Source organism: Pseudomonas sp. efr-133-TYG-103a (assembly GCF_030209235.1).
GTDB lineage: Bacteria > Pseudomonadota > Gammaproteobacteria > Pseudomonadales > Pseudomonadaceae > Aquipseudomonas.
On record NZ_JARVSK010000001.1, the window covers coordinates 230,687 to 288,357 of the forward strand.

At 57.0% G+C, this 57,671-nt stretch carries 50 protein-coding genes and 2 pseudogenes (2 of these 52 running past the window's edge); 11 read left to right on the top strand and 41 right to left on the bottom strand.

Translation table 11 applies throughout. The features are described 5' to 3' along the window. Positions 1–1,410: the 3' portion of a membrane-targeted effector domain-containing toxin gene (locus QRN36_RS01075; protein ID WP_285422447.1), read on the top strand. 1,527 nt of this gene lie to the left of the window's left edge; 1,410 of the gene's 2,937 nt are visible here — the last part of the coding sequence; the start codon falls outside the window, past its left edge; its stop codon occupies positions 1,408–1,410. Positions 1,411–1,566: 156 nt separating this feature from the next. Continuing rightward, on the top strand, positions 1,567–1,938 hold the full coding sequence (locus tag QRN36_RS01080) for a PH domain-containing protein (RefSeq protein WP_285422448.1): 372 nt from the start codon (positions 1,567–1,569) through the stop codon (positions 1,936–1,938). Between the two features lie 460 nt (positions 1,939–2,398). On the opposite strand, the gene QRN36_RS01085 is transcribed toward QRN36_RS01080, so the two are convergent. The 5 genes from QRN36_RS01085 to QRN36_RS01105 form a co-directional block, all read right to left on the bottom strand. After that, complete coding sequence (locus tag QRN36_RS01085; RefSeq protein ID WP_285422449.1) at positions 2,399–3,373, bottom strand: PD-(D/E)XK motif protein; 975 nt, start codon at positions 3,371–3,373, stop codon at positions 2,399–2,401. Position 3,374: 1 nt separating this feature from the next. Next, entirely contained in the window at positions 3,375–5,645 is a 2,271-nt protein-coding gene (locus tag QRN36_RS01090) for a Z1 domain-containing protein (RefSeq protein WP_285422450.1), read from the bottom strand. Beyond that, positions 5,642–7,240, bottom strand: coding sequence for an ATP-binding protein (locus tag QRN36_RS01095; protein WP_285422451.1), 1,599 nt, complete (start codon positions 7,238–7,240; stop codon positions 5,642–5,644). The genes QRN36_RS01090 and QRN36_RS01095 overlap by 4 nt, the downstream gene beginning before the upstream one ends. Positions 7,241–7,248: 8 nt before the next feature. Further along, positions 7,249–8,595, bottom strand: a complete 1,347-nt coding sequence (gene dcm, locus QRN36_RS01100) for a DNA (cytosine-5-)-methyltransferase (RefSeq protein WP_285422582.1) — start codon at positions 8,593–8,595, stop codon at positions 7,249–7,251. A 345-nt stretch (positions 8,596–8,940) separates the two neighbouring features. Next, the gene (locus QRN36_RS01105) at positions 8,941–9,921 is read right to left on the bottom strand and encodes an IS5 family transposase (protein ID WP_285422452.1); all 981 of its coding nucleotides are present in this window, start codon (positions 9,919–9,921) and stop codon (positions 8,941–8,943) included. Between the two features lie 629 nt (positions 9,922–10,550). Between QRN36_RS01105 and trbJ the strand changes: the two are divergent. The 3 genes and pseudogenes from trbJ to QRN36_RS01120 all read left to right on the top strand — a co-directional run bounded on the left by trbJ (position 10,551) and on the right by QRN36_RS01120 (position 13,425). Beyond that, a pseudogene (trbJ, locus tag QRN36_RS01110) lies at positions 10,551–11,332 on the top strand (P-type conjugative transfer protein TrbJ). A gap of 181 nt (positions 11,333–11,513) precedes the next feature. Continuing rightward, positions 11,514–13,114, top strand: a pseudogene (gene trbL, locus QRN36_RS01115) (P-type conjugative transfer protein TrbL). A 2-nt stretch (positions 13,115–13,116) separates the two neighbouring features. After that, a complete protein-coding gene (locus QRN36_RS01120; RefSeq protein WP_285422453.1) occupies positions 13,117–13,425 on the top strand; it encodes a hypothetical protein in 309 nt (102 codons plus the stop codon). Between the two features lie 275 nt (positions 13,426–13,700). Here QRN36_RS01120 and QRN36_RS01125 read toward each other — a convergent pair whose 3' ends face one another. The 4 genes from QRN36_RS01125 to QRN36_RS01140 all read right to left on the bottom strand — a co-directional run bounded on the left by QRN36_RS01125 (position 13,701) and on the right by QRN36_RS01140 (position 18,991). Continuing rightward, entirely contained in the window at positions 13,701–14,243 is a 543-nt protein-coding gene (locus QRN36_RS01125) for a hypothetical protein (protein ID WP_285422454.1), read from the bottom strand. A 192-nt stretch (positions 14,244–14,435) separates the two neighbouring features. Beyond that, positions 14,436–16,859: an AAA family ATPase gene (locus tag QRN36_RS01130; protein WP_285422455.1), complete on the bottom strand. Its 2,424-nt coding sequence runs from the start codon at positions 16,857–16,859 to the stop codon at positions 14,436–14,438. 500 nt (positions 16,860–17,359) lie between these two features. Further along, positions 17,360–18,766, bottom strand: coding sequence for a replication protein (locus QRN36_RS01135; protein ID WP_285422456.1), 1,407 nt, complete (start codon positions 18,764–18,766; stop codon positions 17,360–17,362). Between the two features lie 3 nt (positions 18,767–18,769). Further along, complete coding sequence (locus QRN36_RS01140) at positions 18,770–18,991, bottom strand: AlpA family transcriptional regulator (RefSeq protein ID WP_285422457.1); 222 nt, start codon at positions 18,989–18,991, stop codon at positions 18,770–18,772. Between the two features lie 82 nt (positions 18,992–19,073). Between QRN36_RS01140 and QRN36_RS01145 the strand changes: the two genes are divergently transcribed. Then, on the top strand, positions 19,074–20,039 hold the full coding sequence (locus QRN36_RS01145; protein ID WP_285422458.1) for a LuxR family transcriptional regulator: 966 nt from the start codon (positions 19,074–19,076) through the stop codon (positions 20,037–20,039). A gap of 61 nt (positions 20,040–20,100) precedes the next feature. Here QRN36_RS01145 and QRN36_RS01150 read toward each other — a convergent pair whose 3' ends face one another. The 5 genes from QRN36_RS01150 to QRN36_RS01170 all read right to left on the bottom strand — a co-directional run bounded on the left by QRN36_RS01150 (position 20,101) and on the right by QRN36_RS01170 (position 26,294). After that, positions 20,101–21,309: a site-specific integrase gene (locus QRN36_RS01150; RefSeq protein ID WP_285422459.1), complete on the bottom strand. Its 1,209-nt coding sequence runs from the start codon at positions 21,307–21,309 to the stop codon at positions 20,101–20,103. A gap of 306 nt (positions 21,310–21,615) precedes the next feature. Beyond that, positions 21,616–23,193, bottom strand: a complete 1,578-nt coding sequence (gene guaA / locus QRN36_RS01155) for a glutamine-hydrolyzing GMP synthase (protein WP_285422460.1) — start codon at positions 23,191–23,193, stop codon at positions 21,616–21,618. Positions 23,194–23,293: 100 nt separating this feature from the next. Continuing rightward, entirely contained in the window at positions 23,294–24,763 is a 1,470-nt protein-coding gene (gene guaB, locus QRN36_RS01160; protein WP_285422461.1) for an IMP dehydrogenase, read from the bottom strand. A gap of 126 nt (positions 24,764–24,889) precedes the next feature. Beyond that, on the bottom strand, positions 24,890–25,438 hold the full coding sequence (locus tag QRN36_RS01165) for a sugar ABC transporter ATPase (RefSeq protein WP_285422462.1): 549 nt from the start codon (positions 25,436–25,438) through the stop codon (positions 24,890–24,892). A 70-nt stretch (positions 25,439–25,508) separates the two neighbouring features. Further along, complete coding sequence (locus tag QRN36_RS01170; protein WP_285422463.1) at positions 25,509–26,294, bottom strand: sulfite exporter TauE/SafE family protein; 786 nt, start codon at positions 26,292–26,294, stop codon at positions 25,509–25,511. A gap of 195 nt (positions 26,295–26,489) precedes the next feature. Between QRN36_RS01170 and xseA the strand changes: the two genes are divergently transcribed. The 3 genes from xseA (at position 26,490) to leuA (ending at position 30,818) form a co-directional block, all read left to right on the top strand. After that, complete coding sequence (xseA, locus tag QRN36_RS01175; RefSeq protein ID WP_285422583.1) at positions 26,490–27,869, top strand: exodeoxyribonuclease VII large subunit; 1,380 nt, start codon at positions 26,490–26,492, stop codon at positions 27,867–27,869. A 3-nt stretch (positions 27,870–27,872) separates the two neighbouring features. Next, entirely contained in the window at positions 27,873–28,715 is an 843-nt protein-coding gene (locus QRN36_RS01180) for a peptidoglycan DD-metalloendopeptidase family protein (RefSeq protein ID WP_285422464.1), read from the top strand. A gap of 417 nt (positions 28,716–29,132) precedes the next feature. Next, entirely contained in the window at positions 29,133–30,818 is a 1,686-nt protein-coding gene (gene leuA, locus QRN36_RS01185; RefSeq protein WP_093463057.1) for a 2-isopropylmalate synthase, read from the top strand. 88 nt (positions 30,819–30,906) lie between these two features. On the opposite strand, the gene QRN36_RS01190 is transcribed toward leuA, so the two are convergent. The 23 genes from QRN36_RS01190 to trmJ form a co-directional block, all read right to left on the bottom strand. Further along, positions 30,907–31,314 carry a hypothetical protein gene (locus QRN36_RS01190; protein ID WP_285422465.1) on the bottom strand — a complete coding sequence of 136 codons (408 nt, stop codon included), beginning with the start codon at positions 31,312–31,314 and terminating at the stop codon, positions 30,907–30,909. 119 nt (positions 31,315–31,433) lie between these two features. After that, positions 31,434–31,871, bottom strand: coding sequence for a hypothetical protein (locus tag QRN36_RS01195; protein ID WP_285422466.1), 438 nt, complete (start codon positions 31,869–31,871; stop codon positions 31,434–31,436). Between the two features lie 59 nt (positions 31,872–31,930). Continuing rightward, positions 31,931–32,722: an amidohydrolase gene (locus tag QRN36_RS01200; protein WP_285422467.1), complete on the bottom strand. Its 792-nt coding sequence runs from the start codon at positions 32,720–32,722 to the stop codon at positions 31,931–31,933. Continuing rightward, positions 32,710–33,858 carry a pyridoxal phosphate-dependent aminotransferase gene (locus QRN36_RS01205; protein ID WP_285422468.1) on the bottom strand — a complete coding sequence of 383 codons (1,149 nt, stop codon included), beginning with the start codon at positions 33,856–33,858 and terminating at the stop codon, positions 32,710–32,712. The genes QRN36_RS01200 and QRN36_RS01205 overlap by 13 nt, the downstream gene beginning before the upstream one ends. A gap of 119 nt (positions 33,859–33,977) precedes the next feature. Beyond that, positions 33,978–35,447 (bottom strand): ribosome biogenesis GTPase Der, encoded by a 1,470-nt coding sequence (der, locus tag QRN36_RS01210; protein WP_093463045.1) that lies wholly within the window; start codon positions 35,445–35,447, stop codon positions 33,978–33,980. Between the two features lie 150 nt (positions 35,448–35,597). Further along, positions 35,598–36,749, bottom strand: a complete 1,152-nt coding sequence (bamB, locus tag QRN36_RS01215; protein WP_285422469.1) for an outer membrane protein assembly factor BamB — start codon at positions 36,747–36,749, stop codon at positions 35,598–35,600. Further along, positions 36,742–37,383 (bottom strand): tetratricopeptide repeat protein, encoded by a 642-nt coding sequence (locus QRN36_RS01220; RefSeq protein WP_285422470.1) that lies wholly within the window; start codon positions 37,381–37,383, stop codon positions 36,742–36,744. Before QRN36_RS01220 ends, bamB begins: the two co-directional genes overlap by 8 nt. 36 nt (positions 37,384–37,419) lie before the next feature. After that, positions 37,420–38,709 (bottom strand): histidine--tRNA ligase, encoded by a 1,290-nt coding sequence (gene hisS / locus QRN36_RS01225; RefSeq protein WP_285422471.1) that lies wholly within the window; start codon positions 38,707–38,709, stop codon positions 37,420–37,422. A 21-nt stretch (positions 38,710–38,730) separates the two neighbouring features. Then, positions 38,731–39,840 carry a flavodoxin-dependent (E)-4-hydroxy-3-methylbut-2-enyl-diphosphate synthase gene (gene ispG / locus QRN36_RS01230; RefSeq protein WP_093463035.1) on the bottom strand — a complete coding sequence of 370 codons (1,110 nt, stop codon included), beginning with the start codon at positions 39,838–39,840 and terminating at the stop codon, positions 38,731–38,733. Between the two features lie 3 nt (positions 39,841–39,843). Then, a complete protein-coding gene (locus tag QRN36_RS01235; protein WP_285422472.1) occupies positions 39,844–40,875 on the bottom strand; it encodes a RodZ family helix-turn-helix domain-containing protein in 1,032 nt (343 codons plus the stop codon). Further along, complete coding sequence (gene pilW, locus QRN36_RS01240; RefSeq protein ID WP_093463027.1) at positions 40,875–41,633, bottom strand: type IV pilus biogenesis/stability protein PilW; 759 nt, start codon at positions 41,631–41,633, stop codon at positions 40,875–40,877. Before pilW ends, QRN36_RS01235 begins: the two co-directional genes overlap by 1 nt. A 26-nt stretch (positions 41,634–41,659) precedes the next feature. Continuing rightward, on the bottom strand, positions 41,660–42,808 hold the full coding sequence (rlmN, locus tag QRN36_RS01245) for a 23S rRNA (adenine(2503)-C(2))-methyltransferase RlmN (RefSeq protein ID WP_093463024.1): 1,149 nt from the start codon (positions 42,806–42,808) through the stop codon (positions 41,660–41,662). 27 nt (positions 42,809–42,835) lie between these two features. Further along, on the bottom strand, positions 42,836–43,261 hold the full coding sequence (gene ndk, locus QRN36_RS01250) for a nucleoside-diphosphate kinase (protein ID WP_093463021.1): 426 nt from the start codon (positions 43,259–43,261) through the stop codon (positions 42,836–42,838). Positions 43,262–43,351: 90 nt separating this feature from the next. Further along, entirely contained in the window at positions 43,352–43,552 is a 201-nt protein-coding gene (iscX, locus tag QRN36_RS01255) for a Fe-S cluster assembly protein IscX (RefSeq protein ID WP_285422473.1), read from the bottom strand. A gap of 13 nt (positions 43,553–43,565) precedes the next feature. Next, positions 43,566–43,907: an ISC system 2Fe-2S type ferredoxin gene (gene fdx, locus QRN36_RS01260; RefSeq protein ID WP_093463015.1), complete on the bottom strand. Its 342-nt coding sequence runs from the start codon at positions 43,905–43,907 to the stop codon at positions 43,566–43,568. Between the two features lie 3 nt (positions 43,908–43,910). After that, positions 43,911–45,773 carry a Fe-S protein assembly chaperone HscA gene (gene hscA, locus QRN36_RS01265; RefSeq protein WP_285422474.1) on the bottom strand — a complete coding sequence of 621 codons (1,863 nt, stop codon included), beginning with the start codon at positions 45,771–45,773 and terminating at the stop codon, positions 43,911–43,913. Positions 45,774–45,819: 46 nt separating this feature from the next. Further along, positions 45,820–46,338 carry a co-chaperone HscB gene (hscB, locus tag QRN36_RS01270; protein ID WP_285422475.1) on the bottom strand — a complete coding sequence of 173 codons (519 nt, stop codon included), beginning with the start codon at positions 46,336–46,338 and terminating at the stop codon, positions 45,820–45,822. An 8-nt stretch (positions 46,339–46,346) separates the two neighbouring features. Further along, positions 46,347–46,670, bottom strand: a complete 324-nt coding sequence (gene iscA, locus QRN36_RS01275) for an iron-sulfur cluster assembly protein IscA (RefSeq protein WP_093463007.1) — start codon at positions 46,668–46,670, stop codon at positions 46,347–46,349. Between the two features lie 51 nt (positions 46,671–46,721). Further along, complete coding sequence (gene iscU / locus QRN36_RS01280) at positions 46,722–47,108, bottom strand: Fe-S cluster assembly scaffold IscU (RefSeq protein ID WP_093463004.1); 387 nt, start codon at positions 47,106–47,108, stop codon at positions 46,722–46,724. A 180-nt stretch (positions 47,109–47,288) separates the two neighbouring features. Continuing rightward, complete coding sequence (locus QRN36_RS01285; RefSeq protein ID WP_285422476.1) at positions 47,289–48,503, bottom strand: IscS subfamily cysteine desulfurase; 1,215 nt, start codon at positions 48,501–48,503, stop codon at positions 47,289–47,291. Between the two features lie 44 nt (positions 48,504–48,547). Beyond that, on the bottom strand, positions 48,548–49,039 hold the full coding sequence (gene iscR / locus QRN36_RS01290) for a Fe-S cluster assembly transcriptional regulator IscR (RefSeq protein ID WP_285422477.1): 492 nt from the start codon (positions 49,037–49,039) through the stop codon (positions 48,548–48,550). Between the two features lie 170 nt (positions 49,040–49,209). Then, the gene (cysE, locus tag QRN36_RS01295; RefSeq protein ID WP_285422478.1) at positions 49,210–49,992 is read right to left on the bottom strand and encodes a serine O-acetyltransferase; all 783 of its coding nucleotides are present in this window, start codon (positions 49,990–49,992) and stop codon (positions 49,210–49,212) included. Continuing rightward, a complete protein-coding gene (gene trmJ, locus QRN36_RS01300) occupies positions 49,992–50,765 on the bottom strand; it encodes a tRNA (cytosine(32)/uridine(32)-2'-O)-methyltransferase TrmJ (RefSeq protein ID WP_285422479.1) in 774 nt (257 codons plus the stop codon). Before trmJ ends, cysE begins: the two co-directional genes overlap by 1 nt. A gap of 237 nt (positions 50,766–51,002) precedes the next feature. Here trmJ and suhB point away from each other — a divergent pair, with 237 nt between their 5' ends. Then, complete coding sequence (suhB, locus tag QRN36_RS01305; RefSeq protein ID WP_093462988.1) at positions 51,003–51,818, top strand: inositol-phosphate phosphatase; 816 nt, start codon at positions 51,003–51,005, stop codon at positions 51,816–51,818. Between the two features lie 39 nt (positions 51,819–51,857). On the opposite strand, the gene QRN36_RS01310 is transcribed toward suhB, so the two are convergent. Continuing rightward, positions 51,858–52,793, bottom strand: coding sequence for a LysR substrate-binding domain-containing protein (locus QRN36_RS01310; RefSeq protein ID WP_285422480.1), 936 nt, complete (start codon positions 52,791–52,793; stop codon positions 51,858–51,860). A 134-nt stretch (positions 52,794–52,927) separates the two neighbouring features. Here QRN36_RS01310 and QRN36_RS01315 point away from each other — a divergent pair, with 134 nt between their 5' ends. After that, positions 52,928–54,172 (top strand): cation:dicarboxylate symporter family transporter, encoded by a 1,245-nt coding sequence (locus QRN36_RS01315; RefSeq protein ID WP_285422481.1) that lies wholly within the window; start codon positions 52,928–52,930, stop codon positions 54,170–54,172. 86 nt (positions 54,173–54,258) lie between these two features. Here QRN36_RS01315 and QRN36_RS01320 read toward each other — a convergent pair whose 3' ends face one another. The 3 genes from QRN36_RS01320 to QRN36_RS01330 all read right to left on the bottom strand — a co-directional run. Further along, entirely contained in the window at positions 54,259–55,857 is a 1,599-nt protein-coding gene (locus QRN36_RS01320) for an argininosuccinate lyase (RefSeq protein ID WP_285422482.1), read from the bottom strand. A 65-nt stretch (positions 55,858–55,922) separates the two neighbouring features. Continuing rightward, entirely contained in the window at positions 55,923–57,167 is a 1,245-nt protein-coding gene (locus QRN36_RS01325) for an OprD family porin (protein WP_285422483.1), read from the bottom strand. A gap of 217 nt (positions 57,168–57,384) precedes the next feature. Further along, positions 57,385–57,671, bottom strand: partial view of a glycine zipper 2TM domain-containing protein gene (locus QRN36_RS01330; RefSeq protein WP_093462975.1) — the 3' portion only. It continues 259 nt past the right edge of the window; 287 of the gene's 546 nt are visible here — the last part of the coding sequence; its start codon lies off the right edge, out of view — the gene reads right to left on this strand; it ends in the stop codon at positions 57,385–57,387.

The following is a 57,671-nucleotide window of genomic DNA, read 5'->3' on the forward strand; positions in this document are numbered from 1 at the left end:
CTGACGGAGCAAGGCGAAACATTCATTGAGATAAACGACTTTGCCTACGCCGTACGCTACGTAGAAGAAACCGGGGGCTGGGTCATCGTCGACCCGCAAAACCCGTTTTCCTTCTATCGCAACGTGCCAGTGCGACTTGACCCGTCCGGTGTGTGGAAAACCATCACGCGTCCCGGCCTGCAGGGCGGCGGCAAGATCTTCGGCAAACTGCGCTGGGGCCGCCCTGCGACCACGGCGCCGGCCACCTCCCGGGTTCCCGGCCCCTACGAAATCCCTGAGGCGTTGAAAGCGGATGTGGAAGACGGCGCGCTGCACGGCGGCCGTCTGGTCGACGAGGCCTACACATCGTTTGACCCGGATGCACCGGACCCGTACACGGAGTTCAAACGCCTCAGGCGCATTTTGTGTGCGGACGCGCAGGAGTTCTACACACGCTACGAACTCCCCGCGCGCCCTGACTCTGCCGCCATCGACGTGAGCGCACCGGTTGGCAAAACCCTGAAAAAGCTTCTGGAACGCACGCCGGGCGTTGTCTTCGGCGAAAGCCACTCAAGCGTGGGCAGCAAGAAATTTCTCATCGAGCAGATGCCGTTGCTGGCCAAACTGAAGGTCAAAACGCTGTACATGGAGCACCTGCTGACCGATTTTCACCAAGCCGATCTGGACGCCTTCGCAGCCACCGGCAAGATGCCCGACAAGCTCGAAGAGTATGTGAACGCGCTGGACAAGGGCCATCACACCGATAAATCCGGCCAATACACATTCATGGCGGTCCTGAAGGCGGCCAACGAAAACCACGTTCGCATTCAGGCGCTCGACTGCATGACCAGCTACCGGCTTCAGGGGCTGGGCAAGAGCACAACAGTTCGCCAGCAGGTGATGAATTACTTCGCCAAACTGATCATTGACGCCGATCAGACGGCCAACGGCGGGAAAAAATGGGTGGCGCTGGTGGGCAATTCCCACGCCAATACCTACCTCGATGTGCCAGGCCTGAGCGAACTGGAAGGGACGTTCGGCGTGAGAGTAGAAGACACGGGAGCGAGCGAAACGATTGCATTCGAACAGGATCCCGGCGCGCAAATGACCAACGAACTCGGCCGACCGGCCGGTCTGGTCAAAAGCGATTTCCGCTTGCGCGTACCGACCGCGCGCGCGACACCAAACGTGTCGGCCATCGAAGGGCGCCTGACCCGTGCCGGCATGTTCGCGGTCGAGCGTGCAGAAGACCGGTTGGTAATCGTGCATCGCAGCCAGGACGCCTCGGTGGTGCGCACACCGATCATGCTCGACGGCTCACATTTTTACATTGATCGACCAAGGTGGCCGCGCGTCAGCGGGCGACGTTTCGAATCGCTTCATGACCTGACCACCGCGCTGCAATTGATGGGCATGACGCTCATCGAGTGACGTCGCGGATCACAGCGCCGGACACTGCCTGAAGGGGTGATTGGCGCTGAACCCGGCTGATTTTCCACGGCCTGCTCACACAGGTAGTATCAGCGAACGTCACCGCGATGCCCTTCGGCAACCGGGATGCATGGCCACTAAGAGGATATTCCACGGATGATCGACTTCAACAACAAAGGCTTCTTCAAACTCAAGCAGAACGACGAATACGCCGAGCGCGTCACTGCCCTGCTGCTGGACGGCGAGACCGTGATCGACTCCTACAAATCCATGCGCGATGGCGTGGTCTTCACCAACAAACGCATCATCGCCGTGAACGTGCAAGGCATCACCGGCAGCAAGAAAGACTTCACTTCGCTGCCATACAAAAACATCGTGGCCTACTCGGTCGAAACGTCGGGCACGTTTGATCTGGACTCGGAACTGGAAATTTACTTCTCCGCCCTCGGCAAAGTGAAATTCGAATTCACCGGCAAGACCTCCATCGTCGAAATCTCGAAGCTGATCTCGGCCCACATCTTTGGTTGAGCACGCCGCGCGGGCGGATCGGGATGGAGGTTGTAGTCGGCCAGATACAACAAAGGCGCCTGCTGGCGCCTTTGTCGGGGTGGGTCAGATCATTCCCACTCTATTGTAAATAACGTCATAATCACCAACAAAATTAGGGAAAATTGAGCCTGATAAAATCTCATACCATGCGCAGTACCATGACTAAAAACTCGAACCCGCTAGATATCTCCCCTATCAGATTGCTGAAATTCCGCAGCGGCCGTTGCCTTGGTCAATTGACGTAACATCATTACAAGCTCATCATTACTTTCACTGGCTTGAACCGCTTTTAGCAACTCAACGGCATGAGCGGGATCAGCACGTAGCTGCTCTGCTCTACCATCACATCATCATGGGAACGATCTTTCATAATTCCGAGCCAGGATTGAAAGAAAATTGAACAGAGAACGCACCGAACCCAGGACTATTTCCTGCTCAATTAGATGTCGATCCGCCTCTCTGGGAATCCATATAATACGTGCATTTTTTCGTGAAGCGAGGACTCAACGCCCTCGAGATTAGCAGCATAACGGACGTTCGAAATGCGACTGTCCAACACCTCACTGAAAGTCGGAATATCTAACAAGCTGTAAAGCCTGAAACTATCTTTTGAGAAGTTCCAATCAAAACGGCGATCCAGGTTCTGTGAAAAATCAGCCCCCAAAGCCTTGGCGACATTACTCCAAAGCTTTTTACGAAGGTCAGGATAAGCTGATATTGATTGGTCGATATCTTTTGCAAGATCCATCACTCCGACCCCTCCATCGCTTGGGAGCATCAGCAGAGAGGCAACCAAGCCATGCGTGTCTTCGGGGATACGCAACTGACTCAATGAGAACTCATGCACTCTTATCATTTTTGTCGTAGCCTTGACTTCAACAAACCCACTCTCTAATGAAAAATCAAATCTCTCATAAGGATCATTATGCCAATGTCGCAAAAGATCGAACTTCCTAGAGGAGATTTTTATAACAAAAAGCTCCGCCCAGAAACCAGTAATTTCTATTGCACTGGGCTTGATTAGCTCGCGAAACAAATCCAGAATATCCTGAATAACAGAATTAATATGCTTGGTTTCAGCGACTGCAGGCAGTGTCTCGATGACAGCCCCGAAGCATTTTATAAATATATCATATAACTCTGGAACATCAGGGGCACATGCGATAATTGCAAATTTATCTTGAACACTTACCCCTCGAACGTTAACCCTACATAAATTATGAAACCTGACATCTAGATACCGATACTGAACACCGGGCACATAGATTGCTGGACTAGCATCATGGATTAAAAAAACGGGTTCACCATGCGCACCTTTTGCAAGAAAGTCTTTCCGCTCTGTTGAAATTGCAGAAGCAAAAAACTCTCCCGACTCTGTAGCCGTCGATAACTCCGAGAAAAGAGAGGTTAGCATTTCAACCTCGAGCCTCAACCAACAACGTCTTTTTCATTTTCTTTGGAATATTCAAAGCAAACCACGCGACATCAAGAATATCCGCGCTAGACCTATCTCTCTGAATAGTGCCCAAATCAAACTTCCTCAATTGCAGTGTTACCCGATCACCAGAACAATAGTCTCGATCATTAAACGAATCTGCGCTTTGACTAAAATACTGATTTATGGGCGCATAATGACTTAAAGCAGGCTGACCACGACCAGCATTCCTCGTCCGGTACCCCGTCTGGAGCCTATTCATTAGGTAGACATCTGCACTTGAACTGTCGTTCTCCCTCAACAAAATAGATAAGGCTAACAGCATCGCGCTATGCTCCTCAGCATCTCGAGGATCACGAACGAGGATTTTCAATAGAAACTCTTCAACTACTACACGCAGCGGAACGCCATCGAATACATCATGCGGCGATGCACCTTTAAGAGACGAAAACTTAGATAAAACACTAGCATTTACAGTGGGTCCAAAGCGCTCCTGCCAGCTGACAACAACCTCCTTCAGCAACATTCTGTTTGCGACTTGGGCGGATACATCTCGCTGAAGGACGTCCGGGACTAACCATCCGTCTGCGGGAATTCGCCTAGTCCCTAACCCTATTACGTTTGGTCTAGTTGGCTTTAGTAACTCAGTCAGAACAAAGTCTCGGCGCCATTCAACCAATGGCTTACCTCTATGTTCTATTAACGCGGACCTAACGAACTCTTCATGCTCCACATAATCTGTGAACGCCTGCTGCACACTTGGCTGCACAAAGACCCTACACAGCCCCAGATACTTGCGTTTGTAGCCAAAAAACCGAGCTCGCTGCTGGAGCGTATCCGCAGTCGGTACCCCGCCCAAAGGCCGCGGCATATAGGTGATGCATAGTCCCTCAACTGTATAACCACGATCTAGTTTAGCTCCACCAACTAAAATCCAATAGCGTGTCTGCTTCCATGTGATATTTTTTTCAGCATCGGGCGTGCCGTTAACCTCTACAACTATTAACTCATCAAAAACATCATCAATCATTGCATCGATTAGGTCAGGAAGCGCCCTAAGGTTCGGTTCCGTTGAGGCTAATGAGTCGTACTCCTCAGAGAAAAGCTTCAATACTGCGCTAGGATTTCTCTGATATTGATCCTCAACAAAGCTTGAAATGCTAGCCCTTGCCTTATCGACCCAATCTTTATATTCCTTGTGAGATGAAGTCTTAATTGCAGGGTGCACCATCATCGAACGATTTCGGTCCTTCCCTGACATACCTTTTTCTCTGGTAAGGGAGTGATGCGCGGCAACAAGGAGAAAGAATCGAAGCGATTTTAGAAGGCTTTTTGGAGGCCCAGTCAATATATTATCTTTAGTAGGCACCTCCAACGGAGGAATTTGACAAATAAGACTTTTGTTCTCAAGAAAAAATGCTTTCCCTCCAGTATAGGCGTCACCGGGAGTAACAATCTCAGCAAAAGAAGCATTGAGAAGATCAGTCTGTGCAATTAAAAGATTAGCTTGCGGAGTAGCCGTATATTGCAGATAAGAATGATGGGGCAACACTTTCCTTAAATTTAAAATCTTCTCGTAGGTCGCGCTCTTTTCTTCGTCCGAAACCTGAGCGGTACGATTTTTTGAGGCCTTTGTATTTAGACTTGCCTGATCACTCTCATCATCAATAATTAAGGAAGGAGTCGTTGACAAGTTAATTTTCCTTAGAACGTCGGCCAACTTCTCTAAATGACCACCATGTTTCAACACAGTAATTAGCAGAGCTTTTTTGGTGGCCTTTTTCGTCCAAGCGCTAACCTTACTTTCAATTTGGTTATGTGCCGCTTTGGTAGGGTTGGAAAGATGGAACCAGTCATCTCCCCCATCTTCGATACCGAGATCCTTTCGCAGCCGATGCTCCGACTGGTCTCTCAAATTATTCTTTGTCCCAGCCAAAACGATGACCAAGCCATAACCATTATCGCGAGCCAGCGCAATCACCGTCTCGAATGACATCGTCTTACCACTTTGGACATATCCTACAACCAGTCCTGTTTCTTGCCCCGAAGGCTCATAGGGCGGTAGGCAACGACCTAAGATCCTTTGGGCCTCTTGAAGAACCGAATCAACGCCTTCAGTCAAATCTTCGAAGCTTGGACCGTTGGGATCTTTCGACTTAGCTCTAAGAAAGTCACCTGTGAACTCCTTCAACTCAGGAATCCATCGTAGCGGAGGAGATAACGCAGACAGAATTCTTACTGAGGTAGTCATAAAGTTCCTTTTTGTGCCAAAGTGTCACGCATTAACTGATTAAAATTAAAAAGAAAAGTTTCAGGAGCCGCGCCGGTCATATCCTCTGCCAATACAAGTGAAACGCAAATCGCAGTGGCCACCCTTAAATAGAGCTCGACATTCTCATTTCGCGCACCTAGAAACTGGATTGAGAATGGATGCGCCAGAGAAATATCGATAGTCAATCGTCTTACTCGACTGGCTTTATCATCATTCATCTCACTCTTTGCAACTGAAAGCCAGTCTTCGCTCGCAGGATCTACTGTGACCTTTAGCAATATTATCCATAGATATCTACCGTCATGCACTTCAACTGTTCTTTCAGAAGCACTGAGTTGATTACTATCAAGTTCTAAAGGCAGCGAGTCCGGTTCCGCCGGACTTACCCGGGCCTCGACAATATACGGGCCTACCTGATCCTCAATATAATCAGCAACTGAATCAGTAGCAGCTATAGCCTGTGTTTCAATACTACGTCGACTTGGAGTACTTCGATAGGATTCAGCTTGCAGAAGAAGATTTAGAGGTGACGCCTCCAACTCTTGCTTCAAATACTCAAGAAATATGTCCTCGTGTTCTTCCCAGCGAAAACCGTCTTTCGTATGACTTACATCGAAACCTTCTAGATGAAGCTCTCCAAATAAACGTTGATATGGATAACTATTGGTCTGTTTAAATATCTGGCTTGGCCTGTACGACTCATCATGACTACCTTCAATGAGCCGATCTCTTCTAAACAGGGCAAAGCCGGCAAGCGGTGTGGACCCTACTTCGCGCAATGCTGCAAACCCTGTCACTCGCTGGCCTTTACCAAAATCAAAAGCTATCTTCTTCTGCCACGAGACGGGCTTAATGTCTTCACCCTTAATTGGTGTGCCTGCCGATGCGAATGGAACGGCGCTGAGAATTGCCGGGGATGAATATTCAAGAGCCTCCCCATTAAACTTCAGCTCCAAATTTCCCTTACGAAGATAAACTCTATAAATGCTGGCAAGATGAGCCCTAATCTTCCCGATAGTACGTCCTTGAGGAATATGGTGGAGGTTCCACAAAGTAACTACAGTATAATGTGACTCCGAAGCCTCCTGACGCTCTTTTGTGTTAAGACTTTCCAACTTCCTATCGACAATATCTTGAATATCAAAAGTTATTGTTCGCTCAACATTTTCGCCTATTGCCTTTGTCCTAACTGACCAATTCTTGGCAAACCAACAAGCGGCACTTTTCATGCCCATCCCAAACTCTGAAAGCCCCGATCGATCAGACGGCGCTTGTGCAGTCCTGAATGCACGAGGAAAATCATCCCCCGCAATTCCGGCCGCATTATCTTTGATTACTATGCGTCCGGGATCACCAGCATCGACATCAATACTGATCTTTAACTTGAAGCCTTGCCCATGAGTTTTTTCAAACAAAACCCTATTGGCCTCAAAGCTCTGTATTGCATTATCAATAAATTCCGCCATGGCGAACCATGCTTTATAATTTAGGTGCTGAAGCACAGACAGCATAGTAACTTCTGGGCGAATTCCTATTTCAACACTTCCCTGTGAATCAGAACTTACTTGCTTCATAAAATTTATTACGCCTTTTCAGCACCTACATCATGATTCGAATGACTCTCAATGATCGTGGCTCTTTTAATTAGAGCCTTAGCCACTGACTCTACGACAATTGAATTCACCGCATTACCAAGCGCTTTGAACGCCTGCGTTTGACTATCTGGGAGCTTTTTCAAGGTATGCAGGCTTTGTAATCTTGCACACTCGCGAGGCGTCATGTAACGCCGCTGCCACCCAATTATTGGAACCTGCGTGTCTGTCATCGCTATCAAGCTGGGCGCTGTATTTCGGCGTTTGACGCGCACCCCAGATGCTCGAAACTGCAGCACGTAGTCCCAAACATTTCGAACTCCGCCCTTTACATTCCATTCGAATTTTTGCAAACTTGATGGAAATTTAAGCACCTCAGGTAACCAAGGCTCTATCCATTCTTTGTTATCAGCGTAAAACTGCCTGTTCAAACGAATGAAATCCTTTTTCCATTTTGGAAATTTTAGAGTTGCGGTCCTCGCATGACTAGGTAGAGCGGCCCATCGCTCCTCAAGAGTCCTTAATTTTCCAATTTTGCATCCGTGACTTCCCTTAAATCCCTTGAGCCCATCCATCCCGCTCAACTGCTTTAATGCATAAGGTGTCGTATCCTCAAAGGGATATGAAGCTCCCCACTCCATCGACCACAGCGGAAACCATGGCGGTTCTACATTTTCTGGACATAGCTTTAGAAACTTATCCCAAACTTCAAGACACTCTATAACTTGCGTAGATAGCATCTTTGCATCAGCAGGATGATCGTCGAGAACTGTATCAATAGACGTAGGGGCATCGGTTTTTTTTGGCCAGGAGAAATCCTCAAGCGGAATAAGGGAGCCAACTATATAAACCCGCTCACGAATCTGAGGAATTCCGAAGTTGTGAGGAGAGAGCTTCTCAGCAGCAATATGATAACCGAGCCCATCATCGCCAGTACCGAGAATCGCTTGAATTTCTTTCCATGTCCGCCCTTCGTCATGCTTTAAAAGGTTCGGGACATTTTCAAGAATAAAATATCTAGGCTTCTTCTCCGCTAATATTGCGGCAACATTAAAAAATAGATTTCCTTGCTCTGTACATTCAAACCCCAGTTGCTCGCCAGCTTTTGAAAACGGCTGGCACGGGAACCCTGCTGTCAGGACATCGTGATCAGGAATATCGTTCAGGGAAACGCCGGTTATGTCTCCGGCCGGATACAAACCAAAATTGACATTATAGATTTCGCGTAAATGCTCTTTCCACTCCGCAGCGAAAACGCACTCACCACCTAGCCGGTCCAAGGCGAGGTGAAACCCTCCTAGGCCAGCAAAAAGATCTACAAAACGGAATGACTGCATTTGATTCAAAGGGTTCAGGCTCTCTGGTTTCCTACAACAGAGGATGACCAAGGGCCGGTCGACCGGCCTACGCAACGGTTTCCGACCCGGATTAGAGATGGCATCCCAGCTGGACACATAGTACCCGTTTCGTGGTCACAAATCACTCAGCAGCACAACCTCGATTCCGATCTTGTATCGCAACCTAGCTCTTTCTAGGCGCCTAAATTTTCAGCAGCCTAGGGATGCTCCGATCAACTTGCCGCGCAGCGATGGCGGGCCGTACTTCGCCAGGCAATCAGCGCTATGCCCTGAAGACGGCCTAACGCAGCGTGCGGCAGAGCGTTTTCCGCTCGGTTTTCCGTGTTAAGCGCGCAACTCACCCAAGCCCATCAATAGTTTTCGAGCCATCCACAGGTTCGATAGGGCGAACAGCGTGGTCAGTTGGGCCGTGTTTTTCATCAGCCCACGAAAGCGTACTTTCACGTAACCAAACTGGCGCTTGATGACCCGAAACGGGTGCTCAACCTTGGCGCATGTCTGCGCTTTGCAGTACTCGATCTTGCGCTTGGCTTTGTACAGCGGGCTGCGTTTGTTCAGCTTGGAATACGTACTGCGCCGTGCCGCGATTTGCCAGATCACGTCACGATTCTCGTGCTCTTTACGCTTCTCGACACCGGTATAACCTGCGTCCGCATAGACCGCGTTTTCTTCCCCGTGGAGCAGTTCGGCGACTTGAGTGACATCGGCCACATTGGCCGCAGTGCCGTGGACGTGATGAACCAGTCCTGACTCAACGTCAGCGCCGATGTGGGCCTTCATGCCGAAGAAATACTGGTTACCCTTCTTGGTCTGATGCATCTCGGGATCACGCTCGCCGTCTTTGTTCTTGGTCGAGCTTGGGGCATGAATAATGGTGGCGTCGACGATGGTGCCCTGGCGCAGCGACAGGCCTTTTTCCTGCAAATAACCGTTGATGACTGCGAGGATGGCAGGCGCCAGTTGATGCTTCTCCAGCAGGTGCCGGAAGTTGATGATCGTGGTGTCTTCCGGGATCGGCGCACTCAGTGTCAGACGCGCGAACTGACGCATGGGCGTGATTTCGTAGAGCGCCTCCTCCATGGCCGGATCACTCAGGGAAAACCAATTTTGCAGCAGGTGAATGCGCAGATTGGTTTCCAGTGGGTAAGGTTTTCGACCGCCACCTGCCTTGGGGTAGAAAGGTTCGATCAGCCCCAACAGCCCTGCCCAGGGCACGACCTGATCCATCTCGGCAAGGAAGCGCTCGCGGCGGGTTTGCTTGCGCTTGCCGGCGTACTCGAAGTCAGAAAAGCTCATTTGGCTCATGGGCGGCTCGGATCAGGTGGTCAGGCGATTTTCGCATGCCCGGGACTTATTCGGAGAATCCCTAGCTCCCCGCGAAATGTTGCCATTCGCCTTGCCGCGTCGACAAGTCGGTGCGTTTTCTTTGGTGATGCCTCTCATGGCGGCTATTGCACAGTGGCGCCTCAAACGCCGCAGCGGCTGTCAGCCTCGCAGAGCAAGATTCGTCGAGCCGAAGGCGAGTAAGGGGCGGTGATGGGGGTCGTAGCTGCGAAGCAGCGTAGGCCCACAACACACATCTTGCCGTCCAATCCTGGGCGACTCTATGCGATCTGACCAATATCTTCGGCTTAAAAAACAAAATCGCATACCTTCGCGTTGAATCGCGTTGAATCGCACAGTGTCGCGCACCATCGCATAGAGTCGTCTTAAGTAATGAACTTTACTGCCCACCACTAATAATCGACGCCCACAACCTGCACTCTTGTGAGCTACCCCATACGGGCCAGCAAGCACACCAAGCTCTATTAACGGACATTTTGCGGACAACTCTCATCATCGGTAGCCGGATAGAAAATTATCCGTCTATTTGAGATTTCAACATTAGGCGAGATAATCGACTGCACGAAAACTAACATGATAAGGTATTCGATATGAAGCAGCGATCGACCAACCGCACCTACCCTACCCCCTACAAAATCGCTCGAAGTGCCATGTTGGGTATCACAATGACAGCGACCAGCCTCGCCGGTATGGCTTTTTACTCTTCATCTGCCTACGCCATATATTGCTCTAACTGCTCAACCTTCTATCAGCAGATGTTCCAATATGCTGAAGAGATCAATACCTCACTTAATACAGCCGAACAATTAAATAACCAAATCCAGCAATATCAAAACATGGTTACACAGGGCAAGAGCTTGCCCAACTCTATATTTGGGAGTATCGCGACGGATCTACAAAGCGTGGTTAGTATCTATAATCGATCACAGAGCCTGGGCAGAGAACTTCAGAACATCGATACGCAGTTTAACGATAAATTCCCCGGTTTTCAGTCTTATCTGAACAGCACGACGAATTATACTGCTCTCACTACACAGGAGCGTTATCAGAATTGGTCAGAGCAAGGTCGTGACAACGTGAAATCAGCGCAAATCTAAACACGAGCAGTTTTGAATCTGAAGATACGAAATTGGCCAGCATGGTCGCTCGCTCTCAGTCGGCAGTCGGTCGTATGCAAGCGATCCAGGCAGGCAACGAAATAGCCTCACAGAATGTTCAGCAACTCCAGAAGCTGCGTGATCTTTTAGCTACACAGATCAATATGCAAAGTAACTATGTGGCGCTAGAGGGCGACCGTAAGGACATCACTGAGGCAACCGAACAGAAGTTCAAGGACCAGCCTACTATCCGTGGTGGCTCGAAGGGGTACTAAAAATGGGCATTTCAAAGTGGCTTATAGTTCTGATGTGTGCTGGCTCAGCTGTCGCCGCTTCAGTTACTACAATCATAATTGGGAGTAACCAAGAATGCAGAGCAAGCAGTGATCAAAAAGATGCAGACTCAGACTACAAAAATCAGCCGACTACCCGTGGTGGATCAAAGGGATACTAAGTATGGATCGTCGTCTCTTGTGGCCCCTCGCGTTCATGGGGATCTTCATCGCTAGTAATGCGCTAGCTGACACCAACCTTGCACAACCAGATACGTCAGTTGATGGCCTCTTGGAGCTAATACTAAATCAGTCGGGTCAGTGGTCACAAGGATTGTACGGCTATGCGACTACCCTGTTCTGGCTTTTAGCAACTATTCAGCTCGTCTGGACATTTATGCCATTAGTTATGAAACAGGCTGATATAGGTGAGATTGCAGGCGAGCTGGTGCGCTTCATTTTGGTGACTGGCTTCTTTTTAGCAATATTGAAATATGCTGTGGAATGGGCTACAGCCATTGTCGACAGTTTTCGTGACGCGGGAGCTGCTGCGAGCGGGCTTGAACGGGCGTTGCAGCCCGGAGACGTCTTCGCAATGGCAGTGGAATTTTCTCGCGCAATCTTGGCAAGCATTTCGTTTTTTTCTCCCGGGCAAGCGCTCGCAATCAGCCTAGCGGCTTTTTTAGTGCTGATCTGCTTTGCATTCATTGCAGCCTTCATGTTCGTCACGCTCGTTGAGTCCTACGTGATCATTAACGCATCTGTGTTGTTCTTCGGTTTTGGCGGTTCTCAGTGGACACGGGAATATGCCATTGCACCCATCCGCTTTGCGGTTGCGGTCGGCGCTAAGTTGTTCGTATTGACCCTGATTATCGGCCTGATTTTGCAAGCAAGCCGCGAGTGGTCAGCTGCGTACCAGAACAACGAAGCCTCCGTGATGACGTTGGCGGGTCTAGCTTTGATTTGCGCCTACTTGACGAAGACAATTCCAGACCTTGTCGGCGGCATGATTAGTGGTTCGTCAATGGGTGGTGGTTCGGCCATCGGAGGAATGGCAACTGCCGGAGCCGCAGGTGCTGCCGCTGCAATCGCCACCGTCGCCACAGCGGGTGCTGCTGCACCTGCTGCAGCCGGCGCATTGGGTGCTGCCAGTGGTGGTGCGAGTGCTTCCGCTGGCAGTGGGTTGGCGGGCGCGATCAACTCTAGTTCGCCAATTCCGCAAGTTCAGCAGGCAGCGGAGCGTCAACATTAACAGGTAGCGCCGCGCCTTCTGGAGTGGGTGCCAGCACTGGCGGCAGCAATACCAAGGGCCCCATACCATCGGCGTCAAAGACCAGCGGCAGCCCGCCTGACCCAACCTCGTCTAGAGCTAATGCTGAAACCGCAAAATTTTCTCGGCATGCAGCCAAACAAACCGGTAAGGCCGCACAAGTAAACGAGAACACAGGCCCACAGCAAGCGGCACCAAAAGGGGAAGCAGTCATGACCGGGGATGAAGTTTTCCAGGCTGCTGGTGGGGCTGCAAAGGTGCTCGGCGTTATGGCGTCACTGGCCGTGCCAGGTATGGAGAATGCCCACGCCTCATCTCTTGGTGCACCCTCTACGTTAGCCGTTGCTGACGACAGCTCCTCCGCTCAGGCCAGAGGAACTGAATCGCCCACTGGCACCGAAGACGCGGTATCCAACGTGATCCGCCCCGCCTCTGGCACCAGCACGGCTCAGGGAGGCCTCGCTTCGCTCAATGTGCCCGGTACGACATCAAACAACTACCCTCAGGAAGAATAACCATGACAGACATTCTGATATTCGCTGGGTTCTCAGCAATGGTTTTTACGCTCGGCATTGCCTTGTGGGTGCTTGGCCAATGGCTGCGCAGCAAGGGCTACGGACCGCAGCTCGATAAGCTGGATCGCCAGTACACAGCGCTCCAGCTCAGGGTTAGCCCGCTGGTCCTATCGGCTTCATACCGCATGATTGCGGGAGCACATAGCATGAATCACCTACCTCTGCTGGGAAGCAAAAGTAACGCAGCTCTGACAAAGCAGCTTCTGATGGCGATGCGCGCCGAACAGCCTACACAAAAACGAGAAGGCTAAAATTCGCTGATCGCTAGCCCGGAGTATTACTTACCCCGCCACAGTGCGGGGTTTTGTATTTCTGTGGCAGCCCCGCTTAGCACGCCCCTGATTTTTCCCATCCGTCGCTTGCCTTGCCGGGCCTGATCATCGGATTCCGCATAGACCTGCACTATCATCGGCCATCCCCTTAACGGGCTGTAATACGCACGGACTTTGAACAGCTACTAGCCAGATGCCACATGGACGGGAAGCAGCGGCAGCCGATCAAATGTAGACCGCCACGCACTACACCTTCACCTTATTGGAACGATATCCGCCGTGATCTGCTGGACCCCGGACGGGCTGCCGCCTGAAGACAATTTCTCGGCGACTTTTTCGGCAGCCCCCCTAGTTTTATAACCCTTGGCATCGCCTGGGTGATTCGAAGCTGCTATTCGCCTGCCGGTCTTGGTGACATAAAGGCGTCTCGCTCCAGGCTTAAGCTCAAACCATACGATCCAGTCGCCGCCTGAGGCCTTTGAAGGATCAGGGATCGGTTCCCAAGACAATGACCCATCGTCGTGCTCGATGACTGCTATAGCAGAAGCGAGCGCGCTATCGCGCCGTTTAGCTGAAGCCCATGCTAGGGCAGCGGTCTCGTAACGCACCGTACTTTTCAAGCATGTGACCCAAACGCTTGGTGACGCATGTACTAGAAACCCTCCTTCCAGTCCACTTTCCACCGCGTAGCCGATTATCTTGCCCATCTGAACACCTCTAAATATTCTTTTATCACCGCGCACGTAGGCATTAGCCACGAAAATACTGAGACCAAGGCACTGAAGCTGAGTGGTCAACTTCCGTGCCTTGATCAGTCATAGCCACTCGACATGACCGTCGTTTTGCATCGGTTTGACCACTTAGTTCGGGGCCTCGATCAGCAGAATTCGACCCGAGGCAGGCCTTGGAACAAGACTGCTTGCGGCCAGAAGCAGCCCGTGAATAACGTCTGTGAGACTCTGCGCTATGCAATCCCTAGCGGAGCTTTTTCAAGCCGCTCTTTCCGGCTCTCCAATGCTTTTGAGCAATGCGTTGTATTGGATCGCATCAGCGGCGTAAATTTTGTCCAGAACGTAGTTTGCCACTCTGGCGATTTCTGGAATTTCCACCGGCTTGAAGCTCCTGTCCGGGATTTCGGCTGCATGGGAGAACTCATTGGTGAGGCGGTTGACAAGAGCAATGGCAGTGTCCTCCTCCCCAAAAAATTTCCTGATCCGTTCGAGACTGTCGCTCTTGTCATCATGGTATGGGTACTTAAAGAATAAAAACGCTTCCAGAAACTTACGTAGATTATTGCCAAATCCGAAAAATGGTTCGTGACTTGTGTTCGATGCAGCTTGATCTTTGCATTTGTAAATCTGATGAAAAAGATAGTGAAACTCTGTAATGTAGTCTTTAAGATACGAGGGCATGAGTAGGATATTACTTCCCCCGCCATTACGCTCCACTATGAAATGTTCATGATCGGGTACGCTCTTTGTTTTGTTTTCACCTGCAGGAATTTTTTTAGTTGGTATTGACAGTCGCTTTAGATATTTCAAAAAATCTAAATTATGCGTCGAGACAAAAAGCTGTTTGTATCTATAGGTATTTGCTCCACCCACATCTTTAACGGGTTTGGCAATCAAGCTTTCGATCAGGCTATACATAAAGAAAATATGGTTACTGTCCAAGCTCGAAATCGGGTCATCAATATAGATAATTAGTTGCTTTCCTGTGCTATCGGGGTCATCCAGACGGGCGATGAAGTAGCAAAAGGCAATCAAGCTGCACTCACCTTCACTCAGGTTGAACGCAGCTTTTCCGTCTCGTGTGATTTCGAATTTGACAGTGGCCATGTCTGCGCTGTCACGCGGTTCAAGCTTCAGGCCGTCATGGCCGAAGAAGTTATTAAGCAGGGAGTTGACCCGCAAAGCCCCTTTTCGCTCATCTTTTTGTTTATTCCTTAAGGCCTGAACTTCAGCTTCAGCATCACGAATCTCTTTTTCTGCATCCGAATAGGCCGTGCCTGCGCTATCAGCACTCGACTTGAGCTTCCCTATGTTGTTGAGCTCAGTGTCATACGTGATAGCATCCGCAAAGCCACTTACATCCGTGAGTCGAAGGGAATCCCTGGCAGCAGTCTTGTCTTGCTCCAATGTAGTTGTCTTGCCATTGTTAGTGGCTATCAAGTCGTTAATGGCTTGGATATGCTGCTTGATTTTCTCGGGGACATGCCCCGCAAGCGGCAGGATCAGGGCCTGGAAAAGGCTGTTCTTGCGTGCGTCCAACTGCTTCTCAATCATGTCGAGATCTGTGAGGTAGATATCCAGTTCTCCAGCCAGTGCAGAGCTGCTCGTTTCGAATGCAAAGCGCTCATCAACATAAAACTGGTCGCTTTTCAAGCTCTTCCAGCTGGATACACTCACCCTCTCACTTCTCACCGCAGTGATGGCCTTGTCGATATTTACTTCTAGGTCTTCAGACTCTTTGCTGAAGTGCTCGTCTAGAGTTTGCCAAATGTCAGGAGGCAAGCTCTGACGGCAAAATGCACATTCGTCACGTTTGTCACGATGATGAGGGATACCTTGTTTAACCCATAGTCCCAAAAGGCTATCGTTTAACAGGTCTTGGATAGGCTTGGTAGGCGTGATGGTTTGGGACAAAAGCTGCTCGGCTACACTCCTCAGTGAGTCATATCTTAGTGGAATTACAAGCGGGTCTGTTATATCAGGTAGCGCTTCTTGCCTGAGAAGAGAAACTTTTCCTGCCTGTTCCGTAAGGGACAAAGGGGTGAATCCAGCCATTTTAGTGGTTGCGATATCCCGCTTAATGTTTTCAATGTTGTAGACAGGAACACCGTATTGCAGATTTTTCTTAATCTTGTCAGCGGCGTGTGTGCGTAGCTTGCCTTCTAGCGCATTCAAGCTGGTGGTGTGGCTGGTCTTGGTGCGATCCCGATCTTTTTTTCTTTGCTCAAGGTCAAATCGAAGACCTGCTTTGCTTTCAACACTCCCCAGCTTAGCCTCAATTGTTGCAATGGTCTCGTCGATCTCTTTGTTCCGATCACCGACGATAGCAAAAGTTTTGATCTCACCCCCGACATCTTGATTGATCAAGAAACTCAGGTTCTCTGCCACGAAATCGCGATTGTACACCCTGACGTCATAACCGTGATTCAGCAGCCCGGTGCTGGTAACAGCCCCTTGGTCGCCCGTAACGGTGAAGGACGAACCTGTGTAGTTTAAGGGTAGCTTTCCTGTTTCCAACGCACGAAAAATACGCGACAGAGTCGTTTTGCCCGAGTAGTTACGCCCGTAGAGGATGTTTAAACGTTGGAACGTTTTAACGTTTTTCCCGCTGTCCCGAACGGTTTTTCTCCACTCTAGGCCTGAGAAGCTGCCGAATTTTGGGATGTCTATTTGATTGATCACTATCCTACCTACCATGGTGGGTCGCGGCGTTGCAGCCGAGGGGGGGCACTGCTTGGAATGCTATATAGCAGAATCTTGAGGTCGCCGCTTTTGTCGATGGCTAACCTTCGCGAAAGGCAGCTATGAATGACTTCTGCCAGTCGAAAACTTAGCCAGCTGCCGGTCGAATCCGACGGAGCGACTCGTCAAGTCGAACGCAAATGACCTGCCCGTGGCAATGCTGATAGCTGGTCCGCTGGAGGCGAATTCTCTAACTGAGTTACCCCAGCGCAAATTTTGCATGAGCACCAGACGCGCTAGGTCACCAAGAATGAGCCGCTCTCGGAGACGCTGAGACTTCTCCATTAGTAATACGCACGGACTTTGAACAGCTACCCAGTGCCGCACCGCTGAAGCTAAAACAGCCTCCGAATCAGCGAGGAACGGCCCGCCATCAATAGCCCGAAGGCTTCGCCATTAGTAATACGCACGGACTTGTCTCACTGTGCCCCCCCTCCAGATTACAATGCTTCCGAAGGTAGTAGGCTTGAATCAGCCTCAACCGCTGGAGCGTCGGGCTTACCCGCGCGGTACCAACTTGCACGGCTCATCCCGAGGGATTCCCAAGGCTTCCTCTGGCTCAATGACGTGCTTATATAAGTCTGGCGGTCTAGCGCGCCCGCTGCCCGTCTGCGGCTTTCCTCGCGCTTCCTGTGGCGTTCTGCGGCTTCGTCTGTGCTGATTACAGTCCTAAGCTGCCGCTGCTCGTCTGGTGTGATCCTGAACAGGTTAATCAGCGTGTCATTCTTGGGTGTGTACAGCGGGGCATAGTCCTTGCCCCCAAAGCTGACTTTCTCGCCTGCCTCGAACGCTTTGGCCTTGCTGAACAGGGTCATCAGCTCTTTGGAACGGCTGTTCCACTGTGGGTCTAACTCACGGGCCAGCGCGGATGCTTCGTGGTACATCTGTTTGCTGTTCGTTGCGCCGGACAACAACAGGAAGTTCAACCGCCAGAACAGGTGCTGCATTCGGCTGCCCTCGCTGACGCCGCCGCGCATGTCGGCCAGCTTGCGTAAGTCCTCCAGCCGATCCCACGCGAGCTGGCGGCCGGAGAATCCGCGTAGGGTGTTGGTCTTGCCGCCGGAAACCAGCTTGAAGGGCTTGCGCTGGATGCGTTCGGCCTGCTCTTGGCGTTGCTGCTCGATGGTCCATCGAGCGGTCGGCAAAAGCGCTTCGGCCATATACTCGAAGTTGTACCGCACCGGCTGACCGTCCGTGCCGGTCTGCACATGCACCACGCGGCAAATTTCGCCGCTCTTGCTGTTGACGGTTTCCACGGTGCGCAGGACGCGGCTTGCGTCCTTGGCCATCGGGTCGGCTCCCACATGCGACAAGCGATCAACAAGGTAGCGCTGGCAGGCGTTCCAGCGTGGCAATGCCTGACGCGGGATCGTACCGTCTAAAAGCCACTTGGCTTGGATTCCACGGCCGCTGTAGATCAGCATGGACGGGGCGGGTATGCCTTCCTCCGCACAGAGGTACATCACAGAGCTGGCCAGGGCGTCGGGCGAGCGTCCGGCGAGTTCTGGAATGTTGTAGGTGTCGAGGTCAGCGAACAGAAGCCCCAAGCGCGAGAGGTTCACGACGCGCCGGTTAGGGCGAATGAACTCGGCCTGTGACATCCAAGTGTCGCGGGTCTTGTCTACCAGACCGAGGACGGTCGGCATGTCTGCCAGCAAATGGGACGACTGGCGCTTGTCGCCACGCACATCAACAAGGAGGGAAAAAAAGCCGGTCCGGGTGCTGTCGTGGTACGTCTGCGCCTCTTCCTGAGAACTGAACAGCGCAAGCTGTGAACTTTGGAGTTGAGCGGACGCCGGGCTTAGATGCGTCTGCGACGTGGACCCTACGGCGGGCCCGAACCGCACGACTCAAGCCCCGATTCCGGGTCTGGGAGCTGGGCCTGCCCCCTTGCATGCATCAATCCAGTCTTCGACTTCAGCCAAGTCCCAAACGACCTTGCGACTGCTGATAGCGATGCGCCGTGGGAATTTCCCCTTGCTTTCAAAGTTGTAAATTGTGCGCTCACACAGTGGGATCATCGCTAAAAGCGTTTTTTTGTCGATGAGAACTCTGTTACTCGATACGTGCATACCTGGCCTCTATCAGTCACAACAAATGTGTGCCTGATCGTGCCCCGCTATGCCGCTTGCTTCGATGGAATGATTGGCTAAAATGGTTGACATGAAAAATACATCAACCATCGCTATCTGGGAGGGGTGCGACCCTACCGTCTCAGATGCCGTCACACGATTTATGGATTGCTGGGAGCCCTACTCCGCGTCTGCAAAGCGCTACCCTATCGTTCAACTGGTAGAGGAGCTCATCGACCCTGCTGTTGCGGCGTATACCGAAGCGCTTCCGTCGCGTTATCTAGGGCACGTACCAGGTGCCGGAACAGGTGTAGCATTTAGCGAGATCACCCAATTGGTGGGGCTCGACGCCATGGTCCGTTTACAGCGAAAATTGCTGCGAGCTTTTATCCTGACCGAAGACGCACAGTCCGAAACAGATCGGCGATTTATCGCAACACTCGAGACGCTGATCGAGCTCGTATGGGCGTGCCAGCGTAAGCAACCAGCGAAAAGAGATGTACGCGGTTTGAACGGTCAACGCTTAAGAGGCTTCTGTAGATTTTGCGGTACGCTCGCTGAGCTGGCTTCTTACGCCGACGGTGAGGGAGCGCGTGGGGCAGATGAACAACTACGGCTAAGCAACCTTTACTGCGCAGCTCACCGCCCCAAGGCGCCGAATGGCGAATGGAATCCCGCGTACAGGAAAGCGAAAAGGTCTGTAGGGCAGTTCGACCTGGAATTGACCAGACTGAGTCGACAATGCGCCGTGCGAGGCATGGCACAAGCGAACTCAGGCGACGAACTGGTGGACAGCTACATCCTTCACTACATCCTCGGCCAAACGCTCCACGCGGCAGACGAAGCAGAGTTACGCAACCTAGCCCGCCAGATGGCGGACTCGAAACTTTCGGACAGAAAAAAGCAAATGCTGATGCTTCTGCAGCTGGATTTTAATCAGTCGGAGATTGCGCGCAGGCTGGGTATCGAACGCCAAGCAGTATCCAAAGCCATTGCCTCTATCCCAGAGGTATTTCGCCTGAAACCGCCAAAACAATCCGTCCGCTAAATCGACTTTATCGTCAACCGAAATGCGCAAAATCAACAACAGCCCAACCGCACCACTAACATCACCCGGTTGCCCGTGGATTCTTCTGCGTCCACTCATCAATCATATCCGCCCAATCCTGCAACATCGCCCGGCGCTGATCTCGATACTCTGCCTTGTTGTAAACAGCCCGTACGCCCTTCTGCTCATGCGCAAGGCACTTCTCAATCCAATCTGAGTTGTACCCCGCTTCGTGCAGGAGCGTGCTTGCTGTCCGCCTCAAATCATGCGGTCCGAACTTGCTCAGCGGCTTCCCTTCTTTTTCCGCAAGCCGATACGTCAGCGTCAGCACCTGATTGATCGTGGCGGTGCTCATTGGCAAGTCAGAATCGTACCGGGAGGGAAGGACGTAGTCCGAACCACCGGCGAAGGTCTTCAACGCAATGAAGAAATCCAGCGCCTGTCTGGATAAGAACACCAAATGAGAGTTGCGACGCTTCATCCGTTCCTTCGGGATGGTCCACAGGGCCTCGCTGAAATTGATCTCGTCCCAGGTGGCGTTGGTCAGTTCACTTTTGCGCACCATGGTGAGCAACAGCAGCTTCGCCGCAGCTCTCACGGATGAGGCGGTGCCGATACGGTCCATGTATTGGTACATCAGCGCGATTTCGTCGGGGCCTAAAGCACGATCACGCGGCTCGAATTTAGCGATGCTTGCGGGACGTACGAGGTCGGCGGGGTTCTCGACCTTCTGACCACGCTCAATTGCCCATCGGAAGACCTGCATCACAATTTCACGGGAGTGCACCGCCGTTGCCGGTGCACCACGTTCCACGATTGCATCGGTCAGTGCCCGCAGGTCCTCGTGGTTAATCTCAACCAGCTTTTGGTTGCCAAGCTTCGGCTTCAGCTCACGCTCGTAAACGGACCGGCGCATGTCACGGGTCGAGTCGGCCATTTGGTATCCGCGCAGCCATTTCTCTGCCCAAGCATCAAACGTCTCTGCTCCCTTGCTACGAGCCTTGTCACGGGCTTTCTCCTTGGCAGGCGACCTGCCAGCCATAACCATCTTTTTCGCCTCACCAAGGCGCTCACGCGCTTCCGCAAGCGTAATGCCGCCTACGCCATAGCGACCAAACGTGATCGTCTCTTGTCGGCCGTTGATGGAGTAGTTGTATCGAAAGGAGATTGACCCCGCCGCCGTGACGGCTACGTAGAGCCCATCCCGGTCATTCACCTTGTAGAGTTTTTCTTTCGATTTGAGATTACGCAGCTTGGTATCGGTCAGCATGGGTTCGCGGATTCCGTTCAAAAAATACCATGCTCAGAAACGCACCAGAAATCGGAGTAAAACCCAATGAAACCGGGCGAATGGTGAGATTCGATACCATGCCATCCTCGGCAGAGACAGCATGGTATCAAACACAGAGCATGGCATTTGGCTCAGTCAATGCCCCGTACCATGCCACATAAACAGGGTGCTTGGCGATGCACAAAGCTGCCGGAGTTTGCCAGACCCAAAAAGCCAAAAGCCCGCAATTACGCGGGCTCCAGGGAATTTCTTGCTAGTTGGTGCCGGACAATGCCGGACGTCCAATCACTCCCACTCAATCGTCGCAGGCGGTTTGCTGGAGACGTCGTAGGTTACGCGGGAGATGCCTTCGATTTCGTTGATGATGCGGCCGCTGACGGTTTCCAGCAGTTCGTAAGGCAGGTGCGCCCAACGAGCGGTCATGAAGTCGATGGTTTCGACAGCGCGCAGGGCGACGACCCAGGCGTAACGACGGCCATCACCTACTACGCCCACGGATTTCACCGGCTGGAACACGACGAATGCCTGGCTGACCTTGTGGTACCAGTCGGCTTTGCGCAGTTCTTCGATGAAGATGTGGTCGGCACGACGCAGCAGGTCGGCGTATTCCTTTTTCACTTCGCCGAGGATACGCACGCCCAGACCCGGACCCGGGAACGGGTGGCGGTAGACCATGTCGTACGGCAGACCGAGTTCCAGACCCAGACGGCGGACTTCGTCCTTGAACAGCTCGCGCAGGGGCTCGACCAGTTTCAGGTTCATCTCTTCCGGCAGGCCGCCCACGTTGTGGTGCGACTTGATCACGTGCGCCTTGCCGCTCTTGGCGCCAGCAGACTCAATCACGTCAGGGTAGATGGTGCCCTGAGCCAGGTACTTGATGTTGTGCAGCTTGCTCGATTCGGCGTCGAACACGTCGATGAACGTGCGGCCAATGATCTTGCGCTTTTTCTCCGGATCGCTTTCGCCCGCCAGATTGGTGAGGAACTGCTCTTCGGCGTTGGCGCGGATCACCTTGACGCCCATGTTCTCGGCGAACATGGCCATCACTTGCTCGCCTTCGTGCAGACGCAGCAGGCCGTTGTCGACGAACACGCAGGTCAGCTGGTCGCCGATGGCCTTGTGCAGCAGGGCTGCAACGACCGACGAATCCACACCGCCGGACAGACCCAGCAGCACGTTGTCGGTACCGACCTGAGCGCGAACCTGAGCGATGGCGTCTTCGGCAATCTTGGAGGGGGTCCACAGGGCTTCACAGCCGCAGATGTCGAGGATGAAGCGCGACAGGATGCGACCGCCCTGCTTGGTATGGGTCACTTCCGGGTGGAACTGCACGCCGTAGTAGCCACGAGTGTCGTCGGCCATGCCGGCGATCGGGCAGCTTGGGGTGCTGGCCAGTACGTGGAAGCCTTCCGGAATCTCGGTGACCTTGTCGCCGTGGCTCATCCAGACGTCCAGACCGAAGACGCCATCGGCGTCGACGTGGTCTTCGATGCCGTCCAGTACACGGCTCTTGCCAACGACGTCCACGCGGGCATAACCGAACTCGCGCAGGTCCGATCCTTCAACACGGCCGCCAAGCTGCTCGGCCATTGTCTGCATGCCGTAGCAGATACCGAAGACCGGAACGCCCAGATCGAATACCGCTTGCGGGCAACGCGGGCTGTCGGCGACGTGCACGGACTCAGGACCACCGGCCAGAATGACGCCTTTCGGCGCAAATTCGCGGATCGCTTCGTCGTCCATGTCGAACGGATGCAGTTCGCAGTAAACCCCGATCTCGCGCACACGGCGGGCAATCAACTGGGTGTACTGGGAACCGAAGTCGAGGATCAGGATGCGGTGGGCGTGAATGTCGAGGGCCATAAGTCATTCTCGTCGAAAATCAGAAACAAGACGGGGCTGTGTTGAACAGCCCCGCTACACAATTCTTTGAAATGCGCCGAAACAACCGGCGCACTCCGGATCAACCTACGCGATAGTTCGGCGCTTCCTTGGTGATCTGCACGTCGTGGACATGGGATTCAGCCATGCCGGCGCCGGTGATGCGAACGAATTCAGGCTTGGTGCGCATTTCCTGAATGTCGGCGCTGCCGGTGTAGCCCATTGAGGAGCGCAGGCCGCCCATCAACTGGTGAACGATGGCAGTCAGCGAGCCCTTGTAAGCGACGCGGCCTTCGATGCCTTCCGGAACCAGCTTCTCGGCGCCTTCCGAGGAATCCTGGAAGTAGCGGTCGGAGGAGCCTTGCGCCTGGGACATTGCACCCAGCGAACCCATGCCGCGATACGCCTTGTACGAACGGCCCTGGAACAGTTCGATTTCGCCCGGTGCTTCTTCGGTACCGGCGAACATCGAACCCATCATCACGCAGTACGCACCGGCAACGATGGCCTTGGACAGGTCACCGGAGAAACGGATGCCGCCGTCGGCGATCAGGGGAACGTCAGTGCCTTCCAGCGCGGAAGCCACGTTGGCAATGGCGCTGATTTGCGGTACGCCGACACCGGCCACGATACGGGTGGTGCAGATGGAGCCAGGGCCGATGCCGACCTTGACGCCGTCGGCGCCCGCCTCGACCAGCGCACGAGCCGCAGCGCCGGTGGCGATGTTGCCGCCGATGACCTGTACGTCAGGGTAAGTCTGCTTGACCCAGCGAACGCGGTCGATCACGCCTTTGGAATGGCCGTGGGCGGTGTCGACGACGATGACGTCAACGCCGGCGGCGACCAGCGCACTGACGCGCTCGCCGGTGTCCTTGCCGGTGCCGACTGCAGCGCCAACGCGCAGACGACCCTGGTCGTCCTTGCTGGCCAGCGGGTAGGCTTTGGATTTCTCGATGTCCTTGACGGTCATCATGCCCTTGAGCGCGAACTTGTCGTCGACGATCAGGACTTTTTCAAGACGGTGTTTGTGCAGCAGATCGCGCACTTCATACTTGTCGGCGCCTTCGCGGACAGTGACCAGACGCTCTTTGGGGGTCATCACTTCGCGGACGGGCACGTCCAGACGGTTTTCAAAACGGATGTCGCGGGAAGTCACGATGCCGACGAGCTCGCCGTCGTGCAGGACCGGAACACCGGAAATGTTGTGCTGACGGGTCAGTTCGAACAGATCGCGAACCGTGGCATCCGCCTCGATGGTGATCGGGTCCTTGACCACACCCGCTTCGAACTTCTTGACCTTGCGCACTTCGGCAGCTTGCTGCTCGATGGTCATGTTCTTGTGGATGATGCCGATGCCGCCTTCCTGAGCCATGGCGATGGCCAGACGGGCTTCAGTGACGGTGTCCATAGCGGCGGAAACGAGGGGGATGTTCAGTTCGATGCCACGGGTCAATCGGGTTTTCAGACTGACTTCGTTGGGAAGCACCTCGGAATAACCGGGCACAAGGAGAATGTCGTCGAATGTAAGGGCTTCTTGGCTGATACGCAGCATCGCTGGGCTCCCGAGCGGGAAAATGGAAGCGCGCCATTATACCCAGACAGGTGGCCTTGCTCAATGTAAAGATCAGCCTATTTGATAATCAGGTTGATCGACACGCTCTATCGGCGCAACTTGCATTTATAACCGGACTTTGACGAAGGACACCGGGCGATCCAGACGTTCGGCGAACTCTTCCAGAAAGCTGGCCTTGAACCCTGCCTCCAGCCAGTCGTTAAAGATGAAACCCAGGTTGGAAAAGCCGCACGGGTCGAGGAACAGGAAGCCATTGATGTCGTCTTCGTGGCGGCATTCGGGGCACATGAAATTGTCCGTATGGCCGGGCATCCATTCTTCCAGACTGTCGAACAATGCTTCACCGATCTCGCGGCGGCACTCGGGGCAACCGGCCTCCTCCTTGAATCCCTGCTGCGGCGTATAGATGCAGCGCTTGAGGACAATCTCCAGGCCGTTGACCGGCTTGCCATACGGCAACGCGTCAGGGTTTTCGACGATTCGCCGGGCGCCGGGGGCAATGGCGTAGGCCATCCGGTTGAAGCTACGGCCGCAGGTCGTCAGCGCCTCTTCCACCACTTCGCGCTTCACCAGCCAGCGCAAAATGGCTCGCGCTTTCGCTTCATGCCCGGGAAAGCTGGAAATTTGCGGGACGATGATGCTCTGCGTGTTCATGACAGGCCTGTCTGACGTTTGATCGGGGGCGGCAGCTTAATCCTGCTGCCGGCGACGTCAAGTGTGGCGCTCAACCGGCGAGGTATCGGCCGATGAGCGTGATACCGCTGATCAGCACCAGCCAGGTCACCAGTCGCACGAACATCTCACGCGACAGGCGCATGACCAGCCGACGTCCGATCCAGGACCCGACGATCATCGCCGGCAGCAGGCAAACGGCGAGGAGTAACAGGGAAAGCTGCGCGTAGACGCCCGTGATCACGAACAGACTCAGGCGCACGATGGTGCTGCAACTGATCAGCGCGTTCTGCGTTGCGCGGGCCTGGTTCTTGTCGGTAAGCCGGCCGTTCAGGTAGATCGCATAGAGAAATCCGCCGCTGCCGAACAGGGCGCCGAACAATCCACCGACGGTACCTATCGGAATCGACCAGCCCGCCGACAGTTGAGTGGGGCGCACCTTCACCGCCAGGCTGTACAGCGAATAACTCACCAGAAACAGCCCCATCAATAAAAGCAGAACATCGGATTTGAGGTTGAGCAGGAACAGCACGCCCAAGGTGCAGCCCACTGCCATGCACGGCACCATGCGCAGCAATTCCGAGCGCACCACGGATTGTCGCGACGGCAGGAAATGGCTGAACGCGGCCAGGAAATCCAGCATGACCAGCAGCGGAATGATCCGCGAGAGCGGCATGAAATGAATCAGCACCGGCCCCGCGACCAACGCCGTGCCGAACCCGGCGATGGCGAACACCAGATACGCGGCGATGACGCCGCCCTCTATAAAGAGCCAGTCGGTCGGGCTCAAACCCAACTCGATGAAGGCACCCGACAACTCGGTGAGGGTGGTGAACATTGTATTTCCGTAGCCGGGCAAAGTTGGCACAGCATACTGCAGGAGCGAGCGTGCTCGCGATTGTGTCGAGCATGAGAATCAGCGGCTGCCTGACCTACCGCATTCGCGGCCGTCGTAACTGCCGACTGCTCCTACAGGGTCCGCGCCAGCCGCTGATACACGACATCGCCCGCTAATGCCTTTATCATGCCCGTCATGATCAAAGACCCCTTCGCAAGACTCGGCCTTGACCGGGAAGTCCTTACTGTCAGCCAGCTCAACGGCCGTGCGCGCGTGCTGCTGGAAGATGTGTTTTCCAGCATCTGGGTCGAGGGCGAAATCTCAAACCTGTCTCGCCCGGCATCCGGCCACGTCTATTTCACGCTCAAGGACACCGGCGCCCAAGTGCGTTGCGCGTTGTTTCGCAGCAACGCCGCGCGCGTGCGTCAGGCGCTGAAAGACGGTCTGGCGGTGAAAGTGCGGGGCAAGGTTTCGCTGTTCGAAGGCCGCGGCGATTATCAGCTGATACTCGATACGGTGGAGCCTGCGGGCGATGGCGCGCTGCGTCTGGCCTTCGACGCACTCAAGGAAAAACTCAGTGCCGAGGGGCTGTTCAGCGCCGAGCGCAAGGTCGCCCTGCCCTTGCACCCGCAGCGGATCGGCATCATCAGCTCGCCCACTGGCGCTGTCATACGCGACATCATCAGCGTGTTCCGACGTCGCGCACCGCGGGTCGAACTGACGCTGATCCCCACTGCGGTTCAGGGCCGCGAAGCGATCAGCCAGATCGTGCGGGCGTTGAAGCTGGCGGACAGCCGAGGCTTCGACGCGCTTATCCTGGCGCGCGGCGGCGGCTCGCTGGAAGACCTCTGGTGCTTCAACGAAGAAGCGGTCGCCCGCGCCATCGACGCGTGTGTCACGCCCATCGTCAGCGCGGTCGGCCATGAAACCGACGTGTCGATCAGTGACTTCGTCGCTGACGTTCGCGCGCCGACCCCGTCGGCGGCGGCCGAGCTGTTGGCGCCAGACTCCAGCGACCTGCATCGCCGCGTCGACAGCCTGCAGCGCCGGCTCATCAGTCGCATGCAGGACCGCCTGATGCGCGAGCGGCTGCGGCTGGACGGCATTTCACGCCGTCTGCGCCATCCGGGTGAGCGTCTGCGTCAACGGGCCCAACGCCTGGATGATCTGGACATGCGCATGCGTCGGGCCTTCGAACAGCAGATGCACAAGCGACAAGTGCGCATCAGCCATCTCGAAAGCCGTCTGGCGGCGCAGCATCCGGGACGCACGCTGGCATTTCTGCGCCAACGCCTGGACGTGCTTGCCGAGCGCTTGCCGCGCGCGATCCGGGAAAACCTCAAGACCCGCCGCTTGCAATTGCAGAGTCAGGTCCAGACGCTGAACGTGGTCAGCCCGCTCGCGACGCTGGGCCGTGGCTATAGCATTTTGCTGGACGAACGCGGCAAGGCGATTCGCCAGGCGCAACAGACCCACAACGGCCAGCGCCTGACCGCAAAGCTTGCTGAGGGCGAATTGCAGGTCCGCGTCGAAGACAACCACCTGACGCCCGTCACCCTTTCTCTTCTGGACTGATCGATGCTGCCTTTTATTCTCCGTTCTCTGGCCAGCACGGCGCTGGCCCTGTGCCTGGCTCTGCCGGCCTACGCCGACAGCTATATTTCGCGACTGCTGAACAAGCCCGTTCCCGGCGGCGTCGCCGTGGTCGATCTGGGGCCGGCCGCGCAGGCACCGAAAGCCACGTGGCAAGGCAAACCGGTATTGGTCGTCAGGGATCAGGACGCCCACTGGCTGGCGATTGTCGGCATCCCGTTGACGATCAAACCTGGCACGTCGCAACAGGTGAACAGCGGCGGCCGGAACCTGTCATTCACGGTCGGCAGCAAGAAATACCCCGAGCAGCGCATCACTCTGAAAAACCAGCGCCAGGTCAATCCAGACCCGGATGACCTCAAGCGCATCGAGCAAGAGCTGGATGTGCAAGTGCGCGCTTATCGCTCCTTCAGCCCCGGCACGCCGAGCAACCTGCTGCTGGATAAACCGGTCGACGGGCCGCTTTCCAGCAAATTCGGTGTACGCCGCTTTTTCAATGGCGAAGAGCGTAACCCCCATGCGGGTCTGGACTTCGCCGTCCCTGCTGGCACGCCTATCAAAGCTCCGGCAGCGGGCAAGGTGATACTGATCGGCAACTACTTCTTCAATGGCAACACGGTGTTCGTCGATCACGGCCAGGGGTTCATCAGCATGTTCTGCCATATGTCGAAGATCGACGTGAAGGTCGGCGATTCGGTGCCGCGTGGTGGCGTTGTGGGACGCGTCGGTTCGACCGGACGCGCCACAGGGCCGCATATGCATTGGAACGTGAGCCTCAATGATGCTCGTGTAGACCCTGCGATCTTCATCAACGCCTTCCAGCCGTAGCATCACAAACCTGTAGGAGCGCGCTTGCCCGCGAACGGGTTGTGCCAGTGCCATATGTGGGGACTGACACAACGCCATCGCGGGCAAGCGCGCTCCTACAACGGGATGTATTGCGCGGGACGAAATCACTCGGCAATAAAATCCTGTAGCAGTACCCAATCCAGGCATAAATATTCATAAAACACGAACATTCGAATACTCCTACCAATTTTTCCCAACTGCTTGCCAGCTTTCACCCCAATTGGTTACGGTTGGCTTCATGAAAACCTCTCACACCCTCATTCTGCTGCGTCAACATCGCTGCCTCAGTCTCGTCAGCGCACGACTGCCTGGCTGAATCGCGGTGCCTCGCCCTGTCTCTCGCATCAACCGGCTGGCCGCCTTCTCTCGGCCCTCAGTACAAAAAGGATTATTTACATGACCATGCTCAAAGATCCCTCGACGAAGTACCGCGCGTTTCCTGTCATCGACCTGCCCGACCGCACCTGGCCTTCCAAGACCATCACCGAGGTGCCGATCTGGTGCAGTTCCGACCTGCGTGACGGCAACCAATCGCTGATCGAGCCAATGGATTCGGTCAAAAAGCTGCGGTTCTGGAAGACCCTCGTTCAGGTAGGCGTCAAAGAAATCGAAGCGTCCTTTCCGGCGGCATCGCAAACCGATTTCGACTTCGTGCGCACCCTGATCGAAGACGGCCATATCCCTGACGATACGACGATTCAAGTGCTGACCCAAGGCCGCGAAGACCTGATCGCACGCACGTTCGAATCCCTGCGCGGGGCCAAGAAAGCCATCGTTCACCTGTATAACGCCACGTCGCCGTCGTTCCGTCGCATCGTGTTCAATCAGGACAAGGAAGGCATCAAGGCAATTGCCGTCAATGCCGCCAAGCTGTTCGTCAAATACGCCGCGCAGCAGCCTGAAACCCAATGGCAGTTCGAGTATTCCCCGGAAACCTTCAGCGCCACCGAACTGGATTTCGCCAAGGAAGTCTGTGACGCGGTGATCGAAGTGTGGAACGCCACTCCGCAGAACAAGGTGATCCTCAACCTGCCCGCCACCGTCGAAGTCGCCACGCCGAACATTTACGCCGACCAGATCGAGTGGTTCTGCCGCAACATCTCCCGTCGCGACAGCGTGATTATCAGCCTGCACACTCACAACGACCGCGGCACCGGCGTTGCAGCCACTGAGCTGGGCCTGATGGCAGGCGCGGACCGCGTTGAAGGCTGCCTGTTCGGCAACGGCGAACGCACCGGCAACGTGGATCTGGTGACGGTTGCGCTGAACATGTACACCCAAGGCCTGAATCCGCAGTTGGACTTTTCCGACATCGACGGCGTGCGCAAGGTCGTCGAAGAATGCAACCAGATTCCGGTTCACCCACGTCACCCCTACGTCGGCGATCTGGTTCACACCGCCTTCTCCGGTTCGCACCAGGACGCCATCCGCAAGGGTTTCGCGCAGCAGAAAGACGACGCCCTGTGGGAAGTCCCTTACCTGCCGATCGACCCTGCCGACATTGGCCGCAGCTACGAAGCGGTGATCCGTGTGAACAGCCAGTCCGGCAAAGGCGGCATCACCTATCTGCTGGAACAGGAATACGGCATCTCCCTGCCGCGCCGCATGCAGATCGAGTTCAGCCAAGTGGTTCAGGGCGAGACCGACCGCCTGGGCCTGGAAATGACCGCGCAGCAGATCTACTCGCTGTTCAAGCGTGAATACCTGCAGGCCAATAAGCCGTACGCGCTGGTCAGCCACCGTCTTCAGGAAGAAAACGGCCATAGCGCCGTCGAAGTGGAAGTGACCGGCAAAGGCGATGGCGAAAACAATCTGCGCTGGAAAGGCACCGGTAATGGCGCGCTGGAAGCGCTGGTTGCCGGCCTGCCGGTCAAAGCCGAGATCATGGACTACAACGAGCACGCCATCGGTGCGGGCACCACTGCCAAGGCAGCGGCGTACATCGAGTTGCGCGTCAACGGCGAGCGCGCCGTCCATGGCGTCGGCATTGACGAGAACATCACGACGGCCAGCTTCAAGGCCCTGTTCAGCGCCCTGAACCGTGCGCTGTTGCAGTCCGAAGCAGCGGCTGAGGCGGCTTGATCCCGCGCCTCGCCAGGGGTTAGCGGCACCCGAAAAACAAAGGCCCTGAAGCGAACGCTTCAGGGCCTTTGCATTTGTACTGGAACGATCAGGCGGTGGTGTCGACGCTGCCTTTCATCAATTCAAGGAGCGAACCCTGGAGCGAGGTGATCTGCGCGTTGGTGTTCGCCATCTGCTGCTCGATGGCCATGGCCTGCTGAGCTTTTTCCTGATCGCTCGCCTTGCTTGCGTGCACCGCGGCCAGTTGCTGCTGCTGTTGCTGCAGCATCTTCTGCGCCTGTTTGATCTGCTCTTGCAGCTGCTTGATCATCTGGTCGCGTGGCGTGCCGCCCCCTTCCGCCTTGCCAGCGCCCGACGCTTCAGGGGTCTGGTAGACATTACCGCGCAGATTCACAGTGGCAGTGGTCGCGTCCGTCTTGGTCGACTCATCGTTTTTGAAGCCAGCGGTGAAGGCACTCGCGTAAGGACTCAACGAACTGGTGTTGATGGTAGTCATGATGAACTCCTGTTTAGTGCACTTTGTATCGGCGGACTTACACAGAACTGAAGTTCATTGATCGCCGCGCACGCGAACGCCCCATGGCCAGGCCACGGGGCGCGTTGCGGTGCGAGGTATCAGGCGGTGGTGTTGATGCTGCCCGACTTCTGCAGTTGCACCAGCGCAGCTTCCTGCGTGGCGAGGCTGGCGGTGGTCGTCGAGATCTGGCCTTGAATCGCCATGACGCGCTGCGACTTTTCCTCGTCAGACCCTTTGCTCGCCTGAGCCGCTGCCAACTGCTGTTCTTGCTCCTGCAGGCGTTTCTCGGTTTCCTTGATCTGCTGCTCGAGCTTCTCGATCGCCTGCTCGCTCTCGCTGGAGGAATCCGAACTACCGCTGGCGCCGCCCGCAGCCGGTGCGCCGCCCGCGCCGCTCGATGCGGACGTCGAGGCTGCGGCTGCGGTGGTCGAGGTGTCGTCGCTGCTGTCAGCCGTCGCTGTCGTGGTGTCTTTTTTGACAGCAACGGTGAAGGTGCTGGAGTAAGCGCTGAGTGAGGAAGCGTTGATGGTGGTCATACCGATCTCCTGTTTTGGTACCACCGCTATCGACCGCAACCCCCGTAAACTCTATGAACTTAGTGTATCTCGAATGTATCAGCGTCGAGATATGCCGGGAATTTCAGACGGTACGCTGACAGGCTTTCCGCAGACAGACTGACCTGAAACACGCCATCGGCTTCACCGATGTTGAGCAGGCTCTCGCCTTGGAAGTCCAGCACTTGGCTGTCGCCGGTATAGGCGAAGCCCTTCCCGTCAATGCCGACCCTGTTCACAGCCGCGACGTAGCACAGGTTCTCGATGGCCCGCGCTGGCAACAAACGGTTCCAATGCTGACGACGGGCCCCGGGCCAGTTGGCGGTGTACAGCAGCAGATCGGTGTCTTGCGCATCCCGGCTCCACACCGGAAAGCGCAGGTCGTAACAAATCAACGGACGAATCCGCCAGCCCTTGAGTTCGAACTGCACTTGCCGCTCGCCAGGACTGTAGTGCTCGTGTTCGCCTGCCATGCGAAACAGATGGCGTTTATCGTAGTGCAACAACTCGCCGTCCGGCCTCGCCCACAGCAGGCGATTGCGATGGCTGCCGTCGGCGGCACGTATGATCACGCTGCCTGTCACCACTGCGTCCAGTCGCTGGGCCTGACTGAGCATCCAGGCGCTGGTCTCACCGTTTTCCGGCTCGGCCAGTCGCTCCGACTCCATCGAGAAACCCGTCGTGAACATCTCCGGAAGAATCACCAGATCGGCGCCATGCGCCTGCTCCAGCAACTCCTCGAAGTGGGCGTGATTGGCCTGGCAGTCGTGCCACGCCAGCGTGGTTTGCACCAGGGCGATGTTCAGATTGGGCAGGTTGCTCAGATCGCGCATAGTTTTTCCGCTGCCAGACGCAGCGTCTCCTCACGCTTGGGGAAGCACAGCCGGATAATGCGCTGGCCTTCAGGCGGGTTCTGGTAGAACACCGAAACAGGGATGCTCGCCACGCCATGCTCGCGGGTCATCCACAGCGACATGTCGACATCGTTCAGGTCCGGACGGATATTCGAGTAATCGACCAGTTGAAAATAGGTGCCGGCCGCGCGGGTGAAGCTGAAACGCGAGGACTCGAGTCGGTCACAGAAAAAGTCTCGCTTGGCCTGATAGAACGCCGGCAACTCCTCGACATGCTCAGGGCAGGCCGCCATGAAATCGGCCAGCGCCCATTGCAGCGGTGTCACGCCACAGAAACCAACGAACTGGTGAATCTTGCGCATTTCAGCAGTCAGCGCGGGTGGCGCCACCAGGTAGCCGGTTTTCCAGCCCGTCACGTGGTAGGTCTTGCCGAACGAGCTGACCACGAAGGCGCGCTGGTAAAGCTCTTCATGCGCCAGCACGCTCGCATGTTTCACGCCGTCGAACACCAGGTGTTCATAGACCTCGTCGCTGACAAGGTAGATGTCGCGATCACGAATCAACGCTGCCAACTGATCCAGCTCGGCGCGTGTGATCAACGCACCGCTCGGGTTGTGCGGCGTATTGATGATGATCATGCGGGTGCGCGGACTCAGCGCTGCGCTCAGTTGCTCCCAATCGATGGAGAAGTCGCCATCCTTGAGCTGCACATGCACGCAGCGACCTCCGGCGAGCTCCACGGAAGGTTCGTAGCTGTCGTAGCACGGATCGAAAACGATGACCTCGTCGCCCGCCCGAACCACGGTCTGGATCGCGCAGAAAATGGCGTGGGTTGCGCCCGGTGTGATGGTGACCTCGCTGTCGGCATTCACGCTGCGCCCGTAAACGCGCGCGATCTTGGCCGCGACCTGCTCGCGCAGCGCGGGCAGTCCGGTCATCGGCGCGTACTGATTGTGGCCGTCCATCGTGTGACGGCAGAGGGCTTCACGCAGCGCGTCGGGCCCATCGAAATCGGGAAAACCCTGAGACAGATTGATCGCCCCGGTTTCGGCGGCAAGCTGGGACATCACGGTGAAAATGGTGGTGCCAACGTTCGGCAATTTGCTGGTGATCATAGGGTTTTCCTGCTCCACACCCGGCTCCTTGACGGCACGGGGACCCGCAGGATAGCCCAGATGTCGCGCACAAAAAAAGGCGCCATTGGCGCCTTTTTCCGAGAAAGTCCGTTACCGGATCAGCGCTTGTCCTTGCGCTTCTTCTCGGCTTTCTTGTGGTGCGACATCAAACGGCGCTTCTTGTTGACCTGACGGTCGGTCAGCGTGTTCTTGTTGCCTTCGTACGGGTTTTCGCCACCCTTGAACTCGATGCGGATCGGCGTACCGACCAGCTTGAGCACACGACGGTAGGTGTTTTCCAGGTAGCGCACGTAAGACTTCGGCACCTTCTCGACCTGGTTGCCATGGATCACGATCAGCGGCGGGTTTGCGCCACCCAGGTGGGCATAACGCAGTTTGATCCGGCGACTGTTGACCATCGGCGGCTGGTGTTCGCTGACGGCGTCTTCGAGGATCTGGGTCAGACGGCTGGTCGGCCAGCGGGTGACGGCGGACTTGAACGACGCCTGCACCGATTGATACAGATTGCCGACGCCGGTGCCGTGCAGTGCCGAAATGAAGTGAATGTCGGCGAAGTCGACGAAGAACAGCCTGCGCTGCAGTTCGGTCTTCACGTAGTCACGTTCGCTCGGCTCCATGCCGTCCCACTTGTTCAACGCGATCACCAGCGCGCGGCCCGCTTCCAGCGCAAAGCCCAGCAGGTTCAAGTCGTGATCGACGACCCCTTCGCGGGCGTCCATCACGAAAATCACCACGTTGGCGTCTTTGATCGCCTGGAGGGTCTTCACCACCGAGAACTTCTCGACTTCCTCGTGGATCTTGCCGCGCTTGCGCACACCTGCGGTGTCGATCAGCGTGTACTTCTCGTCGTTGCGTTCGAACGGGATGTAGATACTGTCGCGCGTCGTGCCTGGCTGGTCATAGACGATGACCCGGTCTTCGCCCAGCATGCGGTTGACCAGCGTCGACTTGCCGACATTGGGACGCCCGATGATGGCGATCTTGATACCGTCTTTCTCGCTCGGGCCGGGAATACGCTTGGCTTCTTCACCCTCGGCGACGTCTTCGTCCTCGCCGTCTTCGGCTTCGTCCGCATCCTTGGGGAATTCGCGCAACGCGATTTCCAGCATCTGGGTGATGCCGCGACCGTGTGCACCCGCGATCGGGATTGCATCGCCCATGCCCAGCGGCGCGAATTCGGCGCGAGCCATGTCAGGGTCGATGTTGTCGACCTTGTTGGCGATCACATAGGAAGTCTTGTTGCGCTTGCGCAGGTGCTCGCCAATCATCTGGTCGGCGGCCGTGAAGCCTGCCTTGGCGTCAACGAGGAACAACACGACATCGGCTTCTTCGATGGCGAGCAGGGATTGCTCGGCCATTTTTTCGTCCATGCCGTGTTCGTCACCGGAAATACCGCCGGTGTCGATCAGGATGTAGGTACGCCCTTGCCACTTGGCCTCACCGTACTGGCGATCACGGGTCAGACCGGACAAGTCGCCGACGATGGCGTCGCGAGTCCTGGTCAGGCGGTTGAACAAGGTGGACTTGCCGACGTTCGGTCGACCCACCAGGGCGATTACGGGAACCATGCGGCTCTCCACTTCGTTATTTCAGAAAATACAAAAGCCGCTGCAAGGCAGCGGCCGGAGTTCGGAGCGGCACCCGAGGTGCCGCAGGCCCCGTGAAATCGGGGCCGCTCGAGGGAAGCCGCGACACGGCCCCTCAAGCATAGACAGCCACTACTTGATCGTCAGGGCTTCGAGCTTGCCGCTGTTACCGAAGACGTAAATGGTGTTGCCCGATACCAGCGGGCGTGCACGCAAGCCATCGCTGTCAATGCGCTCGCGCGCAACGAAGTGGCCATCGACCTGGCTGAGCAGGTGCAGATAACCTTCCATGTCGCCGACCGCTACGTAGCTGGAAAACACTTCCGGCGCGCCCAGTTGGCGACGTGCCAGCGAGTCGTTGCTCCACAGACCGGTGGAAGAACGCTCATCGATGCCTTCGACCGTGCCGGTGGCCAGGGAAACGTAGACGCTGCCGAAGCCCTGGGCCACGCCCGAGTAGCTCGACGCATCACGCTGCCACAGCACGCGGCCGCTTTGCAGTTCCAGCCCGGCAACCCGGCCCTGATACGTGGCGACATACAGGGTATTGCCCGAGAGCAGCAGGCCGCCGTCGATGTCGACGACGCGATCCAGCTCGGAGCGACCTTGTGGAATCGCAACGCGTTGCTCCCACGCAGGCACACCGTTATTGATGTCCAGTGCCACGACCTTGCCCGTCGACAGACCGGCGATGGCGAGCTGATTGGTGACGATCGGAGCGCCCGTGCCACGCAGGGTCAGAACCGCGGGACTGCTTTCGTAGATCCAGCGCTGATCGCCGGTGGCAGCGTCGTAGCCGATCACGCGGTCGTCCTGGGTCTGCGCGACCACGACATCACCGTTGGTGGCCGGAGCCGACAGCACTTCGCTGGTCGCTTTGGCTTTCCATTTCTGCTCGCCGGTGGCTTCGTCAAGGACGATGACTTCGCCACGCAGCGTGCCGAGCATGACCATGCCGTAGCCTACGCCGACCGCACCGGAGACCGGACGCTCGAGCTCTTTCTTCCAGACCACGTCGCCGTTGCTGCGGTTGATCGCCATGACCAGACCGTTAGCATCGGCGGCGTAGATGTTCTCGCCGTCGATCGCTGGAACCAGCATGTTGTAGATCTCGCCCTGACCGTCACCGACCGAACGACTCCACAGCTTCTGCAGGGACACTTCTTCCTTGAAATCGACCAGCTCGGCTGGAGGCAATTCCTTCTTGCTGTTGCTGCTGCAACCCGCGGCCAGAACGGCCAGAGCCAGCAATGCTGCATGTTTCCAACGAATCACGTCACGCATCCCCTTTCGCCAGATCGTCGAGCTTCATTTGCAGGCCACCCACTGCCGCTTCTTCGGAAAGCGCAGCTTTGGCCTTTTTGTAGGCAGCATAAGCGTCGTCGGTACGACCCAACTGAACCAGCAGGTCGCCACGCAGCTCTTCGCGGCTGGCAAGGAAGGCCTTGTCAGGCTGGCCGTCGAGCAGCTTCAGCGCGTCTTCAGCCTTGTTCTGTGCCGCGAGCACACGCGCCAGACGCTGGCGGGCGATTTCGCCCAGCGTTGCGTTGGCTGGCTTGTCGGTGACCGACTTCAGTTCGTTGGCTGCGTCATCCAGCTTGCCAGTGTCCACAGCGACTTTCGCCACGAACAGGCTGCCGTACTGGGCGTACGCCGTACCACCGAAATCGCTCTTCAGCTTGCCGGCAATTTCGGCCACGCGACCTGCATCAGCCTGGCCGCTGGGCGTCAACGCGGTTTCCAGCAGTTGCTGATACAGGGCCGAAGCACCTTGTGCCTGGTTGTTCTGATAGCGATGCCAGGCCTGCCAGCCCAACACCACGATAACCGCGAGCAGACCGCCGGTGACCAGGGGCTTGCCGTTACGCTGCCACCAGTCTTTTACCGCCGCCAGCTGTTCATCATCGGTACTCGACACCCCAATACTCCTATCTAATTCGGCTGTTTATCAGCTTCAACCCTGCACGATGCAGGCGGCCAGGTGCTCGGACAGAGCATCCCAGGCAATATTTTGTTGTTCACCCTGACCGCGCAGAGGTTTGACGCCCACCTCCTTGCGAGCCAGTTCCTCGTCGCCGAGGATCAAGGCGTACAGTGCGCCGCTCTTGTCGGCCTTTTTGAACTGGCTCTTGAAACTGCCCGCGCCGGCATTGACCTGCAGACGCAGCGTCGGCGCCTGATCACGCAGACGCTCGGACAACGCCAATGCAGCAAGCTCGGCGGCTTCGCCGAACGCACAAACGTAGACGTCGAGCGTACGGGAGATTTCTTCCGGCACCTGTTCCAGCGTCTCCAGCAGCAGAACCAGCCGCTCGATGCCCATGGCAAAACCGACGCCGGCGGTTGGCTTGCCGCCCATCTGCTCGACCAGGCCGTCGTAACGACCGCCCGCGCAAACGGTACCCTGAGCGCCCAACTGATCGGTCACCCATTCGAAAACGGTCTTGCTGTAGTAATCCAGGCCACGAACCAGCTTCGGGTTGATCACATACGGAATGCCTGCGGCGTCCAGACGCGCCTTCAGGCCTTCGAAGTGAACCCGGGACTCTTCGTCCAGATAGTCCGCCAGTTTCGGCGCATCGACCAGAACAGCCTGGGTTTCAGGGTGCTTGGTGTCGAGCACACGCAACGGGTTGGTCTTCAACCGGCGCTGGCTGTCTTCATCCAGTTGATCGATACGGGCGGAAAGATAGGCAACCAGCGCTTCACGATAACGAGCGCGTGCTTCGCTGGTGCCCAGACTGTTGAGCTCAAGCTTGACCGCATTACGAATGCCCAACAGGCCCCAGAGACGCCATGTCAGCACGATGAGCTCGGCATCGATGTCCGGACCATCGAGGTTGAAGACTTCAACGCCAATCTGGTGGAACTGACGATAGCGGCCCTTTTGTGGACGCTCATGACGGAACATCGGACCGATGTACCAGAGTTTCTGGACCTGGCCACCACCGGTTATGCCATGCTCCAGCACCGCACGCACGCACGCAGCCGTGCCTTCAGGGCGCAGAGTCAGCGAGTCGCCGTTGCGGTCGGCGAAGGTGTACATCTCTTTTTCGACGATGTCGGTGACTTCGCCGATCGAGCGTTTGAACAGGTCGGTGAACTCGACGATCGGCATGCGGATCTGGCGATAGCCGTAGTTATCCAGCAAACGCGATACGGTGCCTTCGAAGTAGCGCCACAGCGGCGTCTGGTCCGGCAGGATGTCGTTCATGCCACGAATGGCTTGTAGAGACTTACTCACAAAAATTCCTTGGAAACTGGGTTAGCCGCGAACGATCAGCGCTGCGTCGGCCTGGGCCTTTTCGGCCGCTTTCTCACGGATCAAGCGCTCCAGCTCGTCCACGAGATTGTCATTGGTCAGCTTTTGCGATGGTTTGCCGTCGATGTAGATCAGGTTCGGCGTGCCACCGGTGAGACCGATATGGGCCTCCTTGGCTTCGCCCGGACCGTTCACCACGCAACCGATCACCGCGACATCCAGCGGGACCAGCAGATCTTCAAGGCGCCCTTCCAGCTCGTTCATGGTCTTGACCACATCGAAGTTCTGCCGCGAGCAGCTCGGGCAGGCGATGAAGTTGATGCCACGGGAACGCAGGTGCAGCGACTTGAGGATGTCGTAACCGACTTTGACCTCTTCAACGGGATCGGCGGCCAGCGAGATACGGATGGTATCGCCGATTCCTTCGGCCAGCAGCATACCTAGGCCGACGGCCGATTTCACTGTGCCTGAACGCAAACCACCCGCTTCGGTGATGCCAAGGTGCAATGGCTGGACGATTTGCCTGGCCAGCAGGCGGTAAGCCTCCACTGCCATGAACACATCGGAGGCCTTGACGCTGACCTTGAAATCCTGGAAATCGAGGCGGTCGAGGTGCTCGACGTGGCGCAGTGCCGACTCGACCAGCGCTGCGGGCGTAGGCTCGCCGTATTTCTTCTGCAGGTCTTTTTCCAGCGAGCCGGCGTTGACGCCGATCCGGATCGGGATGCCGCGGTCGCGTGCCGCATCGACCACGGCACGCACGCGGTCTTCACGACCGATGTTGCCCGGGTTGATACGCAGGCAGTCGACGCCCAGCTCCGCCACACGCAGGGCAATCTTGTAGTCGAAATGAATATCGGCAACCAGTGGCACCTTGACCAGCTGCTTGATGCGCCCGAATGCCTCGGCGGCATCCATGTCCGGAACGGATACGCGGACAATGTCCACCCCGGCCGCTTCCAGACGATTGATCTGCGCAACGGTGGCGGCAACATCATTGGTGTCGCTGTTGGTCATGCTCTGTACAGCGATCGGCGCATCACCGCCAACCGGCACGGAGCCGACCCAGATTTTACGAGATTCGCGACGTTTGATCGGAGATTCGCCGTGCATGACTTATTGCCCTAGCTTCATGCGAGCCGTCTGGCCCGAAGTGAAAGGTGTGACGTCGACCGGCTGCCCGTTGTAGCTGACCTGTGCAGCGCGCGCTACGCCCAGGCGCACGGCCAGAGGCGGCTTGCCGCTGACGTCCACGCTGTCGCCGGAGCGCTTGAGGCCGCTGGTCAGCACCTTGCCGTTGCCATCGGTGATCTGGAACCAGCAGTCGGCGCTGAACCGGATCTGAACCTGACCGAAACCGGCAGGCACCGGGGTCGCTTCCGTAGCCGCCGCCGCAGGTGCCTGAGCCGGAGCCTGCGTGGCCGCCACGGCAGGCGCGCCAGGCGTCGGTGCGGTGTGCGCGGGCACAGCCGGCGTTGCGGGCGTGCCATGGGCCGGCGCAGTCCCGGTTGCCGGAGCCGTCGTCACCGGTGCAGGCGTGTTCGGCGCGGTCGAAGTGGTCGGCGCAGAGGCAGAAGTGTCGCCGTTATTCAGGGGCAGCGGCTCGGGCTCGGCCTGGCCCTGGGCGACAGCCTGGTCTTCAGGTTCGTCGAGCGGATGAATCTGGGTGGTACCGTCGGCGCTTTCGACTTCGACGTGCTCCATGCCCAGATTGGTCGGCTCCTTGCCGCGCAGGGTGGCCTGATCCTGCCACCACACGAAACCGCCGCCGATCAAGGCGATGAGCAGCAGAAGACTGACGATTCGCAGGATGTTGTGCGACAGGCGCACCGGCTCTTCGATGCGACCAAGCGCATGAACATTGCTGCCCTTGCCGTCGGTGCCGGTGTACTGGTCGAACTCGTTGACCAGCGCGGCCTGGTCCAGACCCATCAATTTGGCGTACGCACGGATGTAGCCCCTGGCAAACGTGTGGCCGGGGAGCTTGTCAAAATCGCCTGCTTCCAGATAGCCCAGGGAAGTCACGGTGAGGTTCAGCCTCAAAGCCACATCTGGCAGCGACCAGTTTTTGCTCTCGCGAACCTGACGCAGTGTTTCACCAGGGTTCGAGCGAGTGGCTGCTACAACTTCGGGATGCGCCGCTTTCATCATTGCTCCGACAGGTATTGCTGATATTCCGGCGTACCGGGATAGAGTCTTTTTAGTAGCAGGCCATAACTGGCTGCCTTGTTGCGATCGTCATAGATCTTCGCCAGCCGCGTGCCGAGCAACAGACTACGTGCATTCTGCTCGCTCAACTGGCTGAAACGGTCGTAGTAGTCACGCGCCGGCACATAATGCCTGTCTTCGTAAGACAACTCAGCCATTTCCAGCAAAGCACGCGGTTGTTGACGATCGAGTCGCAAGGCCTTGTCGAAATGCTCGCGAGCCGTTTCACGATCCCCCAGCATCAGGGAGGTCATGCCAAGGTTCTCGAATACCCGAGCCCGCTCGGCGTAGAGGTTATCATCGGCAGCCTGCTCGAAGCGCTCATAAGCTTCCTTGTAACGCTTCTGCTCGTAGAGAAAGCCGCCGTAGTTGTTGAGGATCCGCGCATCCTTGGGACGTGCGGACAACGCCTTGGTGTAGTACTGATTGGCCAGTTCCGGCTCCATCTCAGCCTGGAACACCAGACCGAGAGCAGCATTGGCATCGGCGTCGGAGCTGTCCAGTTCCAGCGCTTTCTTCAAAGGCGCCTTTGCCCGCTCCATCTGCCCTTGCTGCAGGTAACCCAGCCCCAACTGCACGTAAGCCTGACGAGCCTCTTCACGCCCCTTGCCTGTGCTCAGCGGATCAACGTTGCCGGTAGAAACACAGCCGACCAGCAATGTGGCAAGACACAGCAGCAGCGCAGCGCGCAGGGACATAGAGATCCTCTCAGTCAAATTCGCAGTCAGTTGCGGGCCGTGGCGACCTGAGCCCCTTCGGCCTCGGCGCTGAGTTCGCGCACGGCGATGTAGCGCTCGCTGCGGCGGGTGCGATCCATCACCTGGCCGACCAGCTGGCCGCAGGCGGCGTCGATGTCCTCGCCACGCGTGGTACGTACAGTGACGTTATATCCGGCGTGATGAAGCAGATCCTGGAAACGGCGGATCGCGTTATTGCTGGGACGCTCGTAACCCGAATGCGGAAACGGGTTGAACGGGATCAGGTTGATCTTGCAAGGGGTGTCCTTGAGCAGCTCGATCATTTCAACGGCGTGCTCAGGCTTGTCGTTGACGTCCTTGAGCAGGGTGTATTCGATGGTCAATACGCGCTTCTCGCCGAGGGCCGACATGTAATTGCGGCACGACTCGAGCAACATCTTGAGCGGGTATTTCTTGTTGATCGGCACCAGCTGGTTGCGCAGCGCGTCATTCGGCGCGTGCAGCGAAAGGGCCAGGGAGACGTCGATGTGCTTGGCAAGCTCATCGATCATCGGCACCACGCCAGAGGTGGACAAGGTCACCCGGCGCTTGGAGATGCCGTAGCCCAGGTCATCCATCATCAGATGCATGGCGGACACGACATTGTCGAAGTTCAGCAATGGCTCGCCCATCCCCATCATCACCACGTTGGTGATGGCACGGTCGATGGTGGCCGGGACACTGCCGAAGGATTTGTTGGCAATCCACACCTGCCCGATGACTTCGGCGGCGGTGAGGTTGCTGTTGAAGCCTTGCTTGCCGGTGGAGCAGAAACTGCAGTCCAGCGCGCAGCCCGCCTGGGACGACACACACAAGGTGCCGCGTTTGCCCTGCGGAATGTAAACGGTCTCGACGCAGCTGCCGGACGCCACGCGCACCACCCACTTACGGGTGCCGTCGCTTGAGATGTCCTCGCTGACGACTTCGGGACCACGAATTTCGGCTCGACGCTCGAGCTTTTCGCGCAGCGCCTTGCCGACGTTCGTCATGGCTTCGAAATTATCGACGCCAAAATGGTGAATCCACTTCATGACCTGACCGGCGCGGAAGCGTTTCTCCCCGATTGACTCGAAGAATTTTTCCATTTCCGGCTGGGTCAGGCCCAACAGGTTGATTTTGCCAGTTGTCTCAGTCATGGATTCACCCTCACTCGCAGCAGCAGCTTAGCGAGTGGTTACCTCGGTAGCAGCGAAGAAGTAAGCGATTTCGCGAGCGGCAGCGGCTTCGGAGTCCGAACCGTGGACGGCGTTGGCGTCGATGGACTCGGCGAAGTCAGCACGGATGGTGCCGGCAGCAGCTTCTTTAGGGTTGGTAGCGCCCATCAGCTCACGGTTGCGAGCGATAGCGTTTTCGCCTTCCAGAACCTGAACAACGACAGGACCGGAAGTCATGAAGGCAACCAGGTCACCGAAGAAACCACGGGCGCTGTGCTCAGCGTAGAAACCTTCTGCTTCGGCCTTGGACAGTTGCTTCATTTTCGAAGCAACTACACGCAGACCGGCGTCTTCGAAACGGGTGGTGATCTTGCCCACAACGTTTTTAGCAACGGCGTCAGGCTTGATGATCGAGAAAGTACGTTGAACAGCCATGGTGTAACTCCAGAAACAGTGATTGTTGCGAAAAATTAAACCCGCGAATTATACGCGGGTTCTGGTGTATTGCCTAACGTGCAAAGATGATCAGTCTATTTCATCGGCCCAGAGGGTCTGGACCGCTTCCAGTACCTTCTCGCCGACTCGACCGGATGTCTCGTCGAAACCCGGCAGTTGCCGGATCATCTGCTGCAGTTTGACGAAGCTGACCGAATAGGGATCGGTATCAGGATGAGCCTCGTGCAACTCTTCAGCGATGCGTTGTACGTCATTCCAACCGTAGCTCATGACAATCCCTCAGTCAGTGCGGCGCTTCGGCTGCATGGTTAAGCGAATATTTCGGAATCTCGACGGTCAGGTCTTCGGTGCCCACCTTCGCCTGACAGGCGAGACGAGACGTCGCTTCCAGACCCCAGGCACGATCGAGATAGTCTTCCTCCAGCTCATCGGCCTCCTCCAGCGAATTGAAACCCTCGCGGATGACGCAATGACAAGTGGTGCAGGCGCACACGCCGCCACACGCACTTTCCATCTCGATGTGGTGCTCGTGGGCCAGCTCAAGGATGGATATGCCCGGCTCGGCCTCGACCACCAGCCCGTCCGGACAGAACTCCTTGTGGGGCAGAAAAATGACCTGCGGCATCAGTTATTCCTCAATCTCATTCAGGTTGCGCCCCGACAACGCGGCTTTCACCGTCGAGTCCAGGCGGCGGGCGGCGAATGCATCGGTTACCTGCGACAGACGCTTGGTCTGTTGCTCGATAGCCGCGCCATCGGTGCCCTTCATCAATTCACGCAGTTCATCCATCTGCAGCGCAATGACCATGCGCTCTTCGGCGTCGAGCAAACGCTCGCCGTCGGCTTGCAACGCACCTTCCACGGCCTCGATCAGACGCTGGGCGTCGACCTGTTGCTCACGCAGAACGCGGGCCACCTTGTCGTCACCGGCATACTGGAAGGAGTCCTTGAGCATGCGCGTGATTTCGCCGTCGGTCAGGCCATAGGATGGCTTGACCTGAATGCTCGACTCGACGCCCGACGCCAACTCGCGCGCTGAAACGCTGAGCAGACCATCAGCATCGACCTGGAAGGTGACGCGAATTTTCGCCGCGCCAGCGACCATCGCTGGAATGCCGCGCAGGTCGAATCGTGCCAGCGAGCGGCAATCGCTGATCAACTCACGCTCGCCTTGCAGCACGTGAATCATCATCGCCGACTGGCCGTCTTTGTAGGTGGTGAATTCCTGAGCGCGCGCCACCGGAATCGTGGTGTTGCGCGGAATCACCTTCTCCATCAGGCCGCCCATGGTTTCAAGCCCCAGGGACAGTGGAATCACGTCGAGCAACAGCAGCTCACCGCCATCACGCTTGTTGCCGGCCAGCGTATCGGCCTGAATCGCGGCACCGATGGCAACCACCTGATCCGGATCGATCTCGGTCAATGGTTGGCGCCCGAACAGCTCGGCCACCGCCTCGCGCACGCGCGGCACGCGGGTGGAGCCGCCGACCATGACGACCGCCTCGATCTCTTCCAGCTCGATGCCACAGTCGCGAACCGCACGCCGACAGGCCTTCAGGCTGCGCGCGATCATCGGCTCGATCAGCGCGTCGAAAGCGGCGCGGGTCAGCACGCCGGACCACGAGCCATGAACGACGTCGACCGCGTCGGTGTCAGTCAAGGCTTCCTTGGCCGCACACGCAGTCTGCATCAGGCTGCGCTGAGCGGAAGGATCAAGATCGTCGGACAAACCGGCTTCAGCAATGATCCAGCTGGCGATGGCATGGTCGAAGTCGTCGCCACCCAGCGCGCTGTCGCCGCCGGTCGCCATGACTTCGAACACGCCGCCGGTCAGGCGCAGGATCGAGATATCGAACGTGCCGCCACCCAGGTCGTAAATTGCCACGACGCCTTCGGCGTTCTGGTCCAGACCGTAGGCGACCGCCGCGGCCGTGGGCTCGTTGAGCAGGCGAAGGACCGTCAGCCCTGCCAGCTTGGCGGCATCTTTGGTCGCCTGCCGCTGGGCATCGTCGAAGTACGCCGGAACGGTGATGACCGCGCCGACCAGATCACCGCCCAGCGTTGCTTCGGCACGCTGACGCAACACTTTGAGGATGTCGGCCGAGACCTCGACCGGGCTTTTCGGCCCCTGAACGGTCTCGATGAACGGCATGTGCGACTCACCCCCGCTGAAGCGGTAAGGCAATTGCCCACCCAGATGCTTCACATCGGAGATGCCGCGGCCCATAAGGCGCTTGACGGAGATGACGGTGTTGAGCGGATCGCTCGCGGCAGCATCCTTGGCCAACTGACCGACTTCGACGCGGTCGGCGTGATAGCGGACGGCCGAGGGCAGAATGACCTCTCCGTTCTGGTCGGGAAGCGGCTCGCTGATGCCGCTGCGCAGCGCAGCCACGAGCGAATTGGTGGTGCCGAGATCTATCCCGACGGCCAGACGGCGCTGATGAGGTTTTGGACTTTGGCCGGGTTCGGCGATCTGCAGTAGAGCCATTGCTTTTCTGATATCACTGGCGCGCCGCCCAGAAGGCGGCGCGGGGTTAATCGTCGAGGCGCTCTTCCAGCTGGCGCACTTCGTAGGAGAGCTTGTCGAGGAACTGCATGCGGCGCATCAGCCTTTCAGCCTGCTCACGCTGTGCAGCATCGTCCCAACAGGCCGCGAAGCTTTCGTTCAGTTCTTCCTGTGCAACCTTGAGCCGGCGCTTGAAAACGGCCACACCCTCCAGGTCCGCTTCATCCTGCAGATCCTCGAGTTCTTCGCGCCATTGCATCTGCTGCATCAGAAAATCGGGATCGTGCACGGTGACTTCCAGCGGAACCTCGCCCTTGAGGGCCAGCAGATAACGCGCCCGTTTCGGCGCGCTTTTCAAGGTCTGGTAGGCATCGTTCAGGCTTGCGGAGCGCTCCAGCGCAACACGCTGCTCAGACTCCGAAGCGTCGGCAAAGCGGTCGGGGTGCACGCTGCGCGCAAGTTCGCGATAACGCGAGGCAAGCGCGTCCAGATCCAGACGAAAACCCGGCTGCAAATCAAAAAGAGCGAAATGACAAGGAGTACCCACAATAAGCCTCAGACGTTGAAGCTTTCGCCGCAGCCACATTCACCGCGCGAGTTGGGGTTGTTGAACTTGAAGCCTTCGTTCAACCCTTCCTTGACGAAATCAAGCTCGGTGCCGTCCAGGTAGACAAGGCTCTTGGGATCGATGATCACCTTGACGCCATGTTGTTCGAACACCGTGTCTTCGCTTTCCGGCTGATCGACGAACTCGAGCACGTAGGCCAGGCCCGAGCAACCGGTGGTACGAACGCCCAGACGAATGCCGTCACCTTTACCGCGCCCATCAAGGGAGCGACGCACGTGGTTAGCGGCAGCTTCGGTCATGCTGATAGCCATCGGATCTCCTTACTTCACGCAAGTTACTTAACGCAGCTGAGTAAGACCTGCTTACAGCAGGCCTTTCTTCTGCTTGTAATCGTGAACGGCGGCCTTGATGGCGTCTTCAGCGAGTACCGAGCAGTGGATTTTCACTGGCGGCAAGGCCAGTTCTTCAGCCAGCTGAGTATTCTTGATGGTCTCTGCCTCATCCAGCGTCTTGCCCTTCATCCACTCAGTGGCCAGGGAGCTGGAAGCGATCGCGGAGCCGCAACCGTAGGTTTTGAACTTGGCGTCTTCGATGATGCCTTGCTCGTTGACCTTGATCTGCAGGCGCATGACGTCGCCGCACGCCGGAGCGCCAACCATGCCGGTGCCGACATCAGGATCTTCCGCGTTCATCTTGCCGACGTTGCGCGGGTTCTCGTAGTGGTCAATGACCTTTTCGCTGTAAGCCATGATTCGTTCCTTTCGTCATCAGGTGAGTCGCTCTCGCGACACTTCAAACTACTGCGCTTGGTGATACTGCGTTGAAAACGGATGTCGATGCCTGACCAGAAACCTGATTCAGCCCTTTACCCGTTTCGTCCTGCCTTCCCATCACTCGCTACGAAGTGCCGCTTCTGTGGCGACTTTGAATTAGTGCGCCGCCCACTCGATCTTGGAGATGTCGACACCGTCTTTGAACATGTCCCACAGCGGCGACAGAGCGCGCAGCTTGGTGACAGCCTCGCAGACTTTCTGCGCGGCGTAATCGATCTCTTCTTCGGTGGTGAAACGGCCGAAGGTGAAACGGATCGAGCTGTGTGCCAGCTCATCGTTACGACCCAGGGCACGCAGCACGTAGGAAGGCTCGAGAGAGGCCGAGGTGCACGCCGAACCGGACGAAACCGCCAGGTCCTTGAGCGCCATGATCAGCGACTCGCCTTCGACGTAGTTGAAACTGAGGTTCAGGTTGTGAGGCACGCGAGCAGTCAGGCTGCCGTTGACGTAGAGCTCCTCAAGGTGCTCGACCTGCTTGTAGAAACGATCGCTCAACGCTTTGATGCGCACGTTCTCGCTCGCCATGTCTTCCTTGGCGATGCGGAAGGCTTCACCCATGCCGACGATCTGGTGAGTCGCCAGGGTGCCGGAACGCATGCCGCGCTCGTGACCACCGCCGTGCATGGTGGCTTCGATGCGCACGCGCGGCTTGCGGCTGACGTACAGCGCGCCGATCCCTTTCGGACCATAGGTCTTGTGGGCGGAGAAGGACATCATGTCGACTTTCAGTTTCGACAGGTCGATTTCGACCTTGCCGGTGGACTGAGCCGCATCGACATGGAACAGCACGCCGCGCGAACGGGTCAGCTCGCCAATCGCAGCGATGTCGTTGACGGTGCCGATTTCGTTGTTCACGTGCATGATCGAAACCAGGATGGTGTCGTCACGCAGAACCGCTTCGATCATGGCCGGGGTGATCAGACCATCTTCGGTCGGGTCGAGGTAAGTGACCTCGAAACCTTCACGCTCAAGCTGGCGCATGGTGTCCAGGACAGCCTTGTGCTCGATCTTGCTGGTGATCAGGTGCTTGCCCTTGGTGGAATAGAAATGCGCCGCGCCCTTGATGGCGAGGTTGTCCGATTCAGTAGCACCGGAAGTCCAGACGATTTCACGCGGATCGGCGTTGACCAGATCGGCGACCTGACGACGTGCGTTCTCGACCGACTCTTCAGCCCTCCAGCCAAAAACGTGGGAGCGCGAAGCCGGGTTACCGAAATTGCCATCAACCAGCAGGCAATCGCTCATCTTCTGCGCAACACGCGGGTCGACCGGGGTCGTCGCGGAATAATCGAGGTAAATCGGCAATCTCATTGAATATCTCCTATCGGGCAGGCGCGCCGCGCGTTCATCTGCGTTCACTCAACGGCGGATGTTTCAATCTTGTCCAGTTGCTGCATCTTGCTACCGCAACGACGCAGGTCCTGGCGTTGGGCGACTTCCTGCACTTCACGGCGAGTGACGAGGTCGGCCAGGCTGATACCGCTTAGAAATTCATGAATCTGCTGGCTGAGATCGCACCACAAGTGGTGGGTCAGACAGGTGTCACCCGCATGGCAATCACCGAGCCCCTGACAACGCGTCGCATCGACGGATTCGTTGACCGCATCGATGACCTGAGCGACCTGAATACCCTGCATGTTGCGGGACAGCTGATAGCCACCGCCCGGCCCACGCACGCTGGACACCAGATTGCTGCGGCGCAGCTTGGCGAACAGTTGCTCGAGGTAAGAAAGGGAAATCCCTTGCCGCTCGGAGATATCGGCCAGAGACACTGGCCCATGCTGCGCGTGCAACGCCAAATCAAGCATGGCAGTTACAGCGTATCGGCCCTTTGTAGTCAGTCGCATGACGTGTACCGCGGAGGTTCGGAATGAGAGCGAGTATGCTATTTCCGAGTATTTAAGTCAACTATAAGACCTAGTGAAACAGTCGGGATTACCCGCAAAAGCGCGGCGGCATGATAGCAAACGCCGGACTGAAATGGGATGCCCGCGTTTACTATACCGCGCCGCCCTTTTCAGTCCTGGACGACTTTGGTCTCAGTGCGTTCCTTGATGCAGTCGAACACTTCCTGGCGCAGCTCCGGAAGCTCTTTCTCCCGGTATTCGCAGCCAAGGCTCTTGAGCGCCTTGCCCATGTCTTCCATGCGCACATCCACTGCCTGAAGATGATCCAGCAACTGGCCGATCGCCCTGGCCACCGGGTCGGGCATGTCCTCGCTGACGCCATAGGCATCGAAACCCAGCTTCTCGGCTATGGCCTTGCGCTTGGCTTCGGCGTCATCGTCGGATTTGACGATGATGCGCCCCGGAATGCCGACCACGGTCGCACCTGCGGGCACGGGCTTGGTCACCACGGCATTGGAACCCACCTTGGCGCCAGCCCCCACCGTGAACGGCCCGAGCACTTTGGCGCCCGCCCCCACCACGACACCGGACTCAAGCGTGGGATGGCGCTTGCCTTTATTCCAGCTCGTGCCGCCCAGGGTCACGCCCTGATAAAGCGTCACATCGTCGCCAATCTCGGCGGTCTCGCCAATGACGATGCCCATGCCGTGATCGATGAAGAAACGCCTGCCGACCTTGGCACCGGGATGAATCTCGATACCGGTCAACCAGCGACCGAAATTGGAAACCATGCGCGCAGGCCACTTCAGGTCCTTGCGCCACAACCATCCGGATAACCGATGCAGCCAGATCGCGTGCATACCGGGATAGCAGGTCAGCACCTCAAACGCGTTGCGGGCCGCCGGGTCACGGTGAAACACACTTTGAATATCTTCTCGCAGGCGCTCGAACATCACTGATCCTTCCGCTTGTAGGGCTCACCGTTGGCCGCTTTCTGGGTTTCGGTGAGGATGCCACGCAAAATGCTCATTTCAGATCGATTGACAGCCGAGCGTCCGTAGAGCCGACGCAGCCGAGCCATCAGATGGCGAGGCTTCTCCGGATCGAGGAAGCCAATGTTTACAAGTGTGGCTTCAAGATGCTCATAGAATTTCTCCATCTCATCCATTGTCGCAAGCTCGGTGCTGCGTACCGAGTTCACCTCGAATTTCTCGACCTTGCTGGCCTGCCCTTCAACCGCCAGCCATGACATGCGCGTCTCGTAACTCAATACCTGAACAGCGGCCGCAAGGTTCAGGGAGCTGAACTCGGGATCGGACGGAATATGCACGTGGTAGTGACAACGCTGCAGCTCTTCGTTGGTCAGTCCCGCGTACTCGCGACCGAACACCAGCGCGATTTCCTCGCCGAGTGCCGCGTGCTCCACGGTTTTGTTGCCGGCCTCGCGAGGGTCGAGCAATGGCCAGGGAATGCGGCGATCACGCGCGCTCGTGCCCATGACCAGGCTGCAGCCGACCAGCGCTTCTTCCAGCGTGGCCACGACCTGGGCGTTCTCCAGGATGTCGCTGGCACCGGACGCCCGGGCGTCGGCATCGTGGTGCGGAAACATCGCGGGATCAACCAGCACCAGACGCGAAAGCCCCATGTTCTTCATGGCACGGGCAGCGCCACCGATATTTCCCGGATGACTGGTGCCGACCAGGACGACACGAATATTTTGCAGCAATGGTGTGGTCTCGCTAGCAGGTGAAAAGGGGGACGAATCTTACAGAAGGGGCCGGGGCAACGCCACGAACCCTTGCGTATTGTGCGTTACATACACCCTTGCACGGCCGCAGACCAGCCCGTCTTTGTTCACCTGTGCGCCGACCGGACGCATGGCAAAAGCTGCGCTCGCGCTGGAAATCATCGACAAGAACCCATAGAATGCCCGGCTCTCTTTAACGACCTAGGTGATACATCCATGCAGCCCATGCTGAATATCGCGCTGCGCGCCGCCCGCAGCGCCAGCGAATTGATTTTCCGCTCCATCGAGCGCCTGGATACCATCAAGGTCGATGAAAAAGACGCGAAAGACTACGTCACCGAAATCGATCGCGCAGCAGAAAAGACCATCGTAGATGCTCTGCTCAAGGCCTACCCTACCCACGGCATCCTCGGCGAAGAAAGCGGCCTGCATGAAGGCAGCGGCGAAGGCGCCGATTACCTGTGGGTCATCGACCCGCTGGACGGCACCACCAACTTCGTTCGCGGCGTTCCGCACTTCGCGGTCAGCATCGCCTGCAAATACCGTGGCCGCCTGGAACACGCCGTTGTTCTCGACCCGGTCCGTCAGGAAGAGTTCACCGCCAGCCGTGGCCGCGGCGCCCAGCTCAACGGTCGCCGTCTGCGCGTCAGCCCGCGCAAGAGCCTCGAAGGCGCGCTGCTGGGCACAGGTTTCCCGTTCCGCGAAAACCAACTCGACAACCTCGAAAACTACCTGAACATGTTCCGTTCGCTGGTCGGCCAGACCGCGGGTATCCGCCGCGCTGGCGCAGCCAGTCTGGATCTGGCGTACGTGGCTGCCGGTCGTTTCGACGCGTTCTGGGAATCGGGTTTGTCGGAGTGGGACATGGCTGCCGGCGCCCTGCTGATTCAGGAAGCAGGCGGTCTGGTGAGCGATTTCAATGGCGGGCACGACTTCCTTGAAAAAGGTCACATCGTTGCGGGCAACACCAAGTGCTTCAAAGCCGTACTGACCTCGATCGCGCCATACGTGCCTGCATCGCTGAAACGCTAAGCGTCTCGCAGTGAAAAAACCGGCCCTGTGCCGGTTTTTTTATGGGCGCTGTAGCGCTTTGCGCCCACTCAATTCGCGCGACAGGTCGATGAAATTCTCCAGCGGCGGCAATTGATTGAAACTGCGACAGACCAGCGTGACCGGCGCATGCAGCCGCGGTCGGGCGCCGCTGATCCTGCAATAGACGACGCTGTCCTTGTGCACATCCTTCATTGAGGCAGGCACGATGGAAATTCCCGCCCCTGCGGCGACCAGGCTGACGTTGGTGAGCATGCGCTCGACTTCGAACGCGATCCGGGGATTGAACCCGGCGTTCTGGCAGGCCGTGATGAGGTTGGCGTACATGCCCGGCGCACCGGGACGACGCACGAGAATGAACGGCTCGTCCGCCAGGCTCGTCAGCGCAATGACAGGCATCGGGTCTTGCGCAGCGTGATCTGCCAGCAAACGATGCCCGACGGGCAACGTCAGCAGCATCTCTTCATTGAGCAGCCGATGAAACTCGATGCTTTGATGGCCGCCGACGGGGGCGCGCAGAATGCCCACGTCCACGCCGCCGTCGATGGCCGCCTCGGTCAGCTGCTGGGCGCTGCCCTCCTTCAGCGAAACGGCCACGCCCGGAAAACGCTCGCGAAATGCTCGAATGATTTGCGGCGTCAGCGGATGTGCCGCTGCCGAGCTGGTGAAACCGATGCACAGTTGTCCTTCGATACCATGCGCCGCGCGGGAGGCCTTGAGCGAACCTTCCTTGACTCGCGCCAGAATGTCCTGCGCCTCTTGCAGGAACACCAGCCCGCCCGCCGTCAGATCGACACCTTTGGGGTGGCGCTTGAACAGATCGAAGCCCAGCTCATCTTCCAGCGCACGAATCTGTTGACTGAGGGGCGGCTGCTGCATGTTGAGACGCGCAGCGGCGCGGGTGAAATGCCGCTCTTCGGCCACCATGACGAAATAGCGCAGATGACGAAGCTCCATGGTGGTCTGTCCCGCAACAAGGTTTTATGATTGCCGCCCGGTCGAAGCGACATTGGCAGGCAAGCGTGCCCAATCACCGTGGGGCTGGCAAGGCACGCCCATAACAATAAATACGCTGAAATTCCGGGACACCGATGCCCACACGACTTTTGCGCAGCGCCACTCTGCACCTGCTTCTGGCCATCGCCTGCGGCGCGTTGCTGGGCCTTTTCGAGCCGCCGATTGCGGTCGAAATGAAACCCCTGAGCGATGGTTTCATCCGCATCATCGGCTGGATCATGCCGTTCATGATGTTTCTGCTGATTGCCTCTGGAGTGGCCAGCCTTCAGGTGAGGCAACGGGGGCTGGCCCGCAAGATTCTTGTTTATTTCCAGACGATGACGCTACTGGCCCTGCTGCTCGGGTGTCTGATTGCCGAACTCCTTCAGCCCGGCGCAGGTATGGGAGCCGAGCCGTTGCAGATCCCGCTGGCGCCGTTGGAAAGCGAAACGGCGCGCACCGCTTTTTCCTGGTCGGCGATGGGCACGGTGCTCGGGCGCGCGGTCACACAGAATCCGATCCTGCAGATCATGCTTGCCGGCCTGCTGACCGGGGCATTGATCGCCCGCGCCAAAGGGCACCCAGCAGCCGACGCCTTGCGTAATCTGCTTGAGAAAACCGTGGCGGTGTTGTTCAGCGTGCTGAAGCTGATACTCAGGTTTGCGCCGCTCGCGGCCTTTGGCGCCATTGCTTACACGATCGGCAAGTTCGGTCCGGCTTCCGCGGTGCCGCTGCTGAAATTCGTGGCAGTGATGTATCTGGCCAGTGCCGTGTTCGTGTTGCTGATCCTGACGCCTGTCGCCCAGGCGTCCGGCGCCTCGATCTGGCAGCTGATCGTGTACCTCAAGGACGAACTGCTGCTGGTGACCTTTACCGGTTCTTCGGTTGCCGCGCTGCCAGGCCTGATCGAGAAAATGCAGAACCTGGGCTGCAACCCACAACTCGCCCGCTTGGTGCTGACGACGGGTTACACCTTCAATTTGAACGGCTCGAACCTTTATCTGATCGTGGCTGCGGTGTTTTTAGCGCAACTGTCGGGCGTTCATCTGAGTGGGGAACAGATACTGACCTTGCTGCTGATTACTCTGGTGACCTCACTGGGGTCGACCAGCATGGCGGGCTCGGCTTTCTTCACCCTCATCGCAACCCTCAATCTGTTTCATGCGATACCGCTGGAAAGTGCAGGACTTCTGTTGGGCGTGGAGCGCTTGATGAAGTGTCGCGTGCTGACCAACGTGCTCGGCAACTGCGTGGCGTGCCTGGCCATCGCGCGCTGGCAGAAGGCTTTGGATCGAGAAACCATGAGCGACGTGATCCAGCTTCCGATCCATCGGAGCTGAATATGCAGGAGCGTTTTCGGCGGGCGTCAGCCTGATTCAGGTGACCCACTCCCACATGCGCGCCGGCCTGCAGGAGTGGGAATGAGTCAACCCTTGGACGACAGCAGCTTCTCGAAAGCCCGGTCCAGATTGCCTTCGGCCTGCGTTAGTTTTTCCCTACGCTCCCGCAACCAGGTCTGATCCGCTTCCAGCGTCTTGTGGGCTTCGGCCAGCATTCGCTTGACCTCCTGCGGCTGCGGGCCACCGGTGCCCTTGCGGGTTTTGACCATGTCCTCCGGGGATAACGCAGCGCGGAACGTCGCCTCGTCCAGAGGCAGTGAATTGGGCTTCCATTCGTACTTGTCAGCCGCTTTCGCATATAGCTTCTGTGCATCGGCGTACGGGAACGTCTTCGGCGTCAGGCCTTCGCTTCGCGCCTGTTCGACGATCATCGACGCAAAGCTGTGTCCGATGCGGAATGGCACTTTCTGCGTGCGCTCCAACGTGTCGGCCAGCTCCATCGAGGTGGTCCATTCGTTTTCCAGCTCTTCCCGTGCGCGTTGCGGATTGACCTGTAGCGCGTCGAACACCGCGTCCATTGCCGCAAACATCTCTTTGGTGGAATCGAAGACGCCCAACGAGTCGAAGGCGAACTTGTAGTCGGTCATGCCGGTGGTCACATTGTGCGCACGCAAGGTCACGGTCTGCGCCAGCCCGACCACATCTGACGCACTCTCACGAGCGCGCATCAGCAGTCCCGGATTGCGCTTCTGCGGCATGGCGCTGCTGGTGTAGGTTTTTTCTTCATCCAGCAGCAGCCAGGGACGAATCTGATGGTATTGCGTGTGAATGTCGCCAATCATCGCGCCCACGCGAATCGCCGAAGAAGACGCAATATTGGCCGCCTCGATCGGAATGTCGTAAGTCGACACCTGACTGGAATCCAGTGAGTTCTCGCGCACCCCGTCAAAGCCCAGCAACTGAGCCAGTCGTTCGCGATTCAGGGGGTAGGCCGAATTGGCAAGCACCGCCGTGCCCATCGGGCTCTGGTTCAGGCGCTGATACAGCTCGCGAATACGCTGACCGTCGCGATCGAATGCAGCCTCGAACGCCAGCAAATAGTGCGCGTAGCTGATCGGCATCGCCTGCACGCCATTGGTGTAGGCCGGCACGAGGGTATCGACGTTCTTGTCGGCCAGATCCAGTAGGCGCTTGCGCGTCGCATTCATGGCTTCGCTGTAGGCCAGCACGTCCGAGCGCAGCTTGGCCAGACGGTACGTGGCGAGCATGTCCTGACGACTCCGACCGGAATGAATCAGCGAGGCCTCCGGGCCGATCTTGTCGGTCATGATCTGTTCGAGCTGGAGCACATCGCTTGGGCGTTTGCCGTTGGGCTGATCCGCCTGATCGATGGCGTAACGCACACCCGTGGCGATCTTCTGGCCCATTTCCGGCTTGACGATGCCCTCCTCGGTCAGCATGACGATTGAGGCTTTATTGATCCGGTTCAGCCAGGAAAACTGACTTTCCGTCTTACTGCCCGCGGATTTCGATTTGTCGACCGCGGCACCGATTTTTGCCGCCTGCGCGGCGCACTGTTCCGTGGTCGCGCAGGGCAGCTCTGCGGTATTGGCCGCGTAGGCGCCGTAACTGTTGAACAGGGCGAAGGCGACGGCCAGGTGGATCAGGGTTTTTCTTGTTGGCATTGCGGGCTCCGTTGCGGCGATCGCCGAGAATGAGCGTTGTCGGGAAGTTGCTGAAATCGAACGTCTCAGAGCAGCGGCAGCGTGTAGCTGACGATGACGCGGTTCTGGTCAATGTTGTTGCCGCCGTTGCTGCGATAACTGCCGTTGCGCCACTTCAACTCGAGGTTCTTGAGCACGCCGCTCTGGAACACATACGCAATGTCCGTGTTGCGCTCCCACTCGGTGCCCTCCTTGCTTGCGCGAGCAAAGTGGTCACCTTTGAGATAGCGAGTCATGAACGTAAGGCCAGGGACGCCGACGGTTGCGAAGTCGTAGTCATAGCGCGCCTGCCATGACCGCTCTTCGGGGTTGGCGAAGTCCGGCGAGATCATCACGTAGTTGACGAGGAAGGAGTCCGTGCCTGCCAGGTGCGGAAAACCTGTTTCGCCATTCATGCGTTGATAGGCCACACCGAAACCGTGGCCGGCGATGCTGTAAGTGAACTTCGCGCCGACCGCCGTGTTGTCGATATTGGAGTTGCCATCTTTGAGGGAGCGCGCATACCGCAGATCACTTTTGATGGACTGTGATTCGCTCAGCGCCAGGTCATGCACCAGCGTGACGATGTGCTGTTTGTAGTTGTTCTCCAGGCCGCCGTAGTTATAAGACGTGGTGAGGCCTTTGGCCCAGTTGTAACTGGCACTGGCGAAATCGAAAGAATCACTTGGGCGCCCGCCTTTGATGCCCTTGGCTTCCGCTTCGATGTCTTCATGGCCGCTGTCATTGCGCTCGGTGTTGCTGGTCAGGCGACCGATATTGACGGTGGTGTCGGCAAGGTCTTTGGAGGTCAACTGCGCGCCGCGAAACGTCTGTGGCAACAAGCGACCGTCATTGGGCAAGACAGTCGGCAACCTGGGCATCAAGGTCCCCACCCGCAGCACGCTCTTGGAAATCCGGGCTTTGGCAGTAATCCCTGAACGGCCATAGTCATCGGGTGCTTTCTCGTCACCGACAGGCAGCAGGCCGGTGTTGCGCCGGTCAGGTCCGGAGTCCAGCTTGAGGCCGAAAAGTCCGAGAGCATCGACGCCAAATCCCACCGGGCCGTCGGTAAACCCGGACTCGTAATTAAGAATCAGGCCTTGGGCCCACTCGTCGCGTTTGGACTGACTCGCGCCGTCCTGTCGGTAATCGCTGTTGAAGTAGAAGTTGCGAAATTCGAGGTCTGCTTTGCTGTCTTCGAAAAAGTCCGCTTCCGCGAAGCCGGGAAAGGCGAGACTCAGTCCAAGGGCCGTAGCAGAGGTGAGGCCGAGAGATACAGGGCTTTTATGCATTATTGTTCCCGCTTGGCGCATCTGTTTTTATTAGAGTTGTTGAGGCGGACTGGCTTGAGAAACCCAGGCCCCACCACAAAAAAAGCTTACGCGGCGGGTAATCGAATTAAAAATATATAGTTACTACCGACTCAAGACTTATCGGATATGGTCTTATTTCGGGCAAAAAAAACACCCCGTATTAGGGGGTGTTTTTTAGAACGACCGGAAGTGAAGATTACTGACCGGCCTGACTCAACTCCAACTGACCGTCCTTGTTGACGGGGATCTGGCTGCCTGGGTCGCGGTCCATACGCACCTGACCGACTTTGTCGTTCAACTTGTACTTCACGTTGTAGCCCACGACCTTGTCACTGATGTCGTTGACGGTATTGCAGCGGCTTTCAGTGGTGGTGTAAGTATCGCGGTTCTGCATGCCTTCCTGAACCTTGTTGCCCGCGTAACCACCGCCAACGGCGCCCGCCACCGTTGCGATTTTCTTGCCAGTACCGCCACCTACCTGGT

Coding starts and splice junctions, on each gene's coding strand:
- QRN36_RS01080 (WP_285422448.1), top strand. CDS start 1,567: ATGATCGACTTCAACAACAAAGGCTTCTTCAAACTCAAGCAGAACGAC.
- QRN36_RS01085 (WP_285422449.1), bottom strand. CDS start 3,373: ATGCTAACCTCTCTTTTCTCGGAGTTATCGACGGCTACAGAGTCGGGA.
- QRN36_RS01090 (WP_285422450.1), bottom strand. CDS start 5,645: ATGACTACCTCAGTAAGAATTCTGTCTGCGTTATCTCCTCCGCTACGA.
- QRN36_RS01095 (WP_285422451.1), bottom strand. CDS start 7,240: ATGAAGCAAGTAAGTTCTGATTCACAGGGAAGTGTTGAAATAGGAATT.
- dcm (WP_285422582.1), bottom strand. CDS start 8,595: ATGCAGTCATTCCGTTTTGTAGATCTTTTTGCTGGCCTAGGAGGGTTT.
- QRN36_RS01105 (WP_285422452.1), bottom strand. CDS start 9,921: ATGAGCCAAATGAGCTTTTCTGACTTCGAGTACGCCGGCAAGCGCAAG.
- QRN36_RS01120 (WP_285422453.1), top strand. CDS start 13,117: ATGACAGACATTCTGATATTCGCTGGGTTCTCAGCAATGGTTTTTACG.
- QRN36_RS01140 (WP_285422457.1), bottom strand. CDS start 18,991: ATGCACGTATCGAGTAACAGAGTTCTCATCGACAAAAAAACGCTTTTA.
- QRN36_RS01145 (WP_285422458.1), top strand. CDS start 19,074: ATGGTTGACATGAAAAATACATCAACCATCGCTATCTGGGAGGGGTGC.
- QRN36_RS01150 (WP_285422459.1), bottom strand. CDS start 21,309: ATGCTGACCGATACCAAGCTGCGTAATCTCAAATCGAAAGAAAAACTC.
- guaA (WP_285422460.1), bottom strand. CDS start 23,193: ATGGCCCTCGACATTCACGCCCACCGCATCCTGATCCTCGACTTCGGT.
- guaB (WP_285422461.1), bottom strand. CDS start 24,763: ATGCTGCGTATCAGCCAAGAAGCCCTTACATTCGACGACATTCTCCTT.
- QRN36_RS01165 (WP_285422462.1), bottom strand. CDS start 25,438: ATGAACACGCAGAGCATCATCGTCCCGCAAATTTCCAGCTTTCCCGGG.
- QRN36_RS01170 (WP_285422463.1), bottom strand. CDS start 26,294: ATGTTCACCACCCTCACCGAGTTGTCGGGTGCCTTCATCGAGTTGGGT.
- xseA (WP_285422583.1), top strand. CDS start 26,490: ATGATCAAAGACCCCTTCGCAAGACTCGGCCTTGACCGGGAAGTCCTT.
- QRN36_RS01180 (WP_285422464.1), top strand. CDS start 27,873: ATGCTGCCTTTTATTCTCCGTTCTCTGGCCAGCACGGCGCTGGCCCTG.
- leuA (WP_093463057.1), top strand. CDS start 29,133: ATGACCATGCTCAAAGATCCCTCGACGAAGTACCGCGCGTTTCCTGTC.
- QRN36_RS01190 (WP_285422465.1), bottom strand. CDS start 31,314: ATGACTACCATCAACACCAGTTCGTTGAGTCCTTACGCGAGTGCCTTC.
- QRN36_RS01195 (WP_285422466.1), bottom strand. CDS start 31,871: ATGACCACCATCAACGCTTCCTCACTCAGCGCTTACTCCAGCACCTTC.
- QRN36_RS01200 (WP_285422467.1), bottom strand. CDS start 32,722: ATGCGCGATCTGAGCAACCTGCCCAATCTGAACATCGCCCTGGTGCAA.
- QRN36_RS01205 (WP_285422468.1), bottom strand. CDS start 33,858: ATGATCACCAGCAAATTGCCGAACGTTGGCACCACCATTTTCACCGTG.
- der (WP_093463045.1), bottom strand. CDS start 35,447: ATGGTTCCCGTAATCGCCCTGGTGGGTCGACCGAACGTCGGCAAGTCC.
- bamB (WP_285422469.1), bottom strand. CDS start 36,749: ATGCGTGACGTGATTCGTTGGAAACATGCAGCATTGCTGGCTCTGGCC.
- ispG (WP_093463035.1), bottom strand. CDS start 39,840: ATGCACGGCGAATCTCCGATCAAACGTCGCGAATCTCGTAAAATCTGG.
- QRN36_RS01235 (WP_285422472.1), bottom strand. CDS start 40,875: ATGAAAGCGGCGCATCCCGAAGTTGTAGCAGCCACTCGCTCGAACCCT.
- pilW (WP_093463027.1), bottom strand. CDS start 41,633: ATGTCCCTGCGCGCTGCGCTGCTGCTGTGTCTTGCCACATTGCTGGTC.
- rlmN (WP_093463024.1), bottom strand. CDS start 42,808: ATGACTGAGACAACTGGCAAAATCAACCTGTTGGGCCTGACCCAGCCG.
- ndk (WP_093463021.1), bottom strand. CDS start 43,261: ATGGCTGTTCAACGTACTTTCTCGATCATCAAGCCTGACGCCGTTGCT.
- iscX (WP_285422473.1), bottom strand. CDS start 43,552: ATGAGCTACGGTTGGAATGACGTACAACGCATCGCTGAAGAGTTGCAC.
- fdx (WP_093463015.1), bottom strand. CDS start 43,907: ATGCCGCAGGTCATTTTTCTGCCCCACAAGGAGTTCTGTCCGGACGGG.
- hscA (WP_285422474.1), bottom strand. CDS start 45,773: ATGGCTCTACTGCAGATCGCCGAACCCGGCCAAAGTCCAAAACCTCAT.
- iscA (WP_093463007.1), bottom strand. CDS start 46,670: ATGGCTATCAGCATGACCGAAGCTGCCGCTAACCACGTGCGTCGCTCC.
- iscU (WP_093463004.1), bottom strand. CDS start 47,108: ATGGCTTACAGCGAAAAGGTCATTGACCACTACGAGAACCCGCGCAAC.
- QRN36_RS01285 (WP_285422476.1), bottom strand. CDS start 48,503: ATGAGATTGCCGATTTACCTCGATTATTCCGCGACGACCCCGGTCGAC.
- iscR (WP_285422477.1), bottom strand. CDS start 49,039: ATGCGACTGACTACAAAGGGCCGATACGCTGTAACTGCCATGCTTGAT.
- cysE (WP_285422478.1), bottom strand. CDS start 49,992: ATGTTCGAGCGCCTGCGAGAAGATATTCAAAGTGTGTTTCACCGTGAC.
- suhB (WP_093462988.1), top strand. CDS start 51,003: ATGCAGCCCATGCTGAATATCGCGCTGCGCGCCGCCCGCAGCGCCAGC.
- QRN36_RS01310 (WP_285422480.1), bottom strand. CDS start 52,793: ATGGAGCTTCGTCATCTGCGCTATTTCGTCATGGTGGCCGAAGAGCGG.
- QRN36_RS01315 (WP_285422481.1), top strand. CDS start 52,928: ATGCCCACACGACTTTTGCGCAGCGCCACTCTGCACCTGCTTCTGGCC.
- QRN36_RS01320 (WP_285422482.1), bottom strand. CDS start 55,857: ATGCCAACAAGAAAAACCCTGATCCACCTGGCCGTCGCCTTCGCCCTG.
- QRN36_RS01325 (WP_285422483.1), bottom strand. CDS start 57,167: ATGCATAAAAGCCCTGTATCTCTCGGCCTCACCTCTGCTACGGCCCTT.